The organism is Maritimibacter alkaliphilus HTCC2654 (assembly GCF_000152805.1).
Taxonomy (GTDB): Bacteria; Pseudomonadota; Alphaproteobacteria; order Rhodobacterales; family Rhodobacteraceae; genus Maritimibacter; species Maritimibacter alkaliphilus.
Genome location: NZ_CH902578.1, coordinates 3,921,319 through 3,978,735 on the forward strand (window position 1 = coordinate 3,921,319; position 57,417 = coordinate 3,978,735).

The 57,417-nt window shown below is 65.0% G+C and carries 52 protein-coding genes (1 of these 52 only partly in view); 34 read left to right on the forward strand and 18 right to left on the reverse strand.

Annotated features, from left to right (window positions below):
• The 3 genes from RB2654_RS20200 to RB2654_RS20210 all read right to left on the reverse strand — a co-directional run.
• A partial coding sequence (locus tag RB2654_RS20200) for an ATP-dependent helicase (protein ID WP_040885342.1) occupies positions 1–2,440 on the reverse strand: 2,440 nt, incomplete at its 3' end.
• A gap of 69 nt (positions 2,441–2,509) precedes the next feature.
• Positions 2,510–3,547 (reverse strand): phosphatase PAP2 family protein, encoded by a 1,038-nt coding sequence (locus RB2654_RS20205; protein WP_008335267.1) that lies wholly within the window; start codon positions 3,545–3,547, stop codon positions 2,510–2,512.
• A gap of 88 nt (positions 3,548–3,635) precedes the next feature.
• Positions 3,636–4,019, reverse strand: a complete 384-nt coding sequence (locus RB2654_RS20210; protein ID WP_040885343.1) for an acyl-CoA thioesterase — start codon at positions 4,017–4,019, stop codon at positions 3,636–3,638.
• A 127-nt stretch (positions 4,020–4,146) separates the two neighbouring features.
• Between RB2654_RS20210 and RB2654_RS20215 the strand changes: the two genes are divergently transcribed.
• From RB2654_RS20215 to RB2654_RS20235, 5 genes are all read left to right on the forward strand, one after another.
• Positions 4,147–5,541 carry an aminotransferase family protein gene (locus tag RB2654_RS20215; RefSeq protein ID WP_008335271.1) on the forward strand — a complete coding sequence of 465 codons (1,395 nt, stop codon included), beginning with the start codon at positions 4,147–4,149 and terminating at the stop codon, positions 5,539–5,541.
• Positions 5,542–6,576 (forward strand): pyridoxal-phosphate dependent enzyme, encoded by a 1,035-nt coding sequence (locus RB2654_RS20220; RefSeq protein WP_008335278.1) that lies wholly within the window; start codon positions 5,542–5,544, stop codon positions 6,574–6,576.
• Entirely contained in the window at positions 6,573–7,730 is a 1,158-nt protein-coding gene (locus tag RB2654_RS20225; protein WP_008335280.1) for a M24 family metallopeptidase, read from the forward strand. Before RB2654_RS20220 ends, RB2654_RS20225 begins: the two co-directional genes overlap by 4 nt.
• Positions 7,727–8,470, forward strand: coding sequence for a maleate cis-trans isomerase family protein (locus tag RB2654_RS20230; protein WP_008335282.1), 744 nt, complete (start codon positions 7,727–7,729; stop codon positions 8,468–8,470). Before RB2654_RS20225 ends, RB2654_RS20230 begins: the two co-directional genes overlap by 4 nt.
• Before the next feature lie 114 nt (positions 8,471–8,584).
• Positions 8,585–10,000, forward strand: coding sequence for a hypothetical protein (locus tag RB2654_RS20235; protein WP_008335284.1), 1,416 nt, complete (start codon positions 8,585–8,587; stop codon positions 9,998–10,000).
• 6 nt (positions 10,001–10,006) lie between these two features.
• Here RB2654_RS20235 and RB2654_RS20240 read toward each other — a convergent pair whose 3' ends face one another.
• Both RB2654_RS20240 and RB2654_RS20245 read right to left on the reverse strand, forming a co-directional pair.
• Positions 10,007–10,372: a thiol-disulfide oxidoreductase DCC family protein gene (locus RB2654_RS20240; RefSeq protein WP_040885344.1), complete on the reverse strand. Its 366-nt coding sequence runs from the start codon at positions 10,370–10,372 to the stop codon at positions 10,007–10,009.
• Between the two features lie 2 nt (positions 10,373–10,374).
• Positions 10,375–11,430 (reverse strand): acyltransferase family protein, encoded by a 1,056-nt coding sequence (locus tag RB2654_RS20245; RefSeq protein WP_040885345.1) that lies wholly within the window; start codon positions 11,428–11,430, stop codon positions 10,375–10,377.
• A gap of 174 nt (positions 11,431–11,604) precedes the next feature.
• Here RB2654_RS20245 and RB2654_RS20250 point away from each other — a divergent pair, with 174 nt between their 5' ends.
• A complete protein-coding gene (locus RB2654_RS20250) occupies positions 11,605–11,889 on the forward strand; it encodes a hypothetical protein (protein ID WP_008335290.1) in 285 nt (94 codons plus the stop codon).
• Here the strand turns inward: RB2654_RS20250 and RB2654_RS20255 are convergent, their stop codons facing one another.
• The 6 genes from RB2654_RS20255 to RB2654_RS20280 all read right to left on the reverse strand — a co-directional run bounded on the left by RB2654_RS20255 (position 11,890) and on the right by RB2654_RS20280 (position 19,201).
• Positions 11,890–12,957 (reverse strand): AbrB family transcriptional regulator, encoded by a 1,068-nt coding sequence (locus tag RB2654_RS20255; protein ID WP_008335291.1) that lies wholly within the window; start codon positions 12,955–12,957, stop codon positions 11,890–11,892.
• 55 nt (positions 12,958–13,012) lie between these two features.
• Entirely contained in the window at positions 13,013–13,786 is a 774-nt protein-coding gene (locus RB2654_RS20260) for a FadR/GntR family transcriptional regulator (RefSeq protein ID WP_050772004.1), read from the reverse strand.
• On the reverse strand, positions 13,752–14,705 hold the full coding sequence (locus tag RB2654_RS20265) for an ABC transporter ATP-binding protein (protein WP_008335295.1): 954 nt from the start codon (positions 14,703–14,705) through the stop codon (positions 13,752–13,754). Before RB2654_RS20265 ends, RB2654_RS20260 begins: the two co-directional genes overlap by 35 nt.
• Positions 14,702–16,567 carry a dipeptide/oligopeptide/nickel ABC transporter permease/ATP-binding protein gene (locus tag RB2654_RS20270; protein ID WP_008335297.1) on the reverse strand — a complete coding sequence of 622 codons (1,866 nt, stop codon included), beginning with the start codon at positions 16,565–16,567 and terminating at the stop codon, positions 14,702–14,704. Before RB2654_RS20270 ends, RB2654_RS20265 begins: the two co-directional genes overlap by 4 nt.
• On the reverse strand, positions 16,564–17,511 hold the full coding sequence (locus RB2654_RS20275; RefSeq protein WP_008335306.1) for an ABC transporter permease: 948 nt from the start codon (positions 17,509–17,511) through the stop codon (positions 16,564–16,566). The genes RB2654_RS20270 and RB2654_RS20275 overlap by 4 nt, the downstream gene beginning before the upstream one ends.
• Before the next feature lie 103 nt (positions 17,512–17,614).
• Positions 17,615–19,201, reverse strand: a complete 1,587-nt coding sequence (locus RB2654_RS20280) for an ABC transporter substrate-binding protein (protein WP_008335307.1) — start codon at positions 19,199–19,201, stop codon at positions 17,615–17,617.
• A gap of 119 nt (positions 19,202–19,320) precedes the next feature.
• On the opposite strand from RB2654_RS20280, the gene RB2654_RS20285 reads away from it, so the two are divergent.
• From RB2654_RS20285 to RB2654_RS22660, 3 genes are read left to right on the forward strand one after another with little or no spacing between them, the layout of a single operon-like run.
• Positions 19,321–19,983: a DUF1028 domain-containing protein gene (locus RB2654_RS20285; RefSeq protein WP_008335308.1), complete on the forward strand. Its 663-nt coding sequence runs from the start codon at positions 19,321–19,323 to the stop codon at positions 19,981–19,983.
• On the forward strand, positions 19,976–21,196 hold the full coding sequence (locus RB2654_RS20290; RefSeq protein WP_008335309.1) for a M20 family metallo-hydrolase: 1,221 nt from the start codon (positions 19,976–19,978) through the stop codon (positions 21,194–21,196). The genes RB2654_RS20285 and RB2654_RS20290 overlap by 8 nt, the downstream gene beginning before the upstream one ends.
• Before the next feature lie 54 nt (positions 21,197–21,250).
• Complete coding sequence (locus tag RB2654_RS22660) at positions 21,251–24,067, forward strand: non-ribosomal peptide synthetase (RefSeq protein ID WP_008335310.1); 2,817 nt, start codon at positions 21,251–21,253, stop codon at positions 24,065–24,067.
• Here RB2654_RS22660 and glpK read toward each other — a convergent pair.
• Together glpK and glpD are read right to left on the reverse strand one after the other, a co-directional pair.
• The gene (gene glpK, locus RB2654_RS20300) at positions 24,064–25,533 is read right to left on the reverse strand and encodes a glycerol kinase GlpK (protein ID WP_008335311.1); all 1,470 of its coding nucleotides are present in this window, start codon (positions 25,531–25,533) and stop codon (positions 24,064–24,066) included. The genes RB2654_RS22660 and glpK overlap by 4 nt on opposite strands.
• A gap of 85 nt (positions 25,534–25,618) precedes the next feature.
• Positions 25,619–27,094, reverse strand: coding sequence for a glycerol-3-phosphate dehydrogenase (glpD, locus tag RB2654_RS20305; protein ID WP_008335312.1), 1,476 nt, complete (start codon positions 27,092–27,094; stop codon positions 25,619–25,621).
• Between the two features lie 97 nt (positions 27,095–27,191).
• Here glpD and RB2654_RS20310 point away from each other — a divergent pair, with 97 nt between their 5' ends.
• From RB2654_RS20310 to RB2654_RS20325, 4 genes are all read left to right on the forward strand, one after another.
• Positions 27,192–28,025 (forward strand): bifunctional allantoicase/(S)-ureidoglycine aminohydrolase, encoded by an 834-nt coding sequence (locus RB2654_RS20310; RefSeq protein WP_008335314.1) that lies wholly within the window; start codon positions 27,192–27,194, stop codon positions 28,023–28,025.
• A gap of 234 nt (positions 28,026–28,259) precedes the next feature.
• Positions 28,260–29,255 carry a lysylphosphatidylglycerol synthase transmembrane domain-containing protein gene (locus tag RB2654_RS20315; RefSeq protein WP_246146553.1) on the forward strand — a complete coding sequence of 332 codons (996 nt, stop codon included), beginning with the start codon at positions 28,260–28,262 and terminating at the stop codon, positions 29,253–29,255.
• On the forward strand, positions 29,236–30,546 hold the full coding sequence (locus tag RB2654_RS20320) for an FAD-binding protein (protein ID WP_008335316.1): 1,311 nt from the start codon (positions 29,236–29,238) through the stop codon (positions 30,544–30,546). Before RB2654_RS20315 ends, RB2654_RS20320 begins: the two co-directional genes overlap by 20 nt.
• Positions 30,543–31,280, forward strand: coding sequence for an SDR family oxidoreductase (locus tag RB2654_RS20325; RefSeq protein WP_008335318.1), 738 nt, complete (start codon positions 30,543–30,545; stop codon positions 31,278–31,280). Before RB2654_RS20320 ends, RB2654_RS20325 begins: the two co-directional genes overlap by 4 nt.
• Before the next feature lie 28 nt (positions 31,281–31,308).
• Here the strand turns inward: RB2654_RS20325 and RB2654_RS20330 are convergent, their stop codons facing one another.
• Both RB2654_RS20330 and RB2654_RS20335 read right to left on the reverse strand, forming a co-directional pair.
• Positions 31,309–32,754, reverse strand: coding sequence for a UbiA family prenyltransferase (locus RB2654_RS20330; RefSeq protein ID WP_040885909.1), 1,446 nt, complete (start codon positions 32,752–32,754; stop codon positions 31,309–31,311).
• A 25-nt stretch (positions 32,755–32,779) separates the two neighbouring features.
• A complete protein-coding gene (locus RB2654_RS20335; RefSeq protein WP_008335323.1) occupies positions 32,780–33,631 on the reverse strand; it encodes a lytic transglycosylase domain-containing protein in 852 nt (283 codons plus the stop codon).
• A gap of 343 nt (positions 33,632–33,974) precedes the next feature.
• Here RB2654_RS20335 and RB2654_RS20340 point away from each other — a divergent pair, with 343 nt between their 5' ends.
• From RB2654_RS20340 to RB2654_RS20400, 13 genes are all read left to right on the forward strand, one after another.
• On the forward strand, positions 33,975–34,166 hold the full coding sequence (locus RB2654_RS20340; protein ID WP_008335328.1) for a hypothetical protein: 192 nt from the start codon (positions 33,975–33,977) through the stop codon (positions 34,164–34,166).
• Between the two features lie 37 nt (positions 34,167–34,203).
• Positions 34,204–34,395, forward strand: a complete 192-nt coding sequence (locus RB2654_RS20345; protein ID WP_008335329.1) for a Flp family type IVb pilin — start codon at positions 34,204–34,206, stop codon at positions 34,393–34,395.
• A gap of 33 nt (positions 34,396–34,428) precedes the next feature.
• A complete protein-coding gene (locus tag RB2654_RS20350; RefSeq protein WP_008335330.1) occupies positions 34,429–34,620 on the forward strand; it encodes a Flp family type IVb pilin in 192 nt (63 codons plus the stop codon).
• A 206-nt stretch (positions 34,621–34,826) separates the two neighbouring features.
• Positions 34,827–35,681: a Flp pilus assembly protein CpaB gene (cpaB, locus tag RB2654_RS20355; RefSeq protein WP_040885347.1), complete on the forward strand. Its 855-nt coding sequence runs from the start codon at positions 34,827–34,829 to the stop codon at positions 35,679–35,681.
• A 258-nt stretch (positions 35,682–35,939) separates the two neighbouring features.
• A complete protein-coding gene (locus RB2654_RS20360; RefSeq protein WP_008335334.1) occupies positions 35,940–37,364 on the forward strand; it encodes a type II and III secretion system protein family protein in 1,425 nt (474 codons plus the stop codon).
• Between the two features lie 2 nt (positions 37,365–37,366).
• On the forward strand, positions 37,367–38,035 hold the full coding sequence (locus RB2654_RS20365; protein WP_008335335.1) for an OmpA family protein: 669 nt from the start codon (positions 37,367–37,369) through the stop codon (positions 38,033–38,035).
• Positions 38,036–38,321: 286 nt separating this feature from the next.
• Positions 38,322–39,602, forward strand: coding sequence for a CpaE/TadZ family protein (locus tag RB2654_RS20370; protein WP_050772005.1), 1,281 nt, complete (start codon positions 38,322–38,324; stop codon positions 39,600–39,602).
• Between the two features lie 10 nt (positions 39,603–39,612).
• Positions 39,613–41,097, forward strand: coding sequence for a TadA family conjugal transfer-associated ATPase (locus RB2654_RS20375; RefSeq protein WP_008335338.1), 1,485 nt, complete (start codon positions 39,613–39,615; stop codon positions 41,095–41,097).
• Between the two features lie 5 nt (positions 41,098–41,102).
• Positions 41,103–42,071, forward strand: a complete 969-nt coding sequence (locus RB2654_RS20380) for a type II secretion system F family protein (protein ID WP_008335340.1) — start codon at positions 41,103–41,105, stop codon at positions 42,069–42,071.
• 10 nt (positions 42,072–42,081) lie between these two features.
• On the forward strand, positions 42,082–43,056 hold the full coding sequence (locus RB2654_RS20385) for a type II secretion system F family protein (protein WP_008335341.1): 975 nt from the start codon (positions 42,082–42,084) through the stop codon (positions 43,054–43,056).
• Between the two features lie 46 nt (positions 43,057–43,102).
• A complete protein-coding gene (locus RB2654_RS20390; RefSeq protein WP_148912528.1) occupies positions 43,103–43,681 on the forward strand; it encodes a tetratricopeptide repeat protein in 579 nt (192 codons plus the stop codon).
• 66 nt (positions 43,682–43,747) lie between these two features.
• The gene (locus RB2654_RS20395; protein WP_008335344.1) at positions 43,748–44,611 is read left to right on the forward strand and encodes a tetratricopeptide repeat protein; all 864 of its coding nucleotides are present in this window, start codon (positions 43,748–43,750) and stop codon (positions 44,609–44,611) included.
• A complete protein-coding gene (locus RB2654_RS20400; RefSeq protein WP_008335345.1) occupies positions 44,608–45,123 on the forward strand; it encodes a prepilin peptidase in 516 nt (171 codons plus the stop codon). Before RB2654_RS20395 ends, RB2654_RS20400 begins: the two co-directional genes overlap by 4 nt.
• Before the next feature lie 15 nt (positions 45,124–45,138).
• On the opposite strand, the gene RB2654_RS20405 is transcribed toward RB2654_RS20400, so the two are convergent.
• Positions 45,139–46,764, reverse strand: coding sequence for a DUF2029 domain-containing protein (locus tag RB2654_RS20405; RefSeq protein ID WP_040885349.1), 1,626 nt, complete (start codon positions 46,762–46,764; stop codon positions 45,139–45,141).
• Between the two features lie 139 nt (positions 46,765–46,903).
• Here RB2654_RS20405 and RB2654_RS20410 point away from each other — a divergent pair, with 139 nt between their 5' ends.
• The 6 genes from RB2654_RS20410 (at position 46,904) to RB2654_RS20435 (ending at position 54,497) form a co-directional block, all read left to right on the forward strand.
• Positions 46,904–48,229, forward strand: a complete 1,326-nt coding sequence (locus RB2654_RS20410; protein ID WP_008335347.1) for a DUF8689 domain-containing protein — start codon at positions 46,904–46,906, stop codon at positions 48,227–48,229.
• 185 nt (positions 48,230–48,414) lie between these two features.
• The gene (locus RB2654_RS20415) at positions 48,415–50,808 is read left to right on the forward strand and encodes a ligase-associated DNA damage response DEXH box helicase (RefSeq protein WP_008335348.1); all 2,394 of its coding nucleotides are present in this window, start codon (positions 48,415–48,417) and stop codon (positions 50,806–50,808) included.
• A 248-nt stretch (positions 50,809–51,056) separates the two neighbouring features.
• A complete protein-coding gene (gene pdeM, locus RB2654_RS20420; RefSeq protein ID WP_008335349.1) occupies positions 51,057–51,707 on the forward strand; it encodes a ligase-associated DNA damage response endonuclease PdeM in 651 nt (216 codons plus the stop codon).
• A 66-nt stretch (positions 51,708–51,773) separates the two neighbouring features.
• Positions 51,774–52,223, forward strand: coding sequence for a PaaI family thioesterase (locus tag RB2654_RS20425; protein WP_008335350.1), 450 nt, complete (start codon positions 51,774–51,776; stop codon positions 52,221–52,223).
• Positions 52,220–53,011, forward strand: coding sequence for a crotonase/enoyl-CoA hydratase family protein (locus RB2654_RS20430; protein ID WP_008335352.1), 792 nt, complete (start codon positions 52,220–52,222; stop codon positions 53,009–53,011). The genes RB2654_RS20425 and RB2654_RS20430 overlap by 4 nt, the downstream gene beginning before the upstream one ends.
• A gap of 193 nt (positions 53,012–53,204) precedes the next feature.
• Entirely contained in the window at positions 53,205–54,497 is a 1,293-nt protein-coding gene (locus tag RB2654_RS20435; RefSeq protein ID WP_008335353.1) for a homoserine dehydrogenase, read from the forward strand.
• 130 nt (positions 54,498–54,627) lie between these two features.
• Here RB2654_RS20435 and RB2654_RS20440 read toward each other — a convergent pair whose 3' ends face one another.
• Both RB2654_RS20440 and dctP read right to left on the reverse strand, forming a co-directional pair.
• Entirely contained in the window at positions 54,628–55,071 is a 444-nt protein-coding gene (locus RB2654_RS20440) for a type II 3-dehydroquinate dehydratase (RefSeq protein WP_008335355.1), read from the reverse strand.
• A 54-nt stretch (positions 55,072–55,125) separates the two neighbouring features.
• Positions 55,126–56,112, reverse strand: coding sequence for a TRAP transporter substrate-binding protein DctP (gene dctP / locus RB2654_RS20445; protein WP_008335356.1), 987 nt, complete (start codon positions 56,110–56,112; stop codon positions 55,126–55,128).
• A 195-nt stretch (positions 56,113–56,307) separates the two neighbouring features.
• On the opposite strand from dctP, the gene RB2654_RS20450 reads away from it, so the two are divergent.
• Positions 56,308–56,994, forward strand: a complete 687-nt coding sequence (locus RB2654_RS20450) for an FCD domain-containing protein (protein WP_040885911.1) — start codon at positions 56,308–56,310, stop codon at positions 56,992–56,994.
• A gap of 136 nt (positions 56,995–57,130) precedes the next feature.
• Positions 57,131–57,417 carry the beginning of a class II fructose-bisphosphatase gene (gene glpX, locus RB2654_RS20455; RefSeq protein ID WP_008335360.1) on the forward strand. 658 nt of this gene lie beyond the right edge of the window, so only the first 287 of its 945 coding nucleotides appear in the window; the start codon lies at positions 57,131–57,133; the stop codon falls past the right edge of the window.

Consider the following 57,417-nt stretch of genomic DNA (forward strand, 5'->3'; position numbering starts at 1 on the left):
TGTCGCCCTCGATCCCCATGACGTAGCCGTAGCCGAATTTCTGGTGGAACACCCGGTCGCCCTGCGTAAACGACGACACGGCGGTCGCGTTGATCGTCAGATTGCGGGATTCATTGGGCGAGTGCATGTGACGCTCGGCCCCGCGCGCCTGCATCCGCTTCCAGCCCGGCGAGTTGTAAGCATCTGCGCGCGCTGCCTTTTCTTCCAGAGACGAGCCGGAGCCGAAGCTCGCCGTCGCCCCGTAGCCGCCGCCGTACAGGCCCGGCGGCGTCAGCACCTCGACATGATCCTCGGGCAGTTCGTCGATGAAACGCGAGGGCATCTGGCTTTGCCATTGCCCGAAGACGCGGCGGTTCGCGGCGAAGGAAATCGTGCACATTTCCTCGGCCCGTGTGATGCCGACATAGGCCAGCCGCCGCTCTTCCTCGAGCCCCTTGAGACCGGTCTCATCCATCGAGCGTTGCGACGGGAACAGCCCGTCCTCCCACCCCGGCAGGAACACGGCGGGGTATTCCAACCCCTTCGCGGCGTGGAGCGTCATGATCGTGACCTTCTCCTCCTCCTCGCCCGACGAATTGTCCATGATGAGCGCGACGTGTTCGAGAAAGCCCTGAAGATTGTCGAATTCTTCCAGCGCCTTGACCAGTTCCTTGAGGTTTTCGAGCCGACCGGGCGCTTCGGGCGTCTTGTCGTTCTGCCACATCTCGGTGTAGCCGGATTCCTCCAAGATCATCTCGGCCAGTTCGACGTGGGTGTCGGCCTCGTCCCGGACCTGGCTGTGCCAGCGGTAGATGTTCTGCACGAGGTCAGACAGGCCCTTGCCGCCTTTCCCCTTAATCTCACCCTGATTGACGCATTTGGCGGCGCCGTCCACAAGCGGCACGTTGCCCGCCCGCGCGACGCGCTGGATCGTCTGCACCGCCTTGTCGCCCAAGCCCCGGCGCGGGGTGTTCACGATCCGCTCGAACGCCAGATCGTCGTCCGGGCTGACGGCGAGCCGGAAATAGGCCATGGCATCGCGGATCTCCATCCGCTCGTAAAAGCGCGGGCCGCCGATCACGCGGTAGGGCAGACCGATGGTCAGGAACCGATCCTCGAAGGCGCGCATCTGGTGCGAGGCGCGCACGAGGATCGCGATTTCATCAAGTGAATAGTTGTTCGGCAACGGCAAGTTGTCACGCCCAGCATCAGTCAAGGTCTGAGCGCGATCCAAATTCACTTGGTGAATGTCGTCTTCTCTGACTTTCTGAGTCGAACCACGCTTAGATAACCGTTCAGTTTCCTGAGCCTCACTAGTGGAACGTGCATTATGCCTAGTTCGCGAGTATCGGCTCGACCCAGACTGCATCGCCTCGACCTCGTCCCCGATCCAGCGCGCTTCTTCCTCGCCGTCCCAATGGCCGATCAGGCGCACCTTGTCGCCCTGCCCTTCTTCGGTGAACAGCTCCTTGCCCAGCCGCTCGGCATTGCCCGCGATCACGGCGTTGGCGGCTTCCAGAATGTGCTCGGTCGAGCGGTAGTTCTGCTCCAGCCGGATCACCTTGGCGCCGGGAAAATCCTTTTCGAACCGCAGGATGTTGCCCACCTCGGCCCCGCGCCAGCCATAGATCGACTGGTCGTCGTCGCCCACGCAACAGATGTTCCGATGTCCCTGCGCCAAGAGCCGAAGCCACAGATACTGCGCGACGTTCGTGTCCTGATACTCGTCGACGAGGATGTAGCGGAACCACCGTTGATACTGCGCCAGCACGTCCTCATGCTCACGAAGGATCGTGACCATGTGGAGCAGCAGGTCGCCGAAATCGACGGCGTTCAGCGTCTTCAGCCGGACTTGATAGGCGGCGTAAAGCTCGCCGCCCCGGTTGTTGAACAGCGCATGGTCCGCCGCCGGGATCTTGTCCGGCGTGATCGCCCGGTTCTTCCAATTGTCGATGATCCCGGCCAGAAGCCGCGCGGGCCAGCGTTTCTCGTCGATATTCTCGGCGGCAATGAGTTGCTTCATCAGCCGGATCTGGTCGTCGGTATCGAGAATGGTGAAATTCGACTTGAGCCCCACAAGCTCGGCATGGCGGCGCAGAAGCTTCACGCAGATCGCGTGGAAGGTGCCGAGCCACGGCATCCCCTCGACCGCCTCGCCCAGATGGCGGCCCACCCGGTCCTTCATCTCGCGTGCGGCCTTGTTGGTGAAGGTCACCGCGAGAATCTCGTTCGGCCGGGCGGTGTGCGTGTTCAGAAGATGCGCGATCCGCGCGGTCAGCGCCTTGGTCTTGCCGGTCCCCGCGCCCGCGAGCATGAGGACAGGCCCGTCGAGCGCCTCGACCGCCTCGCGCTGCGCCGGGTTCAGTTCGTCCAGATAGGGCGACGGGCGCGCGGCCATGGCCATCTGGCTCAGGCTTGGGCGGGGTCCGGACATGGCTGGGGAGTCGTCATGGCTGCTCATGGCCGTGAGCCTATCTCAGCCGCAGAGCGAGGAAAAGGTGTTCAGGGTATGTTCTTCCCGCGCAGGCGGTCAGAAGGTCATAGAGAACTGCGCACCGATCCCGGACGAGGACACGATCGGCGTGAAGGTCGTGTTCAGCCCGCCGCGCCGTTCGGCGTAGTTGTTCAGGATCGACTGGCCGATCACCGTGCCGATCAGGGCGCCCGCCGCCATGTCGCTGACCCAATGGTTGTGGCTGCGGATGTTCGAGGCCAGCAGCGCCCCCGCCACGACATAGGGCACCCATGAATTGTCGTAGACCCCGGAATAGACCCGCGCGACCGAGAAATAGGCGGTGTAATGGAAGCTGGGGAACGAGGTGCCGAAGTTCGAGGGCGTCAGCGACACGGGCACGGCGTTGCCCCAGTTGTAAGGGTTCGGACTGCGCCCGCTGCGGTCGATGACATCGACCGGCCCGCCGTAGGACGACAGATCGCGCGACGGGCGCACCCGCCCGAACACGGGTTTCAGAAGCACCTGCGACACGAGATAGGAATAGGCGACGGCCTTGGTCGACAGAAGCGCCGCCACCTGCGCGCGTTCGTCGTTGAAGGCGATGCCATAGGCGTAAGTCGCGCCGATCCCCGCGACCAGATACTGATCTTCGACGGACAGGAACCGCAGCGGGCTCGTGCGTGTGCGCGGCACGATGGGCGGCAGGTTGAAGCCCGCGAACAGCGGTTCGACGTTGTCCTTGTAGTAGGACGTGATGGCATAGTCGTTCGCCGCCAGCACACCGACGCCCAGCGCCGCCGCACCGAACAGAAGCGGCTCGCGGAACGGAAACAGGCCGATGTCGGCCAGATCGTTCGCCACCCCTTCGACCCCGCCGATGGACTGGCCGAAGGTGCGCCCGGCCTTCTGGAACCGGTTTTCCCCCGTGTCGATGAACGCCGAGGACGGGATACCGTTGATGTAGTAGCCGCCGTGGAAGCTGGGAATGTGGTTTCCGAAGTGGAACACGTTCTGCGACCGTGCCGGCTGCGCGATCCAGAGCGCGACGAAGGCCAGAGCGAAGATCAGTTTCGGAAGACAGACGCCGAACAGGCGCAGCGGACGAAAGAACATGACAAATCCTGTGGCGTTCGTTGGCCGCACTCTGTGCAACCTCTGCCGCCCGTGCAATTGTTCGCGCGCGCCAAGGCGCAAAGCGATCTCAACTGTTGTCAATCGGTCGCTTGTTTCCCTCGTGATCGAGCGCGACGAAGGTGAAGATGCCCTCGGTCACCTTCTCGTTCGTCTTGCCCTGCCCGCGCACGACCCAGGCGTCCAGCCGGACCGCGACCGATGTGGTGCCGACCCGCGCCACTTCGCCATAGATGCACAGAATGTCACCGATCTTGACCGGGCGGATGAACTTCATGGCCTCGACGGCCACGGTGGCGACCCGGCCCGACGCCCTCTCGCCCGCGATGATGCCGCCCGCGATGTCCATCTGGCTCAGAACCCAGCCGCCGAAGATGTCGCCCGCGCTGTTGACATCGGCGGGCATGGCGACGGTGCGCAGAACGGCGTGGCCCTCGGGCATGATCTCGGACATGGCGATCTCCTTTTGTGAGGGCCACCCTATAGCGGCGGGCCCGCAGAGCAAGTCGTCCATTTACATCGCCCGACGCCGCTCATAGGGTTTTTTTGATCAAAAAGACAAAACCCGACAGGAGGTCCCCGTGGACGGCTATACCGACAACGACATTTCCCATGTGGTCGAGGCCGACAAGGCGCATGTCTGGCACCACCTCGTCCAGCACAAACCGTTCGAGACGGGCGAGCCGCGTATCATCGTCGAAGGCAAGGGCATTCGCGTCTGGGACCAGCACGGGCGCGAGTTCATCGACGCCGTGTCGGGTGCGGTCTGGACCGTGAACGTGGGCTACGGGCGTGAAACCATCGCCGATGCCGTGCGCGAACAGCTTGTGAAGATGAACTATTTCGCGGGCGCCGCCGGGACGATCCCGGGCGCCATTTTCGCCGAAAAGTTGATCGAGAAAATGCCGGGGATGAGCCGGGTCTACTACTGCAACTCCGGTTCGGAGGCGAACGAGAAGGCGTTCAAGATGGTGCGCCAGATCGCGCACAAACGCTATGGCGGCAAGAAGACCAAGATCCTCTACCGCGACCGCGACTATCACGGCGGCACCATCGGCACGATGAGCGCGGGCGGTCAGGACGAGCGTGTGATGCAATACGGACCGCTCACGCCCGATTTCGTGCGCGTGCCGCATTGCATGGAATACCGCGCCGCCGATCAGGGATGGGGGGATCTGTCGGGCGAAGAATACGGACGCAGGGCCGCCGACGCGATCGAAGAGGTGATCCTGCGCGAAGGCCCCGACACCGTTGGCGCGCTCTGCCTCGAGCCGATCACGGCGGGCGGCGGCGTCATCACCCCGCCCCCCGGCTACTGGGACCGGGTGCAGGAGATTTGCCGCAAATACGACGTGCTCCTGCATATCGACGAGGTGGTCTGCGGCATGGGCCGGACCGGCAAATGGTTCGGCTACCAGCATTACGGGATCGAGCCGGATTTCGTGACGATGGCCAAGGGCGTGGCGTCGGGTTACGCCGCCATCGCCTGCTGCGTCACCACCGAAAAGGTGTTCGACCTGTTCAAGTCCGACCCGTCCGACCCGCTCGACCATTTCCGCGACATCTCGACCTTCGGCGGCTGCACCGGCGGCCCGGCGGCGGCGCTGGAAAACATGCGGATCATCGAGGACGAAGGGCTGGTTGAGAACGCCAAAAAGATGGGCGAGCGGCTGATGGCAAACCTCAAGGCCCTCGAAGCGAAACACGAGGTGATCGGCGACGTGCGCGGACTGGGCCTGTTCCAGGGCCTCGAACTGGTTCGGGACCGGGGCACGAAAGAGCCGGTGAGCGAGGCCGACATCGGCAAGATCGTCGCGGGCTGCGCCGAGCGCGGTGTCATCATCGGGGCGTCCAATCGGTCTGTTCCGGGCCTCAACAACGTCCTGTGCTTCTCGCCCGCCCTGATCGCCACGCCCGCCGATATCGACGCGATCACGGAAGCGGTGGACGGTGCTCTGACCGCCGTCTTTGGATAGGTGCGGGCGGTTCGAAACCCCTTTCGCGGCGCGGGGCTGGATCACCCGGCCCTCGCCGACATTCCCTTTCCGCTGGACGATGCCGACCCGGCCTTGGCCCGTGTGGCGCGCTGCCCGCGCCACCGGATAACGCCGCTTCTGCCGAGCGCGGACCTTGCCGATGCGGCCGGTGTGGCGCGCGTCTTCGTCAAGGACGAACGCGCGCGCATGGGGCTGGGTAGCTTCAAGGCGTTGGGCGCCGCGCATGTCATCGCCTGTGATGCCGCCGAGGGGCGGGCCGCGGGGCGCACATACGTGGCCGCTAGCGCGGGAAACCACGGGCTGTCGGTGGCCGCCGGGGCCGCCGCGTTCGGCGCGACGTCACGCATCTATCTGGCGGACACCGTGCCCGAAAGCTTTGCGGACCGGCTACGCGCCGAGGGGGCCGAGGTGCGGCGCGCCGGGGCGACCTATGAGGAAAGCATGGCGACCGCCGAGGCCGAGGCGGCGGACGAGGGCCTTACGCTTCTGTCGGACAGTTCATGGCCGGGCTACACCGAAATGCCCAGAACGCTGATGGAGGGTTACCTGATCCTCATGGCCGAGGCCGCCAGCCAATTGCCGGAGCCGCCCAGCCACATCCTGCTACAGGCCGGTGTCGGCGGTCTGGCGGGCGCGGCGGCGGCACATGCGCGGCGCATCTGGGGCGACGACCCCGTGATCGTGGTCGTCGAGCCTGAGGCCGCCCCGGCGTTGATCGGCTCCATCGAGGCGGGGGCGCCCACCGAAAGCCAAGGGCCGGTGTCGATCATGGGGCGGCTCGACTGCAAGATGCCCTCGCTCATCGCGTTGAAGGGCCTTGCCCGCGACGCGGACTGGTTCGTGACGATCACCGAAGGCGAGGCGCAGGCCGGATGCGACAGGGCCGAGGCGGCGGGACTGCCCTCGACCCCGTCCGGCGCGGCTGGCCTTGCCGCGCTGGTCGCGGGCCTGCCGGATGAGGTCGGGATCACCCAGAAAGCCAGTATACTTACCATCCTGTCGGAAACAGCATGACCCACCCGCGCGGCTTCCCCGAAACCGAGTATTCCGAACGGCTGACGAATATCCAGTCGCGCATGGCCGAACACGACCTTTCGGCGCTGCTTCTGACCACCGAACCCGAGGTGCGATACCTCACCGGATTTCTCACGCGGTTCTGGGAAAGCCCCACCCGCCCCTGGTTCCTCGTGGTCCCGGCCTCCGGCAAACCCATCGCGGTGATCCCGGAAATCGGGGCGCATCTGATGCGGCAAACCTGGATCGACGACATCCGGACCTGGGTGTCGCCGGATTATACCGACGACGGCGTTTCCCTGCTGGCCGACACATTGGCCGAGGTCGCCCCGGAGCGCGGCAAGATCGGCGTGCCGTCCGGCCCGGAATCGCATCTGCGTATGCCGCTTCAGGACTGGACGACGCTGCGCGACCGCCTGCCCGACCGGGTGTTCGGTGACGATGCCGCGATCCTTCGTTCGGCGCGGATGGTCAAAACCAAAGCCGAGATCGCCAAGATCAGATGGACCTGCGGGATCGCCGAGGCCGCATTCGCGCGGGTGAACGACATCGCCGGTGCGGGCATTCCCCTGTCCACCGTCTTTCGTTCGTTCCAGTCGCTCCTGCTCGACGAAGGCGCGGATTGGGTGCCCTACCTTGCTGGCGCAGCCGCGCCGGGTGGTTATGGCGACGTGATCTCGCCCGCCACCAACGCACCGCTCGAAGAGGGCTGCGTCTTGATGCTCGACACGGGCGCGGTGTGGGATGGGTACTTCTGCGACTTCGACAGGAATTTCTCGATCGCCGCGCCATCGGACGACGTGCAAAGCGCCCATGCCCGCCTGATCGACGCGACCCATGCCGGGTTCGAAGCCGCCCGACCGGGCGCGACACCCGCCGAGGTCTATGCCGCGATGAACCTGATCCTGACGGGCGGCGACACCGCCGTGAAGGGCCGGTTGGGCCACGGGCTTGGGATGCAACTCACCGAACCCCCATCGCTCATCCCCGCCGACCACACGCCGCTCGTCCCCGGAATGGTGCTGACGCTGGAACCCGTGGTCGAAACGCAGACGGGCATCATGGTCCACGAGGAAAACATCGTCGTCACCGAGGATGGTGCGGACTGGCTGACCATGCCGGTCGGCCACGCGATACCGCAGGTCGATCCATGAGTTTCCGGGTCTTCCCATACGAGCCGGTCGAGGTGTTTCCGACCCAGCTTGGCCTGATCGTCCTGCAATCCGACGAAACGGTGGAGCAGGATTTCCGCAGGCTGTTCGGGCCGGAGGTCGAACTGCAAATCACCCGCATCCGGTCGGGCGCGGACGTGACGCCCGAGACGCTGGCGGCGATGGAGGGCGATCTGGGGGCGAGTGCCGAGCTTCTTTGCCCGTGGACCCGCTTCGCCGCGATCGGCTATGGCTGCACATCCGGCACGGCCCAGATCGGGCGCGCACAGGTGGCCGCCCTCGTCTCGGGCGGGGCGCAGACGCGGGCCGTCACCGAACCCGTCTCGGCGCTTCTCGCCGCCTGCGCGGCGCTTGGGGTGAAGCGGATCGCCTTTCTGTCGCCCTACCTTGCCGAAGTGTCGGATCGGATCTGCAAGGTGCTGGCGGAAGGGGGTGTCGAGACACCGCTGTTCGGAAGTTTCAACGTGTCGACCGAAGCCAAGGTCGCCCGGATCGCGCCGGCCTCGATCATCGCCGCCGCCGAACGGCTGGTCGAACCCGGCGGCGTCGACGCGCTGTTCATGTCCTGCACGAACCTTCGCACGCTCGGGATCATCGACGACCTCGAAACCCGGCTTTCCATGCCCGTCCTGTCGTCGAACCTCGTCCTTGCGTGGCACATGGCGCAGCTGTCGGGTGTGGCACTGGCCCCCGGCACACCGGGTCGGCTGGCGCGGCTCTGATCCGAAACCCGCGCTTTCGTCGCAAAAGCCGGACAGTCCCGCCCACATTTCACCGCATTTTCCATTTATGCCGACGTGGAAACAGTGGTTCTTTCAAGTGGCATTGGGGCTGAGATGGAACAAGTCGGCGCAGGTCAGGTCAAACCGTTCACGCTTCCGCGCATCGCCGCGCAGCCGATGGACCGGCTTGGCCTCGTCACGCTGCTGTCGTCGATCTATTTCTTCCAGATCTGGGGCCTGACGATGGGCGGCACGCCCCTGCCCGCCGCGCTCCACGCGGTGTTCATGGGGTTGAGCGTCGCAGGCATCGTCATGCCACGCCTGTGGGGCATCCTCACGATCAACGCCTTCGCATGGAGCGTGACCTACATCCTCAACTCGCCCGTGGCGTCGAACAACCAGACGACCTCGTTCGCGTTCTCGCTCGTCGTTCTGGGTGCGCTCTTCTACCTGCGCCCCACCGGGCCGGACGGGCGCGAGGCGTTCTTTCACCGCATCGCCTCGGCGGGGCGGCTGATCCTTCCGGCGATGTATTTCTTCGGCATCTACCACAAGATCAACATCGACTTCCTCGACCCGGCGGTGAGCTGCGCGGTCGTGCTGTACAAGGCGCTGACCACGGGTGTCGGGCTGGGCGACTGGGGGTTCGGGCACTATGGCGCGATCTACGCGACCTTCATCATCGAAGGCATCGCCATGGTCGCCCTGTTCATTCCGCGGCTCAAGACCATCGGCATCCTCATCGGCGTGCCGTTCCACATCATCATCGGTTTCACCGGATATGCCTATTACAAGGATTTCTCGACCATCGTTCTGGTGCTCTATGCGCTTTTCCTGCCGAAAGAGGTGTTCACCAACGCCCATGACGCGCTGGCCCGCTGGACCGGCAGCCGGGACACCGCGCTGAAGATCGGGCGCGGTGCGTTGGTCCTGTTCGTGCTGGCCTACGTGGCCGCGATGAGCGCGCTCTTCGCCCCGGATCGCCTGATCCCCGAAGACCGCGCCTTCATGCCGTTCTTCGCCGTCTACGCGCTGGGGTTCTATGCCTTCCTGATCCTTTTCATGCCGCGCGACGGCGGGCGCAAGCAGGGCTATCGCGCGGGCTGGCTGGTGCTTATTCCGCTTCTGTACTTCGCGAACGGGTGGAGCCCCTATCTGGGTCTCAAGACCGAAAGCTCGGTCGCCATGTTCTCGAACCTTCACACCGAGGGGGGCGAGACCAATCATCTGTTCCACGGGGTTCTGCCCTTCGGCGCGTCCTATCAGTCCGACCTCGTGACCCCGATCGCATCCAACAGCCCGCAGTTCGACGCGCGCTACATCGCACCGGGATATGACCTTGTGCGCTATGAATTGGACCGGATGCTGGCGCTGACCCCGGGGCTGGAGGTGACGGTCGCGACGGCGTCCGGGCCCGTCTCGACCGCATCGGGCTGGACGAACACCTACCTCTCGCATGGAATCGCGGCGCGGAAATTCCTGACCTTCAAGCCGGTCGACTGGACCCGCCCCAAGGTCTGTTCGCACTGATCTGGGTCAGCCCCCGATCTTGCGCCGCCCCATCAGGGTGAGCGTCGCGTTTCGACCCGCTTTCATCACCGGATAAAGCATCCGCGCCACGCGCGGCGAGCGGAAGATATGCGCGTTCAGCTTGTTGAACGCGCCGGACCCCGTGCTCATGAGCGCCAGCCGATGCACCACCTCGTCCCCGAAGTGGATCGTGTCGCGGTCGATCAGCGCCATACCCTCGTCCAGATCGAAGCCCGCCTGCGTCACACGGCGCGCCGCCGGGTGATCGCTGCGTGCGTCGATCAGTTCGACAGGCCCGGCCGCCTCGCGCAGACGCACCATCGCGACATAGCGCGAACAGAAAGGGCAGTCTCCGTCGTAGACGATCTGCATGGTCACTCCACCATGGCGCGTTTGGGTGCGCCGCTTCCGGACAGGCCCCGCCGCAATGCATGCCGGGCCGGCATTTCGACCGCGCGGTAGGACAGGTCGGCGATGACACAAACGACCAAGACCGCGATCAGGGCCAAGGGCAGCGTCGCCGCATCGCCCAGTCTGGCCAGCGCCATGATCGCAAACCAGTGCCAAAGGTAAAGCCCGAAACTCAGACGTCCGAGGGTCAGGAGCGGGCGAGTGGACAGAAGCCGCGCCAACGGCCCGTGCCCCGCAGCGACGCCGACGATCAAAAGCACGCTCGCGCCGAGCAGAAAGAACGGCGGCAGGTTCAGGGCGATACCGCCGATCAGACCCGCTGCGGCGATCCACTGAAATCGCGTCGCGGTGCCGTCGGCCAAGGGGGCGCCGCGCAGGCACCGCCAGAGACCGGCCCCGATGAAGAACCCCGACAGCGCACGCAGCGGTGCGCGCCCGTCATAGACGTGGAAGCCGCCCCAGAGGGCCTGCATCGCCAGATAGCCGCCGACCCCGACCGCGATCAGCACGAGCGCACCGCGCATCGAGCGCAGCAATCCGGCAGCGATTAGAAGCGGAAACGCGAGATAAGCGACAATTTCGGCGCTGATCGACCAGGCCGGCGGCACCGGCGCCGCGCAGGCCAGCGGCCCCCATGTGAAACTCAACGTCGCGAGTTGGGGCAGACAACCCGCATAGGCACCCGCCCCCGCCGCACCGAAGAGAACGGGCGCCATCGCGAACCAGACCAGATGCACGACCATGTGCAGCGGCCAGAGCCGGGCCACGCGGGCCGCGAAGAACGCGCGCAACGTGGCGCTCCCCTCTGCGATCCGGTCGGCATAGACATGGGCGATCACCCAGCCGGACAGCACGAAAAACACGTCCACGAACACCCAGCCGGAGCCGAAGAACCCCGGCAGGCGCGCGGTAAGCGTGGACAGCCCCGGCACGTGATGCAGGTGGTAAAGGCACACGGACAGCGCCGCCAGCCCGCGAAACCCTTCGAACGGGGCGAGCAGCCGGGGGGTGCGTGGCACCGATGTTCGGTCCGTCGACATGCCCCGTGGTTAGGCACCAAATCGGACAATGTTGTGGCGAAATTCCGGGCCACCCCCACAAATTGTGCAACATCACGGCCAGTTGACGCGTTTGTTCTTTGAAATAGAACACGCATGTTCTATATTTGTTCTCATCTGATGGGAGAACGTGCCATGTATGAGACCAATCCCCTGCCCCCGACCGACAAACAGTTGGGCTATGCCCGTGCCATCGCGCGCAAGCTGGACATGCCGATCCCGCGTGCCAGTCTTGAAACGCGGCAGGCCTTGTCGAGCTGGATCGACCGCAACCGCCAGCGCAGCGCCACGCAGGGCGTCGCCACGTCGCGTCAGGTCGCCTTTGCCGAGAAGCTGGCGCGGATCAAACGCCGCGCGATCCCGGACGAGTGTTTTCGCGATGCGGGGCTGATGAGCCGCTGGATCGACGCCAACAAGTAATCAGGGCGCGAACCAGTTCATCTTTCGCACGACGGCCAGTTCCACCACCGTCGCCACGATCCGCACGAGGTGATGGAGCGTCACGAAGGTCGGATTGGCCGCCAGCGACAGCGCGATCAGGCTCATCTCGGTGACGCCGCCGGGGGCGAAACTGATGATGAGCGTCTCGAGGCTGAAATCGGTGAGCCGCGCGACGATCAGGGAAAGGATCGCGCCGATCCCCAGCATCGACGCCCCGGACAGAAGCGACAGGCCCAGACCCGAGATCATCATCCGGCGGGTGATGCCGACGAAGCGCAGGCCGAGGCTGATGCCGACGACGACCTGCGCCGAGGCGACCAGCCAGCCCGGAATGTTCAGATCGACGATGCCGGTCGCCGTCGCCACACCGACGAGGAACAGCGGCCCGGCAAGTTGCGAGGCCGGAAGCTTGACCTTGCCGCCCAGCCAGACGCCCGCGACGGAGAACAGCATGACGAGCACCACGTCGAGCCAGATCGCGGGATCGGCGGATGTGGTGAGGCCCGCGGCGGAGCCGACCGGCTCCCCTTCGTAGATCGAGATCGCGAAGGGCAGGACCGCGACGACCACGATGATCCGAAGGAATTGCAGGATTGTCAGGACGCGGATGTCGGCCCCCGCATCCTCGCCGAACGCGATGGATTCCAGCAGACCGCCCGGTGAGCCGGAGTAATAGGCCGTCGCCCGGTCCAGCTTACCAACCTTGCGGAAGATCAGGTAGTTCGCGCTATGTGCGAGGACGACGAACAGCAGGATCGCCGGAATGCTGACCAGAAGCTTCGGCGCGAGCGTCAGAAGGTCGGGCGACACCTGCGCCCCGATCATCACGCCGATGACACCGACGAACAATTGCCGGAACGGGAGCGGATAGCTGTAGCCTTGGGGAAACCTGTCACCGAAAGCCATCGCTCCGGCGGCGGCCATGATGAGACTGCCCAGCATGAAGGGCAGCGGCGTTCCGATCCACTGGAACAGGAAACCCGCCGCTCCGCCCAGCGCAAGAAGGCCCGAAGTGAACAGGTTATGCCGGAGCGAAGGGATACGCATGGCGTGAGGTATAGGCCCATATCCGGCAGGCGCAATGCAAGTTTGGCCGGGCGGATCAGTCGGTCAGGAACCGTTTCAGCGAATAGGCCTCCTGCCCTTCCATGAGCGGGCCTGCGGTCTGCATATGCGCCTTCATGATCGCGCGCGCGGCCTTGCCGTCGCCCTGATCCAGCGCGTCGAGCAGGCGGGTCTGATAATCGACGCCGCGCGACCACAGGTCGTGGTTGATGGGGGTGTAGAGCTTTCGATAGACCGTGATGTCGGTCAGGATCGACAGCATGAAGCCGATGAGGAACGATAGAAGCGGGTTGGTGCTTTGATCGGCCAGAAGCTTGTGGAACCGCAGCGTCGCGATGTGCTGGTCCCGTTCTTCGTCATCCGTCGTCGCGGGTTCGGAATAGGAGGCGAGGATGGTGCGCAGTTCGCCCAGAACACAGGGGTTCAGATTGCCCGCCAGATCGGCCACAAGCTCGGGTTCGAGCACGCGGCGGATCTGGTAGATGTCCGAAATCGTCAGATCCTTGAAGTAGAAATAGTTCGCAAGCAGCGCCTCGGCCCGTTCGGGCGAGGGTTCGTGAACGAAGGTGCCTCCGCCCGGCCCGGTGCGCGATTTCACAAGGCCCTGCGCATCCAGAAGGCGCAGGGCTTCGCGGATCGTGCCCTTGGCCATGCCGAACCGCTCGATCAGTTCCGGCTCGGACGGCAGCCGATCTCCGGGCTGCAACCCTTCCTTCACGATGAAGGTCTTGATCGCCTCGGCCACCTGCGCCGGGCGGCTCAGGCGCACGGCGTCCTTAGAGGGGGTGGAAGCAGGCGGCAAACTGGTCATCTCCGACTTGTTCTAGCGCGGGGTCACGGTCGCGGCAAATCTCGGTCGCGCGCGGGCAGCGGGTGGCGAAGGCGCAGCCCGGCGGCGGGTTCAGCGGGTCGGGCAGTTCGCTGTCCTTCTGTTCGGGCGCGGTGAGCGGGCGACCCACGACCGGGGCGCTGTCGGCGAGCAGCTTGGTATAGGGGTGGCGCGGGTTCGAGAACACCTCTTCCGCCCGCCCGATCTCGACCACCGCGCCGAAGTAAAGCACGACGATCCGGTCCGACACGGCCTCGACCACGGCGAGGTCGTGGGAAATGAACAGGTAGGTCAGGTTGAACTCGCTCTTGAGGCGGCGCATGAGGTTCAGAACCTGCGCCTGCACCGACACGTCGAGCGCCGAGACGGGTTCGTCCAGAATTATGATCCGGGGGCTTGCCGCCAGTGCCCGCGCAATGCCGATGCGCTGTGCCTGCCCGCCGGAAAACTCGTGCGGATAGCGTTCGAGGAATTCGGGGCGCAGATTGACGCTGTCGAAAATCTCGTCGATCCGTGCATCGCGCTCGGCCCGGTTCATGCCGTAAAGCCGTTTGAGCGGCGCTTCCATGATCTGCTTGATCGTCTTGCGCGGGTTCAGCGACGACACCGGATCCTGGAACATGTACTGGATCAGCCGCCCGAACGCCGCCGGGTCGGCATTGTCCAATGCCTTGCCTTCGATCTCGATACTCCCCTCGGTCGGCTCCAGCAGCCCCACCAGCATCCGGGCAAGCGTGGATTTGCCGCAGCCGGATTCCCCCACGATGCCAAGGGTTTCGCCGGTCTGCACCTCGAACGACATGGGCCGGATGGCGCGCACGCCGGGGTGCTGCCCGCCGAACAGGCCGCCGGAGATGGAAAACGTCTTGGCGAGGTTGTCGACTTTGAGTGCAGCGGTCATGCGACCTCCTCCTCGGGATGGATGCAACGCACCTTGTGGGTGCCACCTTCGAGCGCGATCTCGCCTTGCGTGCAGGCTTCCGTCGCCTTGTCGCAACGCGGTGCGAAGGCGCAGCCCGGCGGCAGGTCCGACACGATGGGCGGCAGGCCCGGGATCGCGGCCAGTTCGCGTTTGCCGCCGCCCAGTTCCGGCACGCAGGCCATGAGCCGCGCGGTATAGGGATGGGCGGGTTTGTCGAGGATGTCGGCGGTCGTCCCCTCTTCGACGATCCGCCCGCCATACATCACCGCCACCCGGTCGCAAAGCTGCGCGACCACGCCGAAGTCGTGCGTGATGAACACGATGGCAAGGCCGCGTTCCCGCCTGAGATCGTCCAGCAGCGACAGGATCTGCGCCTGCACGGTCACGTCGAGCGCGGTTGTCGGTTCGTCCGCGATGATGACCTCGGGATCGTTGGCCAGCGCCATGGCGATGCCGACCCGCTGTCGCATCCCGCCCGACATTTCATGCGGGTAGTTCCTGATCCGGCTTTCCGGGTTAGGGATGCGCACGGATTTCAGCAACTCGATCGCGCGGCGGTCCAGCTCCTTGTCCGACACCTTGTGGTGCACGCTGATCGCCTCTTTCAACTGGTCGCCCACGCGGTAGAGCGGGTGCAGCGTGGAAAGCGGGTCCTGAAAGATATAGGCGACGTTGTCCCCGCGTTTCTGGCGCAGCCTCTCGAACGGCATGTCGAGCAGATCCTCGCCTTCATAACGCACCGCACCGCCCGTCACGACACCCGGCGGCGACGGGACTAGGCCCATGACCGAAAGCGCGGTGACCGACTTGCCGGAGCCGGATTCGCCGATCACGCCCAGACATTCGCCGGGGTTCACGTAAAGCGACACCTCGTTCACCGCCTTGTAGATGCGCGGCCCGATGTGGAACTGGGTGGATAGGCGTTGCAGGTTCAGGATGCCCTTCCGGTCATCGGCCGGCACGTCGCCGCCCCGGTTCACGAGCGTCTGCGCGCGCGGCCGCGTGAGCGCACCGGACCGAAGGCGGGGGTCGAGCGCATCGCGCACCCCGTCGCCCAACAGGTTGATCGACATGACGATAAGGAAAATCATGATGCCGGGGATGATCGACGTATGCGGATCGGTGATAAGCTGCGAGCGCGCCTCGCCCAACATCGAGCCGAGATCGGCCTGCGGCGGCTGGCTGCCGAGACCGAGGAACGACAGCCCGGCGGTCTCGAGGATCATCCAGCCCACGGTCGTGGACATGGCGATCACGATGGTCGACAGCACGTTCGGCAAAAGCTCGGTCAGGATGATGCGCGTGTGCCCCATACCGGCAAGGCGCGCGGCGTCGATGAACTCCCGCCCGGCGAGCGAGACGGTCACGCCGCGGATGTTGCGCGCGAAGAACGGGATGTTCACGGCGGCTACCGCGATCAGCGCGTTGAACAGACCGGGGCCGAGGGCGGCGACGATCGCGAGCGCCAACAGGATATAGGGGAACGCCATCAACATATCGACGCCGCGCATGATGATGTTGTCGGTGCGCCCGCCGAAATAGCCCGCGACGATCCCGATGGCCGAACCGATGGTGCCCGCGATCAGGGCGGCGAAGATGCCCACGGCCAAGGACACGCGCGTGCCGTAAAGCAGACGCGACAGCAGATCGCGCCCCAGATGGTCGGTGCCCAGAAGGTGCCCGTCCGAGAACGGGGTCATGAAACGGTCGGCGGTGTTGGTCACGTCCGGGTCCTGAAGCGGCAGGATCGGCGTCACGATGACCAAGAGCAGGATGATCCCCAGCACCACCGCGCCGAGCGCGGCCAGACGGTTGCGAAAGAGAAGCTTCAGAAACGTCATGTCTTGATCCTCGGGTCGAGGATGGACTGGGCCACGTCCACGCAGATGTTGAAAAAGACGTAGCACGCCGCGACGAAGACGACGCCGCCCTGCACCAGAAGGATGTCACGGGTCAGGATCGCGTCCACCAGCATCCGTCCCACGCCGGGCCACTGGAACACGATCTCGATGAAGACCGAACCGGACAGGACGAAGCCCGCCTGAATGCCGAGCACGGGGATGATACTGACCATCGCGGCGCGCAGGGCGTGACCGTAAAGCACCCGCCGCTCGCCGACCCCCTTGGCGCGTGCCGTTCGGATGTAGTCCTGCCTGAGCACTTCGAGCATGGCCGACCGGCTGAGGCGCGCGACGACGCCAGTGGCGACGACGGCCAGCGCAATGGCGGGCATGACGAGGTGACGCAGAAGGTCGGGCAGATCGCCCCCGCCGTAGATCGCGAACATGCCGGAGGCGGGCAGCCAGCGCAGGTTCACCGCGAAGGTCAGGATCATCATCATGCCGAGGAAGAAACTGGGCACGGAAATGCCGATCAGCACGACGAAGGTGATCGCCTTGTCCGCGAAGCCGTATTGGCGCGAGGCCGATACGACACCGGCGAGGATGCCCAGAAGCGAACAGAGCACCCAGGCCGTCCCGGCCAGAATGAGCGTCGCATTGAAGCGTTCGAGAATTTCGTCGATCACCGGGCGGTTCAGGCTGAACGAGCGTCCGAAGTCGCCCGTCAGCATATTGCCGAGCCAGATGAAATACCGCGATATCAGGGGCTTATCCAAACCGAGGTCACGGTTGATCTTGGCCACGTTTTCGGGCGTCGCGTAGCTGCCCAGAATGGCGGTGGCCGGGTCACCGGGGATCATGGCCATGATGAGAAACACGATGATCGTGATGCCAAGCAGCACCGGGATCGCCGAAATCAGTCGCTTGAGGATATAGCTGCCCATGGCGGCCTCCGCTCATGCGCCCAGCGCGGGCCATGTGTGTGAGGTGTGGCGAAAGGGTCGGGCGGGACCGGGGAGGATCGGTCCCGCCCTGTTCAGGTGAAGATCAGTTCTTCACCACATCTTCGAGCTGCAAGAGAAAGGACGGCTCGAGGATCAGGTTCTCGACGCGGTTCGAGGTGACCGCGTTCTGCTTCCAGTTCGCGACGAACACCCACGGGGCGTCGTCCTGCACGATGGCCTGCATTTCCTTGTAGAGCGCCGCGCGCTCCTCCTGATCGGTGGCGACACGCGCCTGTGCGAGCAGATCGTCGACTTCGGGGTTCGAATAGTAACCGGAGTTGAACCCGCCCTGATCCGGGAACGCCTCGGTGCGCAGCGCGAGGAACGGGAGCGTGTCGGGATCGTTCGTCATCCACGCCATCTCGGCCATGTCCGCCTTGCCCTCCAGCCCCGGGTTCACTTCGCCCAGGAAAGTGTTCCACTCGTAGGTCTCGATCTTCACGTCGAAGCCCACGGCGTTGAGGTCGGCCTGAATGGCGGTGCCCATCGGGATCGGGTCGAGCATACCCGAACCGCCTTCGGTCACGTAGAAGGTGAGCGACAGATCCTCCACCCCGCTCTCTTCCAGAAGCGCCTTGGCTTTCTCGGGGTCGTAGGGATAGGGGTCCAGCTCGTCGTTATAGGCCCATGCGAAGGCGGGCGGCGTCGGACCGGCGGCGACGTCGGCGGTGCCTTCGAGCACGTCGTTCACCAGAGCTTCCTTGTTGATCGCGTAGTTGGCGGCCTGCCGCACCTCCTTGGTGGCGAAAGGGCCTTCCTTGGCGTTCAGGATCAGGAACCAGACGTGCGGCCCGGCCTGTTCGACGATGTTGTAGTCGTCGTTCTGGAATTCCGACAAGGCGGTGGGCGGCACTTCGACCATCACGTCGATCCCGCCCGACAGCATCTCTGCCACGCGGGTGTTGGCATCGGTGATCGGGCGGAAGACGACAGCATCGGTGCCTGCGGCCTCCCCCCAGTAATCGGGATACTTTTCGACCACCACACGCTCGTTCGATTTCCATTCGACGAACTGGAACGGTCCGGTGCCGACCGGGTTGCGCCCGTAATCGGCGCCGCTTTCCGCGACCGCCGTGGGCGACACCAGCAAGCCGGTCGGATAGGCGAGGTTCGACAGGAACGGCGCATAGGGTTCGTTCAGGGTGAATTTCACCGTCAGATCATCGACCACCTCCACGTTCTCGACCGCCGAGAAGAAGAAGGCGAGCGGGAACGGCCCGGTGTCGTGATAGGGGTGCTCTTCGTCCAGCATCCGGTCGAAGTTGAATTTCACCGCCTCGGCATTGAACGGCGTGCCGTCATGGAAACTGACGCCTTCCCGCAGCATGAAGGTGTATTCGGTGCCGTCCTCCGACACCTCCCAGCTTTCGGCGAGGCTCGGCTCGACCTCGAGCGTGCCGGACTTGTACTGCACCAACCCCTCGTAGATGTTCACGACGATGCGGAAATCGTTCTGCGCGGTGACGGCGGCGGGGTCGAGCGCCTTGGGCTCGGCGATCTGGCCGACGATCAGGACGCCGGGCGGCGTCTGGGCGGCGAGCGGCGCGGGCGCGAGGCCCATCCCGGTGGCAAGCGCCGCGCTGGCGGCCGCGGCGAAAAGGCCCCGGCGGGTCCAGGTCAGAAGGGTCATAAGAAGGCTCCCATGTTGGCTGTTGGACGGAATTTTCTTTCGTTATTGCGACTCAAATTATCATGATAAATTGCATCGGTCAATTTTTCATGATAATTGTGCGGTGACAGGGAGATCACATGACCTTTTCCATTCTCGCCCGCGATCCCGACTCCGGCCTTATCGGCGGCGCGGCCGCAACCGGATCGCTCTGTGTCGGGGGCTGGGTGTTGCGCGGGCGTGCGGGGGTCGGGTTATCGGCAAGTCAGGGCGCGTCGCCCTCGACGCTCTGGGGCGAGGCCGCGCTGGACGGGATGAAGGCGGGCGAAAGCGCGCGGGATGTGGTCAGCCGGATTACGACCGAAGATCGCGGGCGCGAGTTCCGTCAGCTTTCGGCCCTGGGCGTCAGCGGGCCGGGCGCGGTGTTCTCGGGTGCCTCCAACTCCCCCAAGATCGACGATCAGGTGTTCGACGGCGGGGTGGCGGCAGGGAACCTGCTGGCCTCGCGCGCCGTGGTGCCCGCGATGGTCGATGCCTACCTCGGCACATCCGGCGCCCTTGCCGAGCGCCTGATCGCCGCGCTGTTCGCCGCGCAGGACGCGGGCAGCGATGCGCGCGGGCTTTTCTCGGCCGCTCTTCTGATCGTGGGGCCGGATCGCGCACCGCTGACGCTCAGAATAGATCACTCGGACGACCCCCTCCCCGCGCTCAGGGACCTGCTCGCGCGGGCCACCTCGGGCGACTACGCGTTCTGGGCGCGGCAGGTGCCCACGTTGAACGACCCGGAGCGGACCCTTGACTGATTGGGGTGCACTCGCCGCCGAACGTCTGGGCCGGATCGCCGCCTGTTCGGAACCCGGACCGGGGGTCACGCGCCTGCCCTTCACCCCCGAGCACCGCGCCGCGCTGGCCGAGATCAGGGGGTGGATGGAGGCCGCCGGCCTGACCCCCACCCTCGACGCCGCCGGAACGCTGATCGGTCGGCGTGAGGGCGACGGGCCCGGCACGTTCTATATGGGCTCGCATCAGGATAGCGTGCGCCACGGCGGCGCCTATGACGGGATCATGGGCGTCGCGCTGGCCTGCCTTGCCGTTCAGAACCTTGCCGAGACCGGACGCACCCTGCCCTTCGCCGTCGAAGTCCTCGCCTTCGCGGATGAAGAGGGCGTGCGGTTTCCCACCGCACTCATCGGCCCACGCGCGCTGGCGGGCCGTTTCGACCCCGATGTCCTGACGCTTGAGGATCGCGCGGGCACCACGCTCTGGACCGCGATGGAGTGTTTCGACCTCGACCCCGACGGCATCGGCGCGCTGGCCCGCGACCCCGAACAGGCGGTCGGCTATCTGGAAGCCCATATCGAACAGGGCCCCGTGCTGGAACAAAGCGGCGAGGCGTTGGGTGTCGTCACCGCGATCTGCGGGATCGAGCGGCACGCGGTGGCCTTCTACGGTGAAACCGGACATGCGGGCACCCTGCCGATGAAATCGCGCGCCGATGCGCTCGTCGGGGCGGCGGACCTGATCTCGCTCGCCCATCACCTTGGCCGGGAAGAGGCGGATTTGCGGGTGACGGTCGGCCAGTTGGACATCGCGCCCAACGTGGTCAACGCGGTGCCGAACGAAGCGCGGCTCACGCTGGAAATCCGGTCGCCCGACGATGCCCAGCGCGAAGCGGCCGGACAGCTTCTGACCCGCAAGGCGCATGAGATCGCAGCGCGCTGGGGCCTGAGCCTCGACATGCGAAAGACCTACCGCCAGACCGCGCAACCCTGTGACCCGGACATGCGCTCCGGGCTGACGGATGCGGTTATGGCGGCGGGCGGTGCCGGGGTCGAACTGGCCTCGGGCGCCACGCACGACGCCTCGGCCATGGCCGACCTCTGCCCCATCGCGATGCTGTTTCTGCGCTGTCGGGGCGGCGTCAGCCATGTGCCCGACGAATTCGCCAGCCCCGCCGACATGGGTCTCGCCGTCGAGGCGATGGCGCATTTCCTTGCCAACCACAGGCCGACCTGACCCTTTCCCATCCGCTCCTGTCTGGGCTATGTCGGATGGGAGCGGGAGTGCGGTATGGACGGCGAAAGACAGCCACAGGACCTGACCTTGAGCGGTGCGGTATTCGCAGCGTTCGAAGACGACCCCACGCGGCCTGCACTCCACGCCGCCGATGGGGCGGTCTGGACCCGGCAGGACGTCATGGACGCGGTCTCGGCCTGGCGACGTGCGCTGGCTGCGAAAGGTATCGGCCCGTCCCACCGCGTCGCGACCCTTCTGCCGAACGAAGCGGGCACCGCCGTGTTGCTTCTGTCCCTCGTCGATGCCGTGAACCTGATGCCGCTGAACCCCGGCGCGCAGCCCGCCCAGCTTGCCGAACAGATCGCGGCGGCGGGGGCGGATGCGGTGATCGCGGGCGGTGAAGCGGGGCGCGCGCTCGCCGAACTGCTGCCCGAGGGCGTTGCGTTCCATGACTGGGATGGTCGCGCCCCCGCCCTGACCGGCGAGGCGGCAGGACCGGCGCGGTCGGCGCGCAAACCCGGCCTCGTCCTGCAAACATCAGGGAGCACGGGCCTGCCGAAACGGGTGCCGCTGACGGCGGGCCAGATGGTCGCCTCGGCCCGCAATATCATCACACATCTGGGCCTCGGCCCCTCGGACCGGGCCATCCATGCCCTGCCCATGTTCCATATCGGTGCGGTCGTCGACCTGCTCGCCGCCCCGTTCATGGCGGGGGGCGAGGTGGTGCTGGCCCGCGACCTGTCGGCCCCGGCGGTCACCGACGCGGCGCAGGCGGGCGGCACGTGGCTGCAACTGGTGCCGACAGCGCTCGCTCACCTGATGGACGACCTGTCCGACGACGACGCGCGGGGGCTTGGCAAGACGCTCCGGTTCATCCGCATGGTGTCCGCCGACCTGCCCGAAGACCTGCGGCAAAAGGCCGAAGAACGGCTCGGCCTGCCGGTGATCCAGATGTATGGCATGACCGAAACCGCCGGCCAGATCACCGCCAACCCGCTGCCACCGGGCACGCGCAAACCGCTGTCGGTCGGCCCCGTCGCGGGCCCCGAAATCGCGATCATCGACGCCCACGGCGCGATCCTGCCGACGGGACGCGAGGGCGAAGTCTGCGTGCGCGGCGCAACGGTCATGGCGGGATACGAGGGCGACACGGAAACGCCGCGCCATGGCAACTGGCTGCGAACCGGCGATCTGGGCCGGATCGACGCGGAGGGTTACCTGTTCCTCACCGGGCGCGTGAAAGAGATCATCAACCGGGGCGGCGAAAAGATTAGCCCGGTTCCGGTGGAGCGGGCCGCCAAGGCCATCGAGGGCGTCAGCGATGCCGTCGCCTTCGCCCTGCCCCATCCGAGCCTTGGGGAACAGGTCGGTCTGGCGGTCGTGGCCGACGACGCGTTGTCGGAGGACGACATCCTGACATCGCTCGCACGCGTGCTGGCCGAATTCGAGATGCCGCGCCGGATTGCGCGACTGGCGGACATGCCGCGCCTGCCCTCGGGCAAGGTCGACCGTCGCGCGGTCGCGGGCATGGCGCGCGAGACGGCCGAGGATCGCGCCCCGCGCACCGGCCTCGCTGCGACGGTCGAGGCGATCTGGGCCGAAACGCTTTCGGTGCGGCCGCCGCATGACGAGGCCGATTTTTTCGACGATGGCGGCGACAGCCTGTCGGCCATGGATTTCCTTGCCACGCTGGAAAAGCGCCTCGCGCGACCGATCCCGCCCAACATCCTGTTCGAAGCCCCGCGCTTCGGCTCGTTGGTCAAGGTGCTGGCCGAGCAGCCGGTGCCGCCGCGCAAGGGCGAAGGCAAGCTTTTGCGCCATGTGCGCGAGGCGACCTCGGGGTGGCGTGGCGAACGGGTCGGCCCCATGGGCCTCATCATCGCCCGCAACACCGTGCAGCCAGCGCCCAAGGTGTTCATCGGCACCCATGACGAGATGACGATCAACACCTTCGGGCGCACGATCACCAAGCACAACCCGATCTACGCGATGCGCACCTCGTGGCAGTTCCGGGGGGAGCGGTATCGGCGCTACCTCAAACCGATGGCGAAAATCTACTGCGACGAGATCGAGGCGCTGATCGAACCCGGCGAAGAGATCATCGTCGGGGGCTTCTGCGGCGGGGCCAACATGGTCGAACTGATGATGCCGGATCTGAAGCGCAGGGGGATCAAGGTCAAATTCTTCCTTGCGATGGACAAGCTCTTCAAACGGCCCACGGAGTTCCCGGTGTTCCATATCTGGACGGATCGCCTGCAATTCTCGCATCCGCCGCGCTATTTCAACCCGGCCCGCAGCTTTGGCGACTGGCATCCGGCGGGGGCCGACTATGTCTATCTCTCCGGCGATCACGACTGGGTGCTGCGCGGCGACCGGATGAAAGAGGTCGAAGATGCGACGATCCCCTATGTCACAGGGGCAAAGGATCTGCCCGTGCCCGCCCCACCCGAACCGATCAGCCTGCGGGAGCGGCGCAGACGCTACCGTGCCCGCGTGCGGGCCAAACTGCCCGACACGCTGTCTTTGACCGAGGACACCGTGGTCGAGGTGACCGTCACCAATCGCAGTCGCAAGGTCTGGCCGCCGACGTCCGAAAGCGGTCTGTCCCTGACACCGTCCTACACCGCAGCGGGCGAGATTTACGCCCATAGCTGGAACCGGGACCGGATCACCTTCGATCGCCCCGTCGGGCCGGGCGAGAGCTTTTCGGGTCAGGTCCGGCTGCGTTGGCCGGACGAGAAACTGAAAGCGCCACTGAAGGTCACGCTGACGATGGTCGACGACGGTTACGGGCGGTTCTGCGACCTCGGGCGCGGCGGCGTTTCGCGCAAGGTCACGTTGCGGGGCGCACCGCCCGGCAAGACCGACTAGCCGCGCGTCAACGTCCGGCGCACCGCGTCTTTCCACGCCGCGTAGCGATCGGCACGCAGATCGGGGTCCATTTTCGGGTCGAACCGCATCTCGGCGGACCAGCCTGACGCGAAAGTCTCGGCGTCCGGGTAGATCCCGATCGCCTGCCCCGCGAGCCACGCGGCACCCATCGCGGTCGTTTCCAGCACCGGGGGCCGGTCGACCGGCGCCCCGGTGATGTCGGCCAGAAACTGCATCGCGAACCGCGAGGCCGACATGCCGCCGTCGACCCGCAGAACGCCTTCGATGGGTTTGCCCATGTCGGCCTCCATCGCGTCGAGCAGGTCGCGGGTCTGAAAGCCAACGCTTTCCAGCGCCGCCTTGGCGAACTCGGCGGGGCCGGAATTGCGGGTGAGGCCATAGACCGCACCGCGACATTCGGCATCCCAATAGGGCGCGCCGAGCCCCGTGAAGGCGGGCACGAGGATGACGTCCTGCCCCGGATCGGCCTTTCGCGCGAGCGGCCCAGCGTCGGAGGCCTGCCCGAGAATGCCCAGCCCGTCGCGCAGCCATTGCACGACCGCGCCCGCGACGAAGATCGACCCTTCGAGCGCATAGGTCACCTGCCCCCCCATCTGATAGGCGATGGTGGTCAGCAGGCGATTTTCCGATGCGACGGCCGTGTCCCCGGTGTTCAGCAGCGCAAAACACCCCGTGCCGTAGGTCGATTTTATCATGCCCGGCGTGAAGCAGGCCTGTCCTATGGTGGCCGCCTGCTGATCGCCCGCCACCCCCCGGATCGGGATCGTGCCGCCCAACAGCGTGGTCTCACCGAAGTCGCCGTCGCTGTCGCGCACGTCGGGGAGCATCGACATCGGGATGCCCAGCGCCTCGCAGATGTCCGCGTCCCACGCCCCCTTGTGGATGTCATAAAGCATCGTGCGCGCGGCGTTCGTCGCGTCGGTCGCGTGCACCCGCCCCTCGGTCAGACGCCAGATGAGAAAGGTATCCACCGTGCCGAACGCCAGTTTTCCGGCCTCGGCCGCTGCGCGCGCACCCTCGACCTCGTCCAGCAGCCATTTGACCTTGGTGGACGAAAAATAGGGGTCGACGAGCAATCCAGTACGTGTGCGTACCAACTCCTCGAAATCGCCACCGCGCAGGTCATGGCACAGGTCCGACGTGCGGCGGTCCTGCCACACGATCGCCCGGTGAATCGCCTTGCCGGTTTCGCGGTCCCAGACCACCACCGTCTCGCGCTGGTTGGTGATCCCGATGGCCGCGATCCCGCCCACGTCCTGCGCGACCTCGCGCGCGGTGGCGAGCGTGGTGTCCCAGATATCCTCGGGTTCGTGTTCCACCCAGCCGGAGCGCGGGAAATGCTGATCGAACTCCCGCTGGGCGCTGGCCACGGGCCGCATCTCGCCGTCGAAGGCGATGGCGCGCGAGCTTGTGGTGCCCTGATCGAGCGCGAGAATATGTGTCATGCGTCCTCCCTCGTCCTGCGACGAAACCGCCGCGCAGCCCGGACTTCCTTGCAGGCGTTCCGGGCGAATTCAGCGTCTGAACGCCCTATTCCGCCGCCGCCCGTTCCGCCCGTGCCTCGGACATGAAAGCTTCGAGCGCGGCGACCCGTTCCGCATCGACCCTGAGCCCCAGCTTCGTGCGCCGCCACAACACATCCTGCGCCGTCACTGCGAATTCGTGGCGCATGAGATGGCGCACCTCGGCTTCGGTCAACGTCGCGCCGAAATCGCGCCCCAGATCGGAAGCCTCAGTCGCCGTCCCAAGGATCGTCTCGGCTTCTGTGCCGTAGGACCTGAGCAGACGTCGCGCCCAGGCCTCGGTCAGGAACGGGTGGCGCTGCATCCAGGTGCCCACCATGCGCGGGCCGGATTTGCGGTCGTACGCGCCGCCGGGCAGCGGTGCCCGCGCCGTCCAGCGACCCGTATAGCCCAGCGTTTCGAGCGCGGATTCGGCGAGTTTGCGGTAGGTCGTTAGCTTGCCGCCCAGCACCGTCAGAAGCGGTGCCGCGCTGTCGTCAAAGGCCAGCTGGTAGTCGCGGCTGGCCGACCGCGCCGACCCTTCGCTGTCGATCAGCGGGCGCACCCCGGAATAGGTCCAGACCACCTGATCGGTCGACACAGGCGTGGCGAGGTAGTCGTTCACGAAATCGACGAGGTATTGCGCTTCGGCCGGCGAGCATTCGGCCTCGCCCGGGCTGCCGTCATGTTCGGCCTCGGTCGTGCCGATCAGCGTGAAATCGTCCTCATAGGGAATGACGAAGACGATGCGCCCATCCCCGCCCTGAAGGATATACGGCTGGTCATGGCCCGGCAGGCGCGGCACGACGATATGCGACCCGCGCACGAGCCGCAGCCTGTGCGCGTCGCCGGTCTTTTCGCTCAGATCCCCGGCCCACGGCCCGGCGGCGTTCACCAGCTTGCGCGAGCGATGGGTTTCGATCCGCCCGTCGCGTTCGACGTTCACTTCCCAATGCGAGGCATGACGCGCGGTCGCGACGACCTTGGCGCGTGTGAGGATGCGCCCGCCGCGCATCACCGTGTCGCGCGCATTGAGTGCGACGAGGCGGGCATCGTCCACCCATGCATCGGAATATTCGAACCCGGTGCGGAACGACGGCTTGAGCAGCGCGCCCGCCGGATGGCCCCGCAGGTCGACCCGCTTGGTGCCCGGCAGCCCGCGTCCCCCGAGCCGATCATACAGAAACAGGCCCGAGCGCAGCATCCAGTCGGGCCTGAGCCCGGAATGATGCGGCAGCACGAAGCGCATGGGCCAGGCGATATGCGGCATCGCGGCCAGCAGTTTCTCGCGCTCCTGCAAGCTTTCGCGCACCAGACGGAATTCGTAGAATTCGAGGTAGCGCAGGCCGCCGTGGATCAGCTTGGACGAGGCCGACGAGGTCGCGCTCGCCAGATCGTTCATTTCAGCGAGCGTCACGCGCAGGCCGCGCCCGGCGGCATCGCGGGCGATGCCCACGCCGTTCACGCCGCCACCGATGACGAATAGATCGACTGTCTCACTCATGCCCCGACCCTAGCCCATCATGCTGCACCTGCAAAGCGCGGCCCCCTTGGCTACGATCAAATCCCCGCGTATAGACGTCGGGTCACCGAGGAAACCAATGACCACGCGCACCTACGCAACGCCGCCGGGGGGTCTCCCCCCGCAATCTGACCTGATGACCGCGAGCACCGGGAAGGCCGTCTTCACCGACGCCTATGCCGTGATTCCGCGGGGCACGATGACCGATATCGTGCTGATCGCGCTGCCCTACTGGGGCAACACCAAGGTCTGGGTGATTTCGCGGCCCATGACCGGGTTTTCCGAGAGCTTTTCGCATTACGTGATGGAGGTCGGCGCGGGCGGCGGCTCCGGCCAGCCGGAAGTGAACCCCGAGGCCGAAGCGGTGCTGTTCGTCACCAAGGGCGAGCTTTGGCTGAAGATCGGCGAGGACATTCACCGCATGGGTCCGGGCGGCTATGCCTATCTGCCTCCCGGCACCGACTGGTCGATCGAGAACCAGGGCGACATGCCCGCGTTCTTCCACTGGATCCGCAAACGCTATGACAAGGTCGAAGGCATCGACATGCCGGAGGTCTTCGTCACCAACGAACGCGACCATGCCCCCCACCCGATGCCGGGCACCGAGGGCAAATGGTCGACCACCCGTTTCGTCGACCCGCTGGACGTGCGCCACGACATGCACGTGACCATCGTGACCTTCGAACCCGGCGCGGTGATCCCCTTCATGGAAACCCACGTGATGGAGCACGGGCTGTTCATCTTGCAGGGCAAGGGCGTCTACCGGCTGAATCAGGACTGGGTCGAGGTCGAGGCGGGCGATTACATCTGGCTGCGCGCCTTTTGCCCGCAGGCCTGCTACGCGGGCGGGCCGGAACCGTTCCGCTACCTGCTTTACAAGGACGTGAACCGCCACATGCCTTTGGGTCTGTAAGGCGGTGCGGGCAAAGGCCCGCGCAGGTTTTGCGCCGCTCCGGCAAAGCCGGACCTGCGCGGTGGGCGAGAGGGCGCTGCCCTCTCGCGCTCTCCCGAGGTATTTTCAGACCGAAGAAGGGGATCCGGGATTTTCGTCGGGAATTGTCGCCAAATCGGAAACACCATCATATTGTCGCCCTAATCTGTCGCTAACCAGCGTCCAATGACGATGACGAGCACGAATTCCGCAAGCATGGGACCGATACGCCGAACCGAGCGACCGCAGAAACGGTGGCGCGATACCGCGCTGCTTCTGGCGCTGTTCGCGCTGGTGGTCGCGGGCCTGATCGGTGCGGCGGCCGCGACCGGCTGGGAAGAAACCAAGGCGCAACTGGCCAAGCTGAGCCAGTGGCAATTCGCGGTTCTTCTGGGCTTGTCCTTGGCCAACTACCTGCTGCGCGGACTGCGCTGGCACCTGTTTGCGGCCAAACTCGGACTCGGTCTTGGGATCGTCGCGAATTTCATCCATTTCCTCGGCGGCTTCGCGATGAGCGTCACCCCCGGCCGGGTCGGTGAACTGGTCCGTATGCGATGGATCGGGCGCGAAACGGGCTGGAGTTTCGAGCGGACGGCACCGCTGGTGCTGGTCGACCGCGCCTCGGACCTCGCCGCGATGGGCTTGATCCTCGGGATCGCGCTGGCCTTTTCCACGACCGGGATCGCGGGCGGCATTCCCGTGACCGTGCTGGCCCTGATCGGTGCGCTGGTCGTGACACGGCCCGTTTTGCTGGAAAAGATCGCCACTTTCGGGCATCGCTGGCTCGGTCGCCTGCCCCGCCTTTTCGCCAAGGTGCGGCGGGCCGCACGGTCGTTGCAGGTGTTCTCCGCCCCCGGCCTCACCGCGCTGGCCTTGCTGATCGGGCTCGTCGGCTGGTTCGCGGAAGGCTATGCCTTCCACCTCCTCCTCGTCTGGATGGGCGCCGATATCGGCGTGTCCAAGGCCATCGCGATCTTCGTCTTCGCCTCGCTCGCGGGCGGCCTGACCGGCGCGCCCGGCGGTGTCGGCGGGGCCGAAGCGGCGATGGTCGCGCTTCTCACCCTCGAAGGCGTGGGGCTGGAGACCAGCCTGCCCGCCACCGCGATCATCCGCGTGACGACACTCTGGTTCGCCATCGGGATCGGCCTGATCCTGTTCCCCGTGGCCGAGAAACATTCGAAGAAGGCGCAGAATGCTTTGGAAAACCGCTGACTATTCCGGCTGGGGCCGGGTCCACACGGCACATGGCGAGATTGCGCGGCCCGAACGCGCCTCGACCCTCGCCCGGATCATGGAAGAGGCGCCCGCGCCGGCCTTTGGCAATCGTCGCTCTTACGGAGATTCACCGTTGAACGACGGGGGACGCGCGATCGACATGACGCGCATGGACAAGGTGCTGGGGTTCGACCCGGACACCGGCGTGGTCGAGGCCGAAGCCGGTATCCGGCTGGGCGAGCTCATGCGGCTGTTCGCCCCGCGCGGCTGGACGCCCGCGGTCGTGCCCGGCACCGGCTTCTGCACGCTGGGCGGCGCCATCGCCAACGATGTGCATGGCAAGAACCACCATGTCGCCGGCAGTTTCGGCGAGCATGTGATCTCGGTCGCGCTGTTTGCCAACGGCAAGCGGGTGACGGTGTCCCCCGGCCATAACAAGGCGCAGTTCCGCGCCACGATGGGCGGGATCGGTCAGACCGGCGTGATCCTGTCGGCCAAGATCCAGATGAAGCCCTGCCCCGGCACCGCGATGCGGGTGACCGAACGGCGGCTGAACGACTGGGACGAACAGATCGACGCGCTCGAGGCCTCGACCGCCTCTTATGCCGTAAGCTGGATCGACGCGCAGGCCCGCGGCGCAAGGATGGGGCGCGGCATACTGGAAGAGGCGGAGTTGAGCGACATGCGCCTGCCCTCGCGCGCCAAGCCCAAATCGGTGCCGTTCAATGTCGGCCTGTTCTCGAACGGGTTGTTCGCGCGGGCCTTCAACGAAGGGTATCTGCGGCGCATTCCCGAGGCGGGCAAGACATCGGACAAGCCGATGGAGGATTTCTTCTTTCCCTTGGACAAGGTTCACGGCGTCACCAAGCTTTACGGCAAGGCGGGGTTCCACCAGTTTCAATGCGTCGTGCCCACCGACAAGACCGACGTGCTGCGCGACATGATGATGAAGATCAGCCGATCCGGCCTCGCCTCCCCCCTCGTCGTGCTGAAACGCATGGGGCCGGGGCGCGCCGGAATGCTGTCGTTCCCGATGGAGGGCTATACACTCGCCATCGATTTCCCGAACCGGGCCAAGGCCAAAAAGCTGATCGCCGAGTTGGAGGCGATGACGGCGGAGGCGGCGGGGCGGCTTTATCTTGCCAAGGACAGCCTTGCCTCGGGCGAGATGATAAGGGGCATGTATCCCGAATGGTCCGAGTGGGCGCAACAGGCGGCCAAGGCAGACCCGGACGGGGCGCTTGTCAACGATATGGTGCGACGGCTCGAACTGAGGAGCGCGACATGAACGAGACTTGGATCATCCTCGGCGCGACCTCGTCGATGGCGCGCGCCTTCGGGCGGGCGGTGGCCGAGCGGGGGGCGACCGTATACCTCGCAGGCCGCGACATGGAGGACCTCAAGGGGTCCGCCGCCGATCTTGAGGCACGCGGCGCGGCCAAGGCGCAGGCGGTGAAGTTCGATGCGCGCGATGCCGCGACCTTTGCGCCGATCATCGCGGCCGCCGAGGGCGAGGAAGGGCTGATACACGCCGCCGTTTTCGTGGGGTCGATGCCGGAGCAGTCGGAGGTCGACAAAGACCCCGGCCTGATCGACGGCACGGTACAGGAGAGCTTCACCGGCCCCGCCCGGTTCCTACAGATGCTCGCCCCGGTGATCGAGGCGCGCGCGGGCGGGACCGTCGTGGGCGTCGGGTCGGTCGCAGGCGACCGGGGGCGGTTGTCGAACTACGTCTACGGCTCGGCCAAGGCGGGGTTCCACACCTACCTCGCCGGGCTGCGCAATCGTCTGAACCGCGCGGGCGGCCATGTGGTCACGGTGAAACCGGGCTTCGTGGATACCGCGATGACATGGGGGATCGAGGGCATGTTCCTTGTCGCAGATCCGGCGGACGTCGCTGGCGACATTCTCAAGGCGGTCGAGAAGAAAAAGAACACGATCTACACCCCGTTCTTCTGGCGCATCATCATGACGATCATCAAGTCGGTGCCCGAGCCGATCTTCAAGAAGCTGTCGATCTGATCGCACCGCGCCGCAGCGCGTCACGCGGTTAGTTGAGGGCCGCGCTCACCCATTGTTCCCACAGGCCCGCGGCCTGAAACAGCAGGGCGATGGCGATCATCAGGATGCCCAGACCGCGCTTGTCCTTCATCGCGAACACGATGGGGTCGTGGTCCTGCTTGCCGTAATAGCCCAGCCGCACCATGCGGATCAGCCACCATGCAATCGGGATCAGCGCGGCCCAGACCAGCCACTGCGTCGGATAAAGCGCCACCGCCTGATCGGTGAAGCTGTAAAGGAAGAAGCTGACCAGCGCGCCGACCATGCCGAGGATGGCGACGTTCAAAAGATCGGGCCGATCCGGCTTGCCGTAACCGCGCCCCGGCAGCCGCTCGTCCCCATGGGCGAGTGTCACTTCGGTCAGGCGTTTGACGCAGCCGAGCGTCAGGAAGGCCGGGAAGATGAAGGCGAGCAGATAACCCGACACTTCGACCCCCGAGGCATAGGCGCCCGCGACCACCCGGATCGTGTAGAGCCCCGCGAGCACGGCGATGTCGATCCAGCGCAGGCGTTTGAGTTTCAGCGAATAGGCCAGAGATAGGATCATGTAGCCCACGATGACGGCGAGAAAAGCGGGTGACAGGATCGCGGCGATGACGAGCGCCGCCGCCCCCACCCCGGCACCTGCGGCCATGCCGACCGAAATCGGGACCGCGCCCGAGGCGAAGGGGCGGTGCTTTTTCTTGACGTGCAGCCGGTCGGCCTCGAGGTCGAGCAGATCGTTCACCACGTAGATCGAGCTTGCGGCGAAGGAAAACGCCAGCATCCCGAACAAGTCCGAGATCAACGTGGACAGCGTGAAATCATGGGCGGCGAGGACCGGCACGAACAGCAGGACGTTCTTGACCCACTGATGCGGGCGCAGCGCCTTGAGCACGCCGCGCGGCGACCAGCCGCCCGCGATCCGCGTGACAGGTTTGCCCTGCCCTTCGAGCAGTTTCGCCGATGCGGTGTCGCCCACCACCAAGGCCGCGTTCGCGTGCGACCAGACCTCGCGGTCTACCGTGTCGTTGCCCGCGTAGTCGAACCCGGCCTCTCCGTAAGCCTCGACCAGCGCGGCGGCCTTGCGGCGGCCCTTGAGGTTTTGGGTCTCGCTCGACGCGAAGACGCGCGGCGACAGGCCGTGGTCGGCGGCGAGGCGTTTCACCAGCGCCGCGTTCGAAGCCGAGGCCAGCACGACCTCCCGCCCCTCGGCCTTGGCCGCCGCAACCGCGTCGGCGACGCCTTCGTTCACCGGCATGAGGTCGGTGCGGATCTCGGTCAGATCCACGAGGCGGGCCTTGAGCCGCGCAGGGTCGGTCAGATGCGCGAACACCGCCCGGATCGTCGCGATCGGGGCCTGCCCCAGACCGGCCCAGAAGGTTTCGAACAGAAGATCGGTCTTCAGAAACGTGCCGTCGACGTCGAGCACGAGCGGTTTGCTCTCGGTTTTCATGAAAGTCCCGGTATCATCCATTCGGTCAAACTCCGTTCACGGCGAAGACGCAGCCGTCGGTCATCAATTCGGGCGGGGTCAGGCACAGGCCGCGCGCCACCTGCCAGGCCGCCAGCACCTTTGGCACGTAGGCCCGCGTTTCGGCATAGGGCGGCACGCCGCCGTGTTTCGTCACCGCGTTCTCGCCTGCGTTGTATCCGGCCAGCGTCAGGATCGGGTCGCGCCCGAAATGTTTCATCAGCCAGCCCAGGTATTTCACGCCGCCCTTAATGTTCTGCGAAGGATCGGTGGCATCGGTCACGCCGAACCGCTCGGCTGTCGCCGGGATGAGCTGCATGAGGCCCATCGCCCCCTTCTCGCTTTCCGCCGTCGTGCTGCCGGAGCTTTCGACCGAGATCAGGGCGACCACCAGCGCGGGCGAAATATCGGTGCCGATGGTGGCCAGCAGGATGTCGGGGCCATAGGCCTTGGCGATGTCCTGAAGCGTCTGAAGGCGCGGGGCCTGAAGATCGGCCCGAGCCGTCAGGGTTTCGAGCGCCTTCATGACGTTGGCGGGCCCCGCCTCGTCCAGAGCGGGGGATACGCTGGCCCAGAACCACTCGTACCCGCTCTTGGGCGTGTCGTCCGCTTCGGCGGTCTGCACGTCCGCCTCGGCCTTCGCCGCTTCCTCGGCCGCGCGTTCCGCGGCCCGCTGTTCCAAGGCCGCCCGCGCGCGCGCCTGTTCGGCGGGATCGATCTGCACCGTGATGCGCCGGGTGGTCCCCGCCTGTGGCACGGGCACGCGTTTGAAGGTGAAATCGGCATCCTGCCCGAACGCCGAGAATGGGGTCAACAGAAGCCCCAGAACACCGATCGTCTTGATCGTTACGGTCCGCATGTCGCGAAAACCTGCACTGCCTCGTTCTTTTCTTTTGAGGTATCTTCGCAAATTCGGACTCGAAGGGCCAGTTTTTCTTACCTTTCGCAACGAAACGGCCCGGAAAACCCGGTGATCGGAAAATAATTCGGATTTTTTATCGCTCCATTTCAAAGTGTTAATCGGAAATTAACGAAATTTCCCAACCCGTCCAAAATCGTACCAACCCTGCCAAAATCATGCCCAAATCAAGGGTCAAATTCCAACCATGCCAAGCAGGGCAGAGGATCGGTTCACAGGCGGTTCGAAGGTTTCTGCAAGGTGTGAGTGAAACTGAGCTGAAAACTTTTCGGAGGGACAAAAGATGAAACTGTTCAAGCTTGCCAAGAAATTCCGCGCTGAAGAAGACGGTGCGGTGACTGTTGACTGGGTCGTTCTCACGGCCGCCATCGTGGGCCTCGGCATCGCGGTTCTGACGTCGGTTTCCGGCGGCACGACCTCGCTCGCCGACAAAGTGTCCTCGAGCCTCTCGGCCATGACCATCATGACGCACTAAGCGTCACACCGACCTAACTCAATCAGGAGATACCGCAATGAAACTCATCAACTTCTTCAACCGCTTCAAGAAAGACGAAGACGGCGCCGTCACCGTGGACTGGGTCGTGCTGACCGCCGCCATCGTGGGCCTGGGCATCGCCGTTCTCACCTCGGTCTCGGGCGGCACCACGTCGCTGGCCGACAAGGTTTCGTCGTCGCTGTCCGCGATGACCATCATGACGCACTAAGCGTCGCAACGAACTCTACTGGAGAGCAGAAACATGAAACTCGTGAACTTCTTCAACCGCTTCAAGAAAGACGAAGATGGCGCCGTGACCGTGGACTGGGTTGTCCTCACCGCCGCCATCGTGGGCCTCGGCATCGCCGTTCTGACCTCGGTCTCCGGCGGCACCACCTCGCTGGCCGACAAGGTTTCGTCGTCGCTGTCCGCGATGACCATCATGACGCACTAAGCGTCACGATCCGAAGACCTCCGGAATTGGGCCGCATCCTCGATGCGGCCCTTTCCCCGTTCTGGGGGGGGGCGTTTGATTGTCGACGAATTGAAAGAAATCTTCGGCACTTCACGGTTTGTCCAGATTTTCGCCGCATTCTGGCGGCACAAGGGTAATGGAAACCTGACTGCCGGCCTGCCGGCGCACGAGGGAAAGGTAACGATATGCGAGCAGTATTTGGACTGGTTCTGATCGTGGGCGTGGGGCTTGCGGGCTTCGCCGTCTACATGGCACGCGACTATATCGGGAACTATCAGGCCGCGCTCGAACAGGAACGTGCGGCCCGTGCCCAGATGGTCCAGACCGCCGAAATCTACGTGGTCAAGGAATCCGTGGCCTATGGCGACCGGATCACCGACGAGAACATCCGCCTGACGCGCTTCCCGGTCGATGCGATCCCGGAAGGGGCGTTCAAGACGGAAGAGGAGCTCTTCCCACAGGGCGAGAAACGCTATCGCACCGTGCTGCGCGCGATGGAAAAGGACGAGGCCCTGCTGGCGGTCAAGGTGACCGAGGCCGGGGCCGACGCCGGGGTGGCCGCGCGCCTTGCCTCTGGCATGCGGGCCTTCGCGATCCGGGTCGATGTCGCCTCGGGCGTGTCGGGCTTTCTGCGCCCCGGTGACAAGGTCGACATCTACTGGACCGGGCGCGGCTCTTCGGACAGCGTCACGAGCCAGGAGGTCACCAAGCTGATCCAGACCAACATCCGGATCATCGCGATCGACCAGATGGCCGACACCGACCGCACCGCGCCCACCGTGGCGCGCACCGTCACGATCGAGGCGACACCGGAACAGGTGGCCGCCCTCGCCCAGGCGCAGGCCACGGGCCGCATGGCCCTGTCGCTGGTCGGCGCACAGGACGATACCGTGGCCGAGGCGGTCGAGATCGACCAGAACACGCTTCTGGGCATCGAAACCGCCGAGGTCGAGGCGCCGGTGCGCGAAAAGGTCTGCACCATCCGCACCCGCAAGGGCGCCGAGACGGTGGAAGTGCCGGTGCCCTGCCCGACCAACTGATCGGCCCCACGGCGCACGGCAGTCGGGCGATCCGCCATGTTGCGGGCCGCCCACAGCAAGGACAGGCGCCAACCCCTTGATTCTTGCAATAAACTGAAAACTGTCGCATGGTGGCGGCAATATGGGCCGAAAGAGCCGGAGAAACCGGACACGTGCCCGATACAGGCGGACCCGAAAATTGGGCCAATACAAAGACAACCGGCGCCCGCTTGCGACCGGGGAAGAGCAGCAGAGACGTGATCGGAGAGGCAGGATCACATGGGACTTGATAGATATGTGAAGGCCGCCCTCACGGGTCTGGCGCTGTCATGGATCACCGTGCCGCTTCCCGGCATGGCCCAGACGTTGCGCGTGATGGACGGGGGTGTGGCCGAAACGCTGAACGTCCCCATGAACCGCGCCGTGGTCGTCGAAAGCGACCAACCCTTCGCCGAAATTTCGATCGCGAACCCGGGGATCGCCGACATCTCGACCCTGTCGGATCGCACGATCTATGTGCTGGGCAAGTCGCAGGGGCGCACCACGCTGACCCTGCTCGCCCCCGACGGCACGCTCATTTCCAACGTCGAAGTGCAGGTCACGCCCGACCTTTCCGAATTCAAGGAGCGTCTGCGCCAGATCCTGCCGGGCGAACCCATCGAAGTGCGCACCGCCAACGACGGGATCGTCCTGTCGGGCACCGTGACCTCGATCGCCGCGCTCGACCGCGCGCTCGATCTGGCCGAACGCTACGCGCCCGACAAGGTGTCGAACCTTCTGTCGGTCGGCGGCACCCAGCAGGTCATGCTCAAGGTGCGCTTCGCCGAGATGCAGCGCTCCGTCACCAAATCGCTGTCCTCGTCGCTGGGCTTCGGCACCAACATCAACGGCCTTGGCGGCTCGATCGGCACCGGGGCCCTGGGCAACCAGGCCAATCTGGACGCCGCTTCGGCGGGAGACCTGATCTCGACCGGGAATGACCGCACGGGCGCGTTCACCTTCGGGTTCAACGCGGGCGCCCTGCAATTCGCGGTGATGCTCGAAGCCCTTGAAAACAAAGGCATGGTCCGCACGCTGGCCGAACCGAACCTCACCGCCCTGTCCGGGCAGGAGGCGAGTTTTCTCGCCGGTGGCGAATACCCGATCCCGTCGGTTCAGGAAAACGGCGCGGTGGTCATCGACTACAAACCGTTCGGTGTCGAGCTGACTTTCACCCCGCGTGTGGTGGATCAGGACATCATCAACCTTCAGATGACAGCCTCGGTCTCGGGCCTCGACAACTCGGTCACCTACGGCGACGGCGCGATCAGCGTGAACGCCTTCAAGCGGCGCGAAACCTCAACCACGGTCGAGATGCGCGACGGCCAGAGCTTCGCTATCGCGGGCCTGTTGCAGGACGATTTCCGCGACCTGAACGGTCAGGTGCCGTGGCTTGGCGACGTGCCGATCCTCGGCGCCCTCTTCCGCTCGGCCGATTACGAACGCAGCCAGTCGGAGCTGGTCATCATCGTGACCCCGCACCTCGTGACCCCGACCCGGGGCGAGGCGCTGGCCCTGCCCACCGACCGTGTCAGACCCCCGTCCGAGGCCGACCTGTTCCTGCGTGGCAATACCGCCGCCCCCAACCGCCCGACGACGGGCGCGGCGGGCGAAGTGGCGCGGCAGGATTTCACCGGCTCCTACGGCTACGTGATGGAGGATTGAGCATGGCTATCCGCACAGGTGCAAAGATCGTCGCGACGACATCGGCCCTCGCCCTCATGGCGGGCTGCGCCACGGACAAGACCTATCTGGGCGAAGCCGGAGCGATCCCCGCCCGCGCCGAATTCGGCAGCGCGACCGAGAACAACTACCTGATCCAGACCGGACAGAAGAGCTACGTCGTCGATCTGGCCGAACGGTTCAACCGCGAGGTGCCCGATACGGTCAACTTCGAGTTCAACTCGGCCGTGCTCGACGGTCAGGCGCGCCAGATCCTCGCCCGGCAAGCGAGCTTCATCAGACAGTTCCCCGAAGTGCACTTCCGGGTCTACGGGCATACCGACAAGGTCGGCTCCAACGCCTACAACCGCCAGCTCGGTCTGCGCCGGGCCCAAGCGGTCGTGAATTACTTCGCGAGCCAGGGCATCAGCCGGTCGCGGGTCGAGGCGGTCGTCACCTATGGCGAAACGCAGCCTCTGGTCGCGACCGAGAACCGCGAGCGCCGCAACCGGCGCACGGTGACCGAGGTGTCGGGCTTCGTGCAGGACAACCCCCTGATCCTGAACGGCAAATACGCGGAAGTGGTGTTCCGCGAGTATGTCGAGTCGGCGACCGAGCTGCCGCCGGAGCGTGGCGGGCTGGGCGAACTCAACGCCGCGGCCAGCGGCGGCTGAACGCGGCCTAAAAAAGGCAATCCAACCAAGCTGTTACAGGGCCGGATACGTTCCGGCCCTTATTGTTTCGCCGTTACCGCCTGCGAAACAGCCGCCGCATCTGCCGCGGCATCGTCTCAAAACACCGCATAATTTCGCGAGTTCCGACAAAATCTCGCCCAACTTGGAAGTGAAATTCAGAACTTGCGAGTAGTCCGCACGACCGAGTCGTGTGGCGGTCGCCCGGGGTCGCGCGGATGAACCGCGCACCTGTTGCGAGGGCGGCCGGATCGGAAAGGAACGAGGCATGAGTGGGAGCGCAGCAGTGCTAGATCAGGAGCCGGCACCGATCGTCGCCTGCACGATCTCGCGCGATGTGCAGGCGTTCGATCTTCTCATCGAGGACATGGAAACCGAACTGGGCGAAGCCTGGGGCGACCTGTCGATCTCGGATGCGCTGGCCTTCTTCGAACAGCCCGACAGCGACAGCCTTGAATTCATCGCCATCGCGATGGACGACGAGGACGAGGCGAACCTCGCCCAGATCGCCGAGGTGATCCGTCAGGCCGCCGCCCGCAACATCAAAGCCATCGTCGTGGCCGAAGAGGTCAGCCCGATCGCGCTGCACCAGCTTCTCAAGGTCGGGGCCGAGGAATTCATTCCCTACCCCTTGCCCGACGGCGCGCTCAAGGATGCGATCGAGCGTCTGCGCGCACCGGACCCTGCGCCTGTCCTTCAGGCGGCCGCCCCGAACACCCCGCAACCGTCCGGCACCAATCGCGAAGGCGTGCTGATCGCGGTGCACGGCATGGCCGGGGGCACCGGCGCCACGACCGTCGCCGTCAACCTCGCCTGGGAACTGGCGACCATCGCCAAGGCCGACAGCCCGCGCGTCTGCCTGATCGACCTCGACCTGCAATTCGGCAGCGTGTCGACCTATCTCGACCTGCCCCGGCGCGAGGTGATCTACGAATTTCTGTCGGACATGGAAACCGCCGACGACGAAAGCTTCATGGCCGCGCTGCTGACATTCAACGAACATCTGCACGTCTTCACCGCGCCCGCCGAAATGCTGCCGCTGGACCTGATCTCGTCCTCGGACGTGCAGGCGCTGATCGACAAGGCCCGGTCGAATTTCGACTACGTGATCGTCGACATGCCGACCGCCGTCGTCCAATGGACCGAAACCGTGTTGCAGGCCGCGCATATCTACTTCGCGACCGTCGAACTCGACATGCGCTCGGCCCAGAACACGCTGCGGATGATCCGGGCGCTCAAATCCGAGGATCTGCCGGTCGACAAGCTGCGCTATATCCTGAACCGCGCCCCCAAATTCACGGACTTGAACGGTAAAAGCCGGGTCAAGCGCATGGCCGAAAGCCTCGACATCCAGATCGATCTGCTGATGCCCGACGGCGGCAAGCCCATCGTTCAGGCGGGCGATCACGGCGTGCCGCTGGCCGAAGCCGCGCTCAAGAACCCGTTGCGCAAGGAAATCCAGAAACTCGCAGAGCAGCTTCATGCCCTGAGCCAGGAGGAAGAAGAAGCCTCCGGCAAGAAGGGCAAGAAGAAGCGGGCCAGGAAATAGGAGCCGTTAGGTGTTTTCGAAATACAAAAAGCCCGGTGGTCCCCAGAAACCGACAAGCGGCGGCGCGCCCAAGCTGGAAACGGTCGAGGGCGGCCAGCCCGCTGCCCCGGCGCCCGCGCCCAAACCCGTTGCCAGCGCGCCCAAACCCGCGCCCAAGCCCGTCGCGGACGCCAAGCCCAAAGTGGCCGCGATGCCCACGCCGCAGGACAAGGAGCGCAAGCGGCGCGAACGGCTCATGGAAATCAAGGTCGAGCTGCACAAGCAGTTGCTCGACAACCTGAACCTGTCCGCGCTGGAGACCGCGCCGGAAAAGGAATTGCGCGCCGAGATTCAATCGATCGCGTCCGAAGTGCTGTCCGAGATGAACGTGGTTCTGAACCGCGAAGAACGCCAGACCCTGAACGCCGAGCTTTACGACGAGGTGACCGGGCTCGGCCCGCTCGAACCGCTGCTGAAAGACGACACCATCAACGATATTCTGGTGAACGGTCCCAAGCAGATCTTCGTGGAACGCGCGGGCAAACTGAGCCTGACGGACGTGACCTTCAAGGACGAGCGCCACTTGTTGCGCATCATCGACAAGATCGTGTCGGCCGTGGGTCGGCGTGTCGATGAATCGAACCCGTCGGTGGACGCCCGTCTTGCCGATGGCTCGCGTTTCAACGCGATGGTGCCGCCGATTGCCGTGGATGGTTCGCTCGTGTCCATTCGTAAATTCAAGAAAGACAAGCTGGCCATCGACGATCTGGTGCAGTTCGGCGCCTTTTCCGAGGAAATGGCCGCCTATCTGCAAGCCGCCGTCGCCTGCCGCCTGAACGTGATCGTGTCCGGCGGGACGGGTTCCGGTAAGACGACGACGCTCAACGCCCTGTCGTCCTTCATCGACGACAGCGAACGCATCCTGACCATCGAGGATACGGCGGAACTTCAGCTGCAACAGACCCACGTGGGCAGGATGGAAAGCCGCCCGGCGAACGTCGAGGGCAAGGGCGCCGTCAGCCAGCGCGACTGTCTGAAGAACGCCCTTCGTATGCGTCCCGACCGCATCATCGTGGGTGAGACGCGCGGCGAGGAAGTCATCGACATGCTTCAGGCCATGAACACCGGCCACGACGGCTCCATGACCACGATCCACGCCAACTCGGCGCGCGATGCCGTGTCGCGTCTGGAAAACATGGTCGCGATGGCCGGGATCGAGATGCCGATCAAGGCGATCCGCTCGCAGATCTCGTCGGCCGTGAACCTCATGGTGCAGGCCAGCCGCCTTCAGGACGGGTCGCGCCGCATGGTGTCGATCACCGAGATCACCGGCATGGAAGGCGACGTCATCTCGATGCAGGAGGTGTTCCGCTACGAGCGCCTCGGCCTGACGCCCGAAGGCAAGATCATCGGCCGCTTCAACGCGACCGGCGTGCGCTCGCACTACTCCGAGCGTTTCCGCCAGTGGGGCTACAACCTGCCCGCCTCCATCTTCGAACCCATCGCCGCGGAGTAACCCGGATGCCGTTCTCGACAGACATCATCATCTACGGCGTCATCTTCATCGCCGTGCTCCTGCTGGTCGAGGGCATCTACCTGACCGTCTTCGGCAAGTCGATTTCCCTGAACAGCCGGGTGAACCGCCGCCTCGACATGCTCGAAAAAGGCGCGGGCCGCGAACAGGTGCTGGAGCAGCTTCGCAAGGAGATGCACCAGCACATGAACGCGAAGGGCATGCCGCTCTACTCGCTGCTGGCCGAAAAGGCGCAGAAGGCCAACATCGCCTTCACGCCCAAGCAGATCATGATGCTGATGGCCGGGTTGTCCGTCGTCGCCTATCTGGGCCTCACGATGGGGACCGGCGCGGGCACCGGCGTGCGCATCCTGTTGTCCATCGCGATGGGTGTCGGCGGTGTTTATGTCTGGATCAACGGCAAGGCCAAGAAACGCATGGCGATGTTCGAGGAACAGTTGCCGGACGCCGTGGAACTCATGGTGCGCTCGCTGCGCGTCGGCCACCCGTTCTCATCCGCGATCCAGATCGTCGCGAAAGAGGTGCCCGATCCCCTCGGCTCGGAAATCGGGATCATCGCGGATGAAAGCGCCTATGGCCGCGACATCGGCGACAGCCTCAAGGCGATGGCGGAGCGCATGGACATGCAGGATCTGCGCTTCCTCGCGGTCGCGGTGACGATCCAACAGACCTCGGGCGGCAACCTTGCCGAGATCCTCGACGGTCTGGCCAAGGTCATCCGCTCGCGCTTCAAGCTGTTCCGCCGGGTCAAGGCGATCACCGCCGAAGCGAAATGGTCCGGCACCTTCCTGTCGGGCTTCCCGATCCTCGCCATCGTCATGATTAACGTAATCCAGCCCAACTATTACGACGACGTGAAGGAAACCGGGTTCTTCATTCCCGCCGCGCTCGTCTGTCTCGGCTTCCTTATCGCGAACTACTTCGTGATGAAGGCGCTGACGAACATCAAGGTGTGAGACCAGAGAGATGATCGACCAACTCACCGCGATCCTGACCGACAAGTTCGGCCCCTTCGGCCCCCTGATGGCGCTTGGCGGATTGGGCGTTCTGCTGATCGTCGGCGCCCTGCCCCTGCTGTTCAAGCGCGAGGAAGACCCGCTGAACAAGCTCAAGAAAAGCCAGAAGGAACTGGAAGAAGAGCATATGGCGCTGCGCCGCACCGAAAGCGGCGGGATGGGCGACAAGCTGGAGAAATACAAAAGTTTCCTCGAACCCGAGGACAGCGAGGAATATTCCGCGATCCAGCTTCGGCTGCTTCAGGCGGGCTATCCTGGCAAGAACGCGGTGCGCACCTATCACTTCGCGCAATTCGCGCTGGGTCTCGGCCTGCTGTTCGCCGGTCTTATCTATTCATTCATCACGAACGACGGCGAAACCTCGACGCAGAAGATGATTATGACCGTGCTCATCCCCGGCGCGGTGGGTTACGTCGCCCCGAAATATTGGGTCACGCGCCGTGTCGACAGCCGCAAGGAAGAGATCACGAACGGCTTCCCCGACGCGCTCGACATGATGCTGGTCTGCGTCGAGGCCGGTCAATCGCTCGACCAGGCAATCATCCGCGTCGCCAAGGAAATCCGCGCGGGCTATCCGGCGCTGGCCGACGAGTTCGAGATCGTGAGCTGGGAGATCAAGGCGGGCAAGGACCGCATTCAGGTTTTGCGCGACATGGGCGAACGCTGCGGCGTGGCCGATGTCCAGTCCTTCGTGACCGTGCTGATCCAGTCGACCAGCTTCGGCACCTCCATCGCCGAGGCGCTGCGCGTCTATGCCGGCGAAATGCGTGACAAGCGCGTGATGCGGGCCGAGGAAAAGGCAAACACCTTGCCGACCAAGATGACCCTTGCCACAATGATGCTGACGGTTCCGCCGCTTCTCATCATCCTGATCGGCCCCTCCGTCTACGAAGTGTATAAGACGCTGAAGAATATCAGCTTCTAGGGCGCGACCGAGCAGCGCGCCTTGCAAAAAACAAGGGACGCGCCGCATGGCACGGACAGGCACATCCATTATCGCAATGCTGGTGGCGACTTTCGCGCTCGCCGCATGCGAAAATGCAAAGGGCCTCGGCAACAGTGGCGGCAACGCCTATGCCCCCGATGCCCGCGTGGCGGGCGAGGACAGCGTCGACGGGCTGATCGTCGGCCACCGGCTGATGGAAGCGGGCGAATACGAACTGGCGCTGAAAGCCTATCTGCGCGCCGCCGCCGAAGACGGGATCAGCGTCGACACGCTGTCGGCCATGGGCTCGGCGAACCTGTATCTTGGGCGTCTGGGCCAGGCCGAGCGCCTCTTGCGTCAGGCGGTCGAGGACGACCCGACATTCGCCCCCGCATGGAACAACCTGGGCGTCGTGCTGATGGAAACCGGCAATGTCGGCGAGGCGGTGCGCGTGTTCAAGATCGCCTTCGGCGCGGACAGTGGCAAATCGGACTCCATACGTGAAAACCTCAACCTCGCGCTATCAAAGCAGGAAAACATTGCGTATGATGGTGAGGAAGAAAAAGCGGAATTCGCCCTGATGCGTCGTGGGCGCGGAGACTACCTCCTGCTCGGGACGCGATAGACGCCGAAAACGGCGCAGCAGACAATAAGCGGATCCGCCGAGGAGAGCAGGAAAAGGATACAGGCCATGCGCCATCCCTTCGTCGTGTCCGCCGCCCTGATGGGGCTCGTCGCGCTGTCCGGCTGCGAAAGCCAGATGTCGGATGAAGAAGTCGAACGTGCGGTCGCCGGTGTGAACGTCATCGACGAGTCGAACCTCAACGACATCATGCTGACCGTGGGCGACCCGGAAGAAGCGGTCGCCTATTTCCGGCGCGCGTCCGCGCAGGCCCCGGAACGCATGGATTTCAAACGCGGTCTCGCCCAATCGCTCGTCAAGGCGCGCAAGGCGTCCGAGGCGGCGAACGTCTGGTCCGAAGTGGCCAACAGCGCCGAAGGCACGGCGGACGACCGCGTGAACCTCGCCGATGCCTATATCCGGGCGGGCGACTGGGCCAAGGCCAAGACCGAACTCGACAAGGTGCCGCCGACGCATGAGACCTTCATGCGCTACAAGCTGGAAGCGATGGTGGCCGACAGCGATCAGGACTGGAAGCGGGCCGACAGTTTCTATGAAACCGCCGTGGGCCTGACCACGCAGCCCGCGGGCACGTTGAACAACTGGGGCTACTCCAAGCTCACGCGGGGCGATTTCAGCGGGGCCGAACGGCTGTTCGGCGAGGCGCTGAGTTACGACGCGGGCATGTTCACCGCCAAGAACAACCTCGTCATGGCACGTGGCGCGCAGGGCAAATACGACCTGCCCGTGGTCGAGATGAGCCAGGTCGAGCGCGCGCAGCTTCTGCACACCCTCGCGCTGGCCGCGATCAAGCAGGGCGACGTCGTGATCGGCAAGACGCTGTTGCAGGAAGCCATCGACACCCACCCGCAGCACTTCGAAGAAGCCGTCCGCGCCATGCGGGCGTTGGAATCGAACGTCTCGAACGGATGATGAGCGTTCAGCCCGCCCTTCTCGGGCTCATGTTCCTGCCCTTCGCCGCCGTGATTTCGGTCTGGGTCGCGATCAGCGACATGAGCCGGATGAAGATCCCGAACAAGGCGGTGATGGCGCTGTTCGGCGTCTATGCCGTGGTCGGGCTGGCGGCGGTCGCGATGTCGGTCATCACCCTTCCCGACTACCTCTGGCGCTACGTCCACCTCGCGGTGATCCTGCTGGTCGGCTTCGTGATGAACGCCGCCGGGCTTCTGGGGGCGGGCGACGCGAAATTCGCGGCCGCCATGGCGCCCTTCGTGGCGCTCGGCGATCTGTCGGTCTTCGCCTTCATCTTCGCCGCCGCGATCCTCGGCGGTTTCGTCCTGCACCGGATCGCCAAGCGCGTGTCCTTCGTGCGCGCGGCGGTGCCCGGCTGGGAAAGCTGGGAACGCGACGATTTCCCCATGGGTCTTTGCCTTGGGATCGGGTTGGTCGCCTACCTCGCCTTCGTGGCGCTGACCGGGGTCTGACCCGCCACGCGGGGATCAGTCCCCGACTTCGTAGAGAATGAACTCCGACGTCCGGGCCACTTCGGTCAGGGCGACATCCGCCTCGTCCAACTCGGCAAGGATCAGGTGGCGCGTGGTCACCGACATCGGGCAAAGCGGCACGACCACGAAATCGGCGTTCTCCAGCCCCGACAGGTTGCCGTAATACCAAGGCGCGTTCCCCGGCAGCGGCTCGAACGCGCCGAACAGCCAGAAGGCGTTGAGCAGATCGGCCACGAAGGCGGTCTTGCCCTCGATTAGCCCCGTCTCGTTCAGAAGCTTCGCGTTCACCTGAAACCAGCCGACCGTGCCCACCTCGTTCGCGCAGTTGGGCAGCGTCTCGCCCTTCCACTCGGTCACTTCGTTCTGGCGGAATTCAGGATCCCAGAACGCGCCATAGATCGTGTCCGGCCCATCCAGCGCCACCTTCGCGTCCATGCGATAGGCGCGGATGGTCGGGGTCACGATGTCCTCGTGCACGCCGGAACCGGGAAGAAGCGCGGTGTAGTCCTCGGGCTCTTCCGTCAGGTGGCGGAACGGCGAGTAGGCAAGGTTGATGAGGCTCGGCGCCCCGAAGGCCAGCGCGGCGACGGCAGTGTAGGTCATGACCTCCCGCATGTTCCAGCCGAAGCTGTTGGTCACCTCGCCATCCGGCCTGAGTGCGATCAGCATGAGCCCCAGAAGCGGCAACCACTGGGGATCGTTGCCGAAATTCTGATAGGTGACGTAGAAGAACCCCGGCACGAGGATCAGCATGACCAGACCTTCGAGCATCCGGCCCGCGTGGCGCAGCCAGATCACCGACAGGATCAGCATGAGGCTCCCCCCCATCCACGCAGGCGCACCGACGGTGACGCCGAAGGCATAGCCGGGTTGCGGGCGCACGTCCGACGCCGCGACGGTGGCGAGATCGCGCAGATAGGCGAGCCAGAAGATCGGCGTGCCGGCCAGAACCGTGACGGCGACCATGACGACAAGCCCAGCGATCAGGCCCGAGATCACCGTCCGCCACGCCTTGCGCCCGATGAGCGCCACCAGAATGGCCGGAAGGAACGCGATCAGATAGGTCGCCTTGGTGAGAAGCAGCAGGGCCATGGCGACGCCGATAATCACCCCGTCCAGCGTCCGGTTTCCGCCCCGCGCGGGCATCACCGCGGTCGCGATGGCCAGAAACGCCGCGGCCCAGGCCCAGCGGTTGTAATGCATCGAAATCGACACGGCGCGCGTCGTCTCGCCATGCACGAGCGCGAGGATCAGGATCAGGATCACCGCGCCGAATACGTAGGACCACAGGCCCGCAAACCGCGTCTTGGCAACATACCATGTCGCGGGCAGCGCGATCAGGGCGATCAGCACCTGCGACCACAGGATCGCGTGCCCGACCCCAAGGCCCAATGAGACGAGCCATGCGATCGGCGCGATGGCAAGGGCACCGATGGGCGTGACGAAATCCAGATGCGGCCAGTCGCCGTCGGCCATACGCAGAACCATTTGCAGGAGGTGCAGCGTGTCGCCTTCGTGCTTGCCGAGGTAGAACCCGCCCTTCAAAAGCGCGGCCCCGCCCAACAGGACCGTCATCAATGCCAGCGCAATCGCCAGCATTTTATCATTTGTCTTGCCCATTCTGCCCTCTTTTCGCCGAGTTCTTGGTTTTTGTTGATGGTGCTTCGGCCACCTTGCCCCGGACTATACCGGGTTTTGGACGGGCCGAGGACGCAAAGCGGAAAGATTTGGGAAAAAAAATCAGGCAGCGAGCAGACGAATGAAAATGGATACCCCCCCGACCCCGGCCTCCGGTGTCGAACCGCCACCGCCGTGCCGGAACATGGAAGACACCGGTCTGACCCCGGTCATGATGCGCGACATCCTGTTGAAGACCATGTTCCGCATGAATGCCGAGCATGTCAGCCAGTTGGAGAAAATCCTCTGCCTTCCGACCCGCGTGACGCAGGAGCTGATCGACAGCGCCCGCGATCAGGGGCTTGTCGAGGCGACCGGCACGCTGCACGCGACCTCGGGCAATGAAATGGGTTATCGCCTGTCCGATGGCGGCAAGGCCCGCGCGCTCGACGCGCTGTCGCAGTCGGAATACTACGGCGCGATGCCCGTGCCGCTCGACAAGTATTACGAACAGGTCGAGCGCCAATCGATCAAGAAAATCCAGATCACGCGCGACCAGCTGACCGGCGCCATGGGGCACCTGATCCTGCCGAACGAGTTGCTCGACCACCTCGGCCCGGCGGTCGGCTCGGGCCGGTCGATCCTGATGTACGGCCCGCCGGGCAACGGTAAATCGTCGATCTCGAACGGCATCCGCGACGCGCTCGGCGACAAGATCTACGTCCCGCGCGCGATCCTGTATTCCGGTCAGGTCATCACGGTCTACGACCCCATCGTGCATTCCAAGGCCGAGGATCAGGTCGACGACCCGAACTCCCTGCGCCGCACGTCGAACCGCTACGACCGCCGGTATGTGCGCTGCCAGCGCCCCACCGTCATCACCGGCGGTGAACTGACGCTCGACATGCTCGACCTCGTCTACAACCCGACGGCGCGGACCTACACCGCGCCGCTCCAGCTCAAATCCACCGGCGGCGTCTTCATCGTCGACGACCTTGGCCGTCAGTCCGAGCCGCCGCAGGCGCTTATCAACCGCTGGATCGTGCCGCTGGAAGAGGGCAAGGACATCCTCGCCCTGCAATCGGGCGAGAAATTCGAGGTGCCGTTCGACACGTTGGTGATCTTTTCGACCAACTTCCACCCGAACGAGATCTTCGACAAAGCGGCCCTGCGCCGGATCTTCTTCAAGATCAAGATCGACGGTCCGGGGCAGGAGGATTTCCTCAAGATCTTCGCCATGGTCGCGAAGAAGAAAAAGATGCAGCTGGACGAAGCCGCGCTGATCCATCTGCTCAAGAAGAAATACCCGACGATCGACAACATCTATGCGAACTATCAGCCGGTGTTCCTGATCGACCAGATGATCGCGATCTGCGACTTCGAAGGCATCCCCTATCGCATGTCGCCGGACCTGATCGACCGGGCCTGGGCCAACATGTTCGTCAAGGACGAGAAGATCATCCACTGACGCCAGAACAGCGAGCGGCGCGCCTGAAGGGGCTGGCGCGCCGCTCTTTCCACACCGCCGGGGCCGAACGCAACTCCCCCGACATGGCGTGAATTCCAACTGTCCTTTGTCAAACGCGGGCGGTTCGCCGTTCCGTCGCGGGTTTTTGCGTTTTCTTCGCCGGCGCGCGAAAATACTGTCGATGTATGAGCGCCCTGCCCCCGATCATCGCCGACTGGTTCACCGAAAAGGGGTGGTCCGTCCATCCGCACCAGTTGGAGATGCTGGCACGAGGCAACGATCCCGCAACGCTGCTGGTCGCCCCGACAGGCGGCGGCAAGACGCTCGCCGGATTTCTGCCCACACTGGTCGAACTGGCCGAGCACCCGCGAAAAGGGTTGCATACGCTCTATATCTCACCGCTGAAGGCGCTGGCCGCCGACATGCGGCGCAACCTGACCGGACCGATCGACGAGATGGGCCTGCCGATCCGGGTCGAGGATCGCTCCGGCGACACGACCCAGACCCGCAAGAAAGCCCAGCGCGCCGACCCGCCCGAGATCCTGCTCACGACCCCCGAAAGCCTCGCGCTGCTCCTGTCCTACGAGGACGCACCTCGCATGTTCGCAGGGCTGGAACGGGTGGTGGTGGACGAGTTGCACGCACTTGCGGAATCGAAGCGCGGCGACCAGTTGATGCTCTGCCTCGCGCGGCTCGTCTCGATGCGCCCGGACCTGCGCCGCGTAGGGCTGTCCGCCACCGTCGAAGACCCGCCCGCGCTCGCCCGGTTCTTCATGGCCGGCGGTTGTCCGGTCCTGACCGCCGACCCCGGACCGGACCCGGACATACGTATGCTTACCACCCAGACCCCGCCGCCGTGGTCGGGCGGTGGCGGTGCCTATGCGATCCCGGACGTGCTGGAAGAAGTGAAGCGCCACAAGACGACGCTGATCTTTCACAACACGCGAGCGCAGGCCGAGATTTTCTTTCACAATCTGTGGCTTGCGAACGAGGAAGGCCTGCCCATCGGCATCCACCATGGCTCCCTCGCCCGCGAACAGCGGCAAAAGGTCGAGGCCGCGATGGTGGCAGGAGAGCTGCGCGCCATCGTCTGCACAGGCACGCTCGATCTGGGTCTAGACTGGGGCGATGTGGACCTTGTCATCCAGATCGGCGCACCGAAGAACGTCAAACGTCTGGTGCAGCGGATCGGGCGGGCGAACCACCGCTACAACGCCCCGTCCAAGGCCCTGCTTCTGCCCGCGAACAGGTGGGAGGTGATCGAGTGTCAGGCCGCGCTCGAAGCCGTCCTCGCCCGCGATCTCGACGGCGATCCGCGCGGACCGGGGCCGCGTGACGTGCTGTGCCAGCACATCCTGATCGTGGCTTGTTCAGGCCCCTTCGACGAGGTCGAGCTGTTCAACGAAGTGCGCCGCGCGGGCGGCTACGCGGGCCTCACCCGCGCGCAGTTCGACGAGGCGCTCGATTTCGTGGCGACCGGTGGATACGCCCTGCGCGCCTATGATCGCTGGCAGCGCCTGAAACAGCGCCCCGACGGCCTGTGGCAGCTTCGCGACCCGCGCGCCGCCGCGCTGGTCCGCATGAACATCGGCACCATTCAGGACACCGACACGCTCAAGGTCCGGATGCGCCAGAACCGCAAGTTTCTGGGCGAGGTCGAAGAGGGCTTCGCCGCCTCTCTGATCCCCGGCGACACCTTTCTGATGGGCGGCAAGATCGTGCGGTTCGAAAGCCTCAAGGAAATGCATGTCGACGTGACGAACGATAAGGGGCGCAAGCCCAAGATCGCGGTTTTCGCAGGCTCCAAATTCGCCACCTCGACGCAGCTGTCGGCACGGGTGCTCGACCTCATCCACCGTCGCGACCTCTCGGCCCTGCCCAGTCACACGCAGGATTGGATCGCCCTGCAACGCGAGGTGAGCCACCTGCCGGAAGCGGGCCGTATCCTCGTCGAAAGCTTCCCTCATGACGGTCGCGCACAAACTGCGATCTACGGCTTTGCGGGGCGCGGCGCGATGCAGACGCTCGGCCTGCTCTTGACCCGCCGGATGGAGACCGCGGGGCTGGGCCCCCTCGGCTTCGTCGCCACCGATTATGCGACCCTGATCTGGAGCCTTCACCCGGTGGACGACCCCGCCTTTCTGTTCAGCCGCGACGATCTTGTCGCCGGGCTCGAGGGGTGGCTGTCGGAAAACGCCCTGATGAAGCGCAGCTTCAAGGCCGTCGCCAACATCGCGGGCCTGACTCCCCGCAACTTCCCCGGCACGCGCGCGAGCGGTCGGCAGGCCACATTCTCGTCCGACATCCTCTACGACACCCTGCGCCGCTACGACCCCGACCACCTGCTTCTGAACATCACGCGCGAAGAGGCGATGCGCGGCCTCATCGACTTCGGGCGGATCGAGGAAATGCTGGAACGCACCGAGGGCCGCGTCGACCATATGGTGCTGGACCGCGTGACACCCTTCGCGGCCCCCCTGTTCCTCGAAGTCGGCAAGGTGCCGGTGGACGGCATGGGACGCGAGGCGTTGATGGAGATGGAGGCGGAAAGGTTGATGCAGGAAGCCGGGCTGGCATAGGGCGGTGACCTTTGCGCGGCGTCAGCGGAGCGAGCTCAGTATCGTCTGGCTCGAGGATACTAGAATCCTAGTATTCCAGTATCGGTGCATACAGACAATTTCCAATGGAACCATGATCTTACGAGCTACCCACCGACCCCGAAATCGTTAACGCGTTAACACATCCGCCCTCTCCCACGTTCAAATTCGCACCTCTCCATCCCATCTCGCCCTTGCAAACCCACGCTCTGCAAGGCACAGAACAGATCATGAACGACCACCCCTTCACCTTCGCTGGCGCCGACCTGTCCTTCCGCCCGACCGGCGCGCTGTTCTGGCCCGCCGAACGCCTGCTGGTCGTCTCGGACCTGCACCTCGGCCGGTCGGAGCGGTTCGCCCGGCGCGCGGGCGCTCTGCTTCCCCCTTACGAGGTGCAGGATACGCTCACGCGCCTCGAAACCGACATCGACGCGACCGGGGCGACGACCGTCATCTGCCTGGGCGACAGTTTCGACGACGACGCGGCCGCGCATGGGCTGGACGACAGCGTGGCGCTCTGGATCACCCGCCTGATGGCCGGACGTCGCTGGGTCTGGATCGAAGGCAACCACGACCCCGGCCCCGTTGAACTCGGCGGCGATCACCGCGCAGACCTGACCCTCGGCCCCCTCACCTTCCGGCACATCGCCGCCCCCGGCGCTGTGGGCGAAGTCTCGGGGCATTACCACCCCAAGGCACGGGTCGCCGGGCGCGCCCGGCCCTGCCTGCTGCGTGACGACGCCCGCGTGATCCTGCCCGCCTACGGCACCTATACCGGCGGTCTGCGCAGCCACGACCGCGCCCTCACCATGCTCATGCAACCGGGCGCCGTCGCGGTGCTCACCGGCACGCGCCCGCTCGCGATCCCGATGCCGCGTTAGCCGTCGCCGCGTCACGCTTGCCCCTCGCCCCGCACCCCGACAGGATGCAGCGAGGGAGGCGATGGCATGGACTTCACACCGAAAGACCCGGATTTCGAGGCGCGCGTGCGTGCGAGCTTCGCCCGGCAACCGATGATGGAAACGCTGGGCGCCACCATGACCGACGTGCGCCCCGGCACCGTCACCATCGTGTCGACGATCCCGCCCGGCACCCTGCAACAGCAAGGGTCGACCCATGCCGGCCTCGCCTTTTCGATCGGGGATTCGGCGGCGGGCTATGCGGCATCGTCGCTGTTGCCCACGGGAAACGAGATCGTCACCTCCGAGATGAAGATCCACCTCCTCGCCCCCGGGCGTGGCGAGCGTCTCGTGGCCACCGGCCGCGTGATCCGGCCCGGCCGCCGCCTGACCATCGTCGAGGCCGACGTGTGGTCCGAAATCGCGGGCGCCCGCACCCTTATCGCGAAACTCATGGGCACGATGGTGCCCGTCCCACTCGTGGAGCCAACGACATGACCGACCGCGTCACCATCGACATTCAGGACCACGTGGCGCTCGTCACGATGAACCGGCACGACAAGATGAACGCGCTGGACCCGGACCAGATCGACGCGATCATCGCGGCGGGGGAAGAGGTCTCGACCACCAAGGGCGTGCGCGCCGTCGTCCTCACCGGCGGGCCGAAAGCGTTCTGCGCCGGGCTGGACATGGCGTCGATGGCCAATATCGCGCAAGATGCGCAGGGGGACGGGTTGATGCCCCGCACCCATGGCATCGCCAACAAGTTTCAGGCGACCGCGATGGTCTGGGCCGAATGCCCCGTCCCCGTGATCGCCGCGATCAATGGCCACACGCTGGGCGGCGGGTTCCAGATCGCGCTCGGCCCCGACATGCGCATCGCCGCCCCCGACGCGCGCTTTTCCGTCATGGAACTCAAATGGGGCATCGTGCCGGACATGGGCGGGCTTCACCTCGCCCGCCGCCTGATGCGCGGCGACATCCTGCGCCGCCTGACCTATACCGCCGAAACCTTCGGTGCCGAGCAGGCGCTCCACTGGGGCGTGGTGACCGAAATCACCGACGACCCGCTCGCCCGCGCGATGGAGCTCGCCACCGCCATCGCCGGCAAATCCCCGGATGCGATCCGCGCCGCAAAACGCCTGATATCCGAGACCGAACAAACATCCCCCGCCGACACGCTCCTCGCTGAAAGCCGCATTCAACAGGAACTCATCGGCACGGCGAACCAGATGGAGGCGGTCATGGCAGGTCTGCAGAAACGCGCCCCGAATTTCACGGACTGACCGCGCCCCTTCTCTGTTTCCGGAAACCTTGGGGTGAGGCCCGCCTTGGCGGGCCGAGGGGCAACGCCCCTTGCGGGCGCGGGCTTGCCCGCGCCTGCCCCCTCGCGACGGGCAAGCCCGGCGCAAACCCTCCATTGCACCCAGCAAGGCCTTTGGATAAGTGGACGCAGCGCAATTTCGACGGAGATCCGCCATGTCCACCCCCGCCCCGCTTCGCCTCGGCATCGCAGGTCTCGGTACCGTCGGCGTCGGCGTCATCAAGATCGTGCGTAAACACGCCAAGCTGATCGAAGAACGCACGGGCCGCCCCGTCGCGATCACCGCCGTCGCCGCCCGCAACCGCGCCAAGGATCGCGGCGTGGATCTTGGCAAGTATGACTGGGAAGACGATCCCGTCACGCTCGCCACCCGCGACGATGTCGATGTCTACGTCGAACTCATGGGCGGGTCCGACGGACCGGCCAAGGCCAGCGTGGAAGCGGCCATTGCCGCAGGCAAACACGTCGTTACCGCCAACAAGGCGCTGCTCGCCCATCACGGCCAAGCCATCGCCGAGGCTGCCGAGGCGGCCGATGTTGTGCTCCGGTTCGAAGCCGCCGTCGCCGGGGGCATCCCGGTCATCAAGGCGCTGACCGAAGGGCTTGCGGGGAACGAGATCACGCGGGTCATGGGCGTGATGAACGGCACCTGCAATTACATCCTGACCCGCATGTACGACGCCGAACTGCCCTATGACGTGGTGTTCGACGAGGCCGACAAGCTGGGCTTCCTCGAAGCCGACCCGCAGCTCGACGTGGGCGGGATCGACGCGGGCCACAAGCTGTCGCTCCTATCCTCCATCGCCTTCGGCACGCAGGTCAACTTCGACGGGGTCGAGCTTGAAGGCATCGAGCGCATCAAGATCGAGGATATCGAGCAAGCCGCCGACATGGGCTACCGGATCAAGCTGCTCGGCGTCGCGCAGATGACGGGCCGTGGGCTGGAACAGCGCATGTCGCCCTGCCTCGTCCCTGCCGCCTCACCGCTGGGCCAGCTCGAAGGCGGCACCAACATGGTGGTGATCGAAGGCGACAGCGTCGGCCAGATCGTCATGCGGGGCGCCGGTGCGGGCGAAGGCCCGACCGCCTCCGCCGTCATGGGCGACGTCATGGACATCGCGCGCGGCATCACGATTTCGACCTTCGGCAAACGGGCCACCGATCTGGTGCCTGCAAAGCCCGCCAAGGCCACCGTTCCCGCCGCGTATTACCTGCGCATGTCGCTGATGGACAAACCCGGCGCGCTGGCGAAAGTCGCCGCCGTTCTGGGCGATGCGGGCGTGTCGATCAACCGGATGCGCCAATACGGCCATGACGAAGGCACCGCCCCCGTCATCATCGTGACCCATACCACGACCCGCGCCGCGATCGACGAGGCGCTCTCGGGCCTCGGAGCCACCGGCGTCGTCGAGGGCGATCCGGTCGCGATCCGTATCGAAGAAGTTTGACGGTCGGCCCCGACGCCCGAGGGGCTAGCCGGCGCGACCGGGCAATCCCCGGTCGCCACTCGTGAACGTCAGGCCATGTGAGGCAGGTTTCGCGCCTCACCGCTTTCGCCTGTCACCACGCCCGGCGACCTCAGGCCGCGCGATCCGTCACGAGGTCCAGGGCCGCGCGAACCGCGTGGTCGTAACCGCGTGCGCCAAGCCCGCAGATGACCGCCGTCGCGATGGGCGACACCAGCGACGTCCGGTAAATCTCATCCCGGGCATGGATGTTCGAAATATGCAATTCGATAAGCGGCCCGGAGAACATTTTAAGGGCATCGAGCACCGGGATTGATCGAAAACTGAGACCTGCGGGGTTGATGACAAGCGCGTCGGCCCTGTCGCAGGCTTCGTGAATCCAGTCGATCAGCTGGTATTCCGCGTTCGTCTGCCGGAACTCCAGCGGCGCGTCGCCCACCGCCTCCCGACACATGGCCTCGATCTGGGCCAGCGTCGTGTGACCGTAGATGTCAGGCTCTCGCAACCCGAGCCGGTTCAGGTTCGGGCCGTTCAAAACGTAAAGACCGCGGCTCATCACGGTGTCCTTCTCATGGGGAAGTGAGGCGGCCGTTCAGGCCGCCTCGGGCCGTCACAGGCCGTTGATCTTGTCCAGCATCCCTTCGGGCCAGTCCTTCGACAGATCCGAATTCAGATACTTGTCCTGCGCGTAGGCACGAAACGCGTCCACATCCGGCGTATGGAACGTCATCCCTTCGCTCTCGAAGAACGCGACGAGTTCCGCTTCCTGCGCCAGATGCTGTTCGGTCGACCATGCGATCGCCTCGTCCGCTGCACTTTGCACGGTGGCTTTCTGTTCATCCGACAGGCCATCCCAGACCTCCTTCGACATCACGAGCAGGTCGTATCCCACAAGATGCGAGGTCAGCACCGTCTGGGTCTCGACCTCGTAGAACTTCATGTTCTGCACGTTGGGCAGCGGGTTGTCCTGCCCGTCGATCGCGCCCGTCGCAAGGCCGGTATAGACCTCGGCATAAGCCATCGGAGTCGGGTTCGCGCCCAGTGCCTCGCCCAGGAACTGCCACGCCTCGCCGCCCGGCATCCGCAGCTTCACGCCCGCCATATCCTCGGGCCTGTTGATTTCCTTGTCGATTCGCAGGCCGACCTGACGGGTGCCGAAGTATGTCGGGCCGAGGATTTTGATCCCAAGCTCGTCCTCCACCATCGCCTTCATTTCTTCGCCCGGCTCGGAGTTAAAGAACGTCCGCAGGTGGTCGGCGTCGCGGAACAGATAGGCCGAGGTCAGGATCGAGAACGCCGGAAGCTGGTTCGACACGTCCTGCGGCGCGATGTTCCCCATTTCGAGGTTGCCGCGCTGGATCGCCACAAGCTCGGTCCCCTGCGCGAACAGGGTCGCACCGTAATAGCCATTGAAGGTGAACTCGTCGGTCAGCGCCTCTGAGAACTTGTTCATCATTTCGGCGCGGATGTCGTTGGCCGAGAACACGGCGGAAAAGTTCAGCTCGACCGTGTCCTGAGCCGTGGCGGGCACGGCGGCCATGACCGACGTGGCGACCGCAAGCGAAAGAAGGGCGCGACGGCCCAATCTGAAAGTCATGTCATTCCTCCCTTTTGCCGATGAATCTATTTTCATCGGATGATTTTAAATTCATATGCTGACTCGACGCGGGCTGTAAAGCGAAAGCGGTAGGGCCGATGCGCTTGCCAAACATCGGCTTTGCTTTCGCCCGGGCTGACATTATCGCGTGTTTCGAGAATAATCGTATGAACGCCAGAAATGGGCTTTTGTCTGATGATCAAGAAAACCTACGCCGACGCCGCGATGAACGAGACTGTCGGAGAGACGGCCTACAGACGTCTGAAATTCGATATCATCCGCGGGATCGTAGGTCCGGGCGAAAAGCTGCGGATCGACCAGTTGAAGGACCGCTACGACATTGGCGCCGGAACGGTGCGTGAGATCCTGACGCGGCTCTGGGTCGAAGACCTCGTGGTCGCCGAAGGGCAGAAGGGGTTCGAGGTCGCGCCGGTTTCGGTCGCGGGCCTGCGCGACATCGCTGCGTTGCGCACCTTGCTGGAAACACAGGCGCTTCGCCTGTCGCTCGCCACCGGCGATCTGTCGTGGGAGGCGGATGTGGTCCGGTCCTACTACATGCTGCACACGGTCGAAGAGCAATTGATCGCGGGCGACATGAACTCGGTCAACGACTGGGTGCAGCAGGACTGGGAATTCCACCATGCCACCATTTCGGCCTGCGCCTCGCCGTCGCTCATGGCCGCCCATTCCAACGCCTTCGACCGGTTCATCCGCTATCACATGATCGTTCTGGACTTTCGCGGCCGCCCGGCCGCCGACGAACATGCGAAGCTGCGCGATCTGGTGATCGCGCGCGATACCGAGGCTGCCGTATCCCTGTTGACCTCCCACATCGGCAGCGGTGTCGAACACATTCTGGCCTCCGGTCGGATACCGGCCTGAAACACGGGCAACACTGGTTGCGCTAAACGCGCTGGGGACGCTTGGCCCCCCTCGCGCCGCCTGCTAGGTGTTGGCCAACCAAAATTCTGAGGGACTTCCGAACATGTCTGCTTCTCCCGTCGTATTTGCCGATCGCATGCTGTCACTGGGCCTTGCCCGCGTGTCGGAGGCCGCCGCGATGGCCTCGGCCAAACTGGTGGGGCGCGGCGACGAGAAAGCCGCCGACCAGGCCGCGGTCAACGCCATGCGCGACCAGCTCAACCTGCTCGACATCAAGGGCACCGTGGTCATCGGTGAGGGCGAGCGGGACGAGGCCCCGATGCTCTACATCGGCGAAGAGGTCGGCACCGGGAACGGGCCCGAGGTGGACATCGCGCTCGACCCGCTCGAAGGCACGACTCTGACCGCCAAGGACATGCCGAA

Bases quoted from the DNA above. Each gene is read 5' to 3' on its own strand.
- RB2654_RS20400 (WP_008335345.1), top strand. From the start codon at position 44,608: ATGATGAGCGTTCAGCCCGCCCTTCTCGGGCTCATGTTCCTGCCCTTC.
- RB2654_RS20450 (WP_040885911.1), top strand. From the start codon at position 56,308: ATGATCAAGAAAACCTACGCCGACGCCGCGATGAACGAGACTGTCGGA.
- RB2654_RS20350 (WP_008335330.1), top strand. From the start codon at position 34,429: ATGAAACTCGTGAACTTCTTCAACCGCTTCAAGAAAGACGAAGATGGC.
- RB2654_RS20370 (WP_050772005.1), top strand. From the start codon at position 38,322: ATGAGTGGGAGCGCAGCAGTGCTAGATCAGGAGCCGGCACCGATCGTC.
- RB2654_RS20390 (WP_148912528.1), top strand. From the start codon at position 43,103: ATGGCACGGACAGGCACATCCATTATCGCAATGCTGGTGGCGACTTTC.
- RB2654_RS20330 (WP_040885909.1), bottom strand. From the start codon at position 32,754: ATGAAAACCGAGAGCAAACCGCTCGTGCTCGACGTCGACGGCACGTTT.
- RB2654_RS20240 (WP_040885344.1), bottom strand. From the start codon at position 10,372: ATGCAGATCGTCTACGACGGAGACTGCCCTTTCTGTTCGCGCTATGTC.
- RB2654_RS20435 (WP_008335353.1), top strand. From the start codon at position 53,205: ATGTCCACCCCCGCCCCGCTTCGCCTCGGCATCGCAGGTCTCGGTACC.
- RB2654_RS20285 (WP_008335308.1), top strand. From the start codon at position 19,321: ATGACCTTTTCCATTCTCGCCCGCGATCCCGACTCCGGCCTTATCGGC.
- RB2654_RS20410 (WP_008335347.1), top strand. From the start codon at position 46,904: ATGAAAATGGATACCCCCCCGACCCCGGCCTCCGGTGTCGAACCGCCA.
- RB2654_RS20415 (WP_008335348.1), top strand. From the start codon at position 48,415: ATGAGCGCCCTGCCCCCGATCATCGCCGACTGGTTCACCGAAAAGGGG.
- RB2654_RS20325 (WP_008335318.1), top strand. From the start codon at position 30,543: ATGAACGAGACTTGGATCATCCTCGGCGCGACCTCGTCGATGGCGCGC.
- RB2654_RS20210 (WP_040885343.1), bottom strand. From the start codon at position 4,019: ATGTCCGAGATCATGCCCGAGGGCCACGCCGTTCTGCGCACCGTCGCC.
- RB2654_RS20380 (WP_008335340.1), top strand. From the start codon at position 41,103: ATGCCGTTCTCGACAGACATCATCATCTACGGCGTCATCTTCATCGCC.
- RB2654_RS20340 (WP_008335328.1), top strand. From the start codon at position 33,975: ATGAAACTGTTCAAGCTTGCCAAGAAATTCCGCGCTGAAGAAGACGGT.
- RB2654_RS20430 (WP_008335352.1), top strand. From the start codon at position 52,220: ATGACCGACCGCGTCACCATCGACATTCAGGACCACGTGGCGCTCGTC.
- dctP (WP_008335356.1), bottom strand. From the start codon at position 56,112: ATGACTTTCAGATTGGGCCGTCGCGCCCTTCTTTCGCTTGCGGTCGCC.
- RB2654_RS20250 (WP_008335290.1), top strand. From the start codon at position 11,605: ATGTATGAGACCAATCCCCTGCCCCCGACCGACAAACAGTTGGGCTAT.
- RB2654_RS20320 (WP_008335316.1), top strand. From the start codon at position 29,236: ATGCTTTGGAAAACCGCTGACTATTCCGGCTGGGGCCGGGTCCACACG.
- RB2654_RS20270 (WP_008335297.1), bottom strand. From the start codon at position 16,567: ATGACGTTTCTGAAGCTTCTCTTTCGCAACCGTCTGGCCGCGCTCGGC.
- RB2654_RS20385 (WP_008335341.1), top strand. From the start codon at position 42,082: ATGATCGACCAACTCACCGCGATCCTGACCGACAAGTTCGGCCCCTTC.
- RB2654_RS20310 (WP_008335314.1), top strand. From the start codon at position 27,192: ATGACCACGCGCACCTACGCAACGCCGCCGGGGGGTCTCCCCCCGCAA.
- glpD (WP_008335312.1), bottom strand. From the start codon at position 27,094: ATGAGTGAGACAGTCGATCTATTCGTCATCGGTGGCGGCGTGAACGGC.
- RB2654_RS20315 (WP_246146553.1), top strand. From the start codon at position 28,260: ATGGGACCGATACGCCGAACCGAGCGACCGCAGAAACGGTGGCGCGAT.
- RB2654_RS22660 (WP_008335310.1), top strand. From the start codon at position 21,251: ATGGACGGCGAAAGACAGCCACAGGACCTGACCTTGAGCGGTGCGGTA.
- RB2654_RS20205 (WP_008335267.1), bottom strand. From the start codon at position 3,547: ATGTTCTTTCGTCCGCTGCGCCTGTTCGGCGTCTGTCTTCCGAAACTG.
- RB2654_RS20335 (WP_008335323.1), bottom strand. From the start codon at position 33,631: ATGCGGACCGTAACGATCAAGACGATCGGTGTTCTGGGGCTTCTGTTG.
- RB2654_RS20275 (WP_008335306.1), bottom strand. From the start codon at position 17,511: ATGGGCAGCTATATCCTCAAGCGACTGATTTCGGCGATCCCGGTGCTG.
- RB2654_RS20440 (WP_008335355.1), bottom strand. From the start codon at position 55,071: ATGAGCCGCGGTCTTTACGTTTTGAACGGCCCGAACCTGAACCGGCTC.
- RB2654_RS20405 (WP_040885349.1), bottom strand. From the start codon at position 46,764: ATGGGCAAGACAAATGATAAAATGCTGGCGATTGCGCTGGCATTGATG.
- RB2654_RS20230 (WP_008335282.1), top strand. From the start codon at position 7,727: ATGAGTTTCCGGGTCTTCCCATACGAGCCGGTCGAGGTGTTTCCGACC.
- glpK (WP_008335311.1), bottom strand. From the start codon at position 25,533: ATGACACATATTCTCGCGCTCGATCAGGGCACCACAAGCTCGCGCGCC.
- RB2654_RS20225 (WP_008335280.1), top strand. From the start codon at position 6,573: ATGACCCACCCGCGCGGCTTCCCCGAAACCGAGTATTCCGAACGGCTG.
- RB2654_RS20265 (WP_008335295.1), bottom strand. From the start codon at position 14,705: ATGACCGCTGCACTCAAAGTCGACAACCTCGCCAAGACGTTTTCCATC.
- RB2654_RS20345 (WP_008335329.1), top strand. From the start codon at position 34,204: ATGAAACTCATCAACTTCTTCAACCGCTTCAAGAAAGACGAAGACGGC.
- RB2654_RS20360 (WP_008335334.1), top strand. From the start codon at position 35,940: ATGGGACTTGATAGATATGTGAAGGCCGCCCTCACGGGTCTGGCGCTG.
- RB2654_RS20280 (WP_008335307.1), bottom strand. From the start codon at position 19,201: ATGACCCTTCTGACCTGGACCCGCCGGGGCCTTTTCGCCGCGGCCGCC.
- RB2654_RS20260 (WP_050772004.1), bottom strand. From the start codon at position 13,786: ATGACCAGTTTGCCGCCTGCTTCCACCCCCTCTAAGGACGCCGTGCGC.
- RB2654_RS20395 (WP_008335344.1), top strand. From the start codon at position 43,748: ATGCGCCATCCCTTCGTCGTGTCCGCCGCCCTGATGGGGCTCGTCGCG.
- pdeM (WP_008335349.1), top strand. From the start codon at position 51,057: ATGAACGACCACCCCTTCACCTTCGCTGGCGCCGACCTGTCCTTCCGC.
- RB2654_RS20255 (WP_008335291.1), bottom strand. From the start codon at position 12,957: ATGCGTATCCCTTCGCTCCGGCATAACCTGTTCACTTCGGGCCTTCTT.
- RB2654_RS20365 (WP_008335335.1), top strand. From the start codon at position 37,367: ATGGCTATCCGCACAGGTGCAAAGATCGTCGCGACGACATCGGCCCTC.
- RB2654_RS20425 (WP_008335350.1), top strand. From the start codon at position 51,774: ATGGACTTCACACCGAAAGACCCGGATTTCGAGGCGCGCGTGCGTGCG.
- cpaB (WP_040885347.1), top strand. From the start codon at position 34,827: ATGCGAGCAGTATTTGGACTGGTTCTGATCGTGGGCGTGGGGCTTGCG.
- RB2654_RS20235 (WP_008335284.1), top strand. From the start codon at position 8,585: ATGGAACAAGTCGGCGCAGGTCAGGTCAAACCGTTCACGCTTCCGCGC.